We start from the raw sequence: 57,671 nt of genomic DNA on the forward strand, positions 1-57,671 counted from the left end.
CCAACATAGCAGAAACGTTGGAGCAGGTTCGCAATACCGGCAAAGTGCAAATCGAGTTTGGCGGAGAGATTGAGGAGAGCGAGGTCACCGCAGAAGCTATTTTTGCTTTCCTACCACTTTGTGTACTTATGATGATCATTTTATTCATCCACAAGTACAACTCGTTTCGTAAGGTGGCGATCATTGTACTAAGTATACCCTTCTGTGCCATTGGGTTACTTTTAGCACTGATCATTTTCAGGCTGCCTTTCGATTTTATGGCGAATTTAGCGATATTCGCCCTGATAGGCATTATTGTGTCGAATGCGATGCTAATTATCGAACAAATTGATATCGAGAAAGACGCAGGAAAATCTGAACTTGAATCACTCAAATCAGCTTTAATGCAACGGTTTCGCCCTATTATGTTGACACAAATAACCACTATTTTAGGGCTGCTTCCTTTGCTTATCGCCAATGATCCGCTATGGCGCTCGTTTAACGTTGTGTTAATGGGCGGCCTTATTTCAGGCACCATTGCATCCTTTATCGTTGTGCCAAGCTTATATGTTTTGTTCTTCACAAAAAAAGCAGCAAGGGCAATCTAAATGAATGACTTATTACTCTATATCAGTGTCTTTGTGGGGGCGGCAATTCCGGTGCTCGAAGTTTGGATTGCCGTCCCATTGGGTGTTATTGCTGGGTTACCATGGTTTCCGTCTGCACTTGCAGGCTTTTTCGGAAATTTGCTTTCGCTGTTACCCATAATTTATGCCAGTGAAAAAGTTAAGTTATTTATGAAGCGTTGGCGAAATAAACCCGAAACTGAGCAAGCTGCCCCCGACATAATGGATCGTAAACATGTAATTATGGAAAAATTTGGTGTTCCAGGCTTGGCTTTTTTGGGGCCATTTTTGATTGGTATCCATGCCGCTGGAGCATTCGCAATTGCCATGGGGGCTAGCAGAAAGGTTGTTATGTTTTGGTTTACCTTGTCACTGCTGGTTTGTTCGTTACTATTTGGATTTTTGGCATCATTGGGGATTACCCAAGTAGGAGAAGGAAAACAGCTCCCCTTTACGTAATGGTGTCGAAACATGAGCTTTCTGGTAGTCAGACCTGTCGCTGGCTATAGTTACTTAGTAAGTTACCCATACTAATAATGGGTAACTTCACTCCTCGCCAAATTCAGGCACAGCCAAATTCAGGCACATCCCCATACCTATCTCAACTATATAGGCTAAACTGTTAGCACAGGCTAGTAAAATCTGTTAAATCAAAATGAACACACTTATCACGAACGCCCCCCTCACTGAAGTATGGATATAAATGATGTTTCATAAAAATGAGAGTACTTTGACCGCCATAATACAGTTGAGCAAGCTTGAACTTAGTAGTGATTATTTAAACAAAAAATTTAACGACTATCGGTTATATACAGCTGCGATTTTACTGACACTCATTCCTTTGGGGCTTGCCGAAGGTATTTTTGACTACAAATCACATCCTGAAATAAGAAGTGAGTTGTTTCAGCTGAGACTTTACTTTCTTCTATTAGTGATACCTGCTTGGATTATCTTAAAATCAAGCAGTTTGAAATTATCTACGGCAACAATTTTAATAACCCTAGTTTTTTCTGCGTATCTCGGCATAAAAATAATAGAGCATTCTGGCGAAGAATTAGTGACAACAGTGAGTAATGTTGCACTCTATCCCTTTTTTATCTTTTTTGTTCTCATCGGCTTCTCAATCTACATTCAGATTTTATTTCTTACTGTTGCTTTTTCCTTTGTTGTTCTATCCGAAAACCATGGCGTGCTAGATGAGCTGATACAAAACGTTTATTTCCAGATCTCAGTGCAATCGAGCGTTTCAGCTTTATTAATTATGCTTGTTTTTTCATGGAGTTATTATCATCGTTACAACCTTCAACTCGCTTTAGAGAAGTCCTCCCAAACAGATCCGTTAACTGGTGTTGCAAACCGGCGTCACTTTGATAACCAACTTAAATCAGAGACAACTCGGAGTGCTCGCTCGAGCGTTGAATGCGCTCTAATCTTACTCGATATAGACCATTTTAAACGCATCAATGATACTTTTGGTCACCCTACAGGAGATCGCGTTATTTGCGCGCTTGCAGATTTATGTGTAAACCAGTCAAGAGCTACTGACCTTGTTGCTAGGCTTGGAGGAGAAGAGTTCGCAATTATCTTACCTGATACCAATATAACTGATGCGAAAAATCTTGCAGAGAGGATTCGAAAGCACGTCGAGGATGTATACGTGACTAGTGATGCAGGAGAAATTGTAAAATGGACGATAAGTTTAGGGATATCAGCCTTGCCGGTAAATAAAAGGAGTGCCAATACTATCGAAATAGTTATGGAAATGTTTATCCATCAAGCAGATAGCGCGCTTTATGAGGCAAAGAACAAAGGGCGGAATCAAACAGTATTGTCGCAACAAAATACGCTTTAATAGCATATTCAGCTAAGATGATTGAGCAGGTGAAAAAGAGTTAACTCATTTAACATTGGCAGGGAGTATTGACCGCTTTGGATTTTAAAGCGGCCATTAAGGTTTGCAAATGGAATTGACTGCAATTTTCACATAAGTAATATTCATAAATGCGAATACTACATTAACTCACTTTACTGCAAAAACCGTAACCAACGTCTTCATTGAGTCACTCGGAATCATAACAAAGTGCATTTTGCTACCAAGATGCTGCCAGAACTCGGCCTCTTGTGCATATTTTTTGGCTTTTTGGATTGCGACGCTTTCTGGTAACAGGGCTTTAGTTAGCCCCGAGCAAAGTAGCTTTGTGCACAAAGCCTTCCAAGGATGCTTGGGCTCTCCATTAGAAAGCCGTTCCACAAACCGTTCCAGTGCATGACGAGTCACCACGACAGGTCCAATGTTCGGAACGTTGATGACCTCATCGATTTCTCTCACTGTAGCATTATCGACGCTGTATTCTTCGAAGGAATGTGAGAGCCAATCGTCCTGCTTCTCTACCGAGATCTGTGCTTCCTGGTATCGAGTGAGTAAAAACCTAGTCAGGCTGTAAAGTGAATGCTGAGTTGAGCGTTGTTTCTGTAACTTTTTGATAGCTCCTTTACTGACTCGGATTTGAAGCCCATTGCCGCTTCGGTTACTCCCCATCACCTCTTTCACTGACAGTAGGTGATGAATCGCATAGAGCTCAGCTGCAATTGGCTTTTGCTGCTCAGCTAGCTTGTCGTATTGCTCACCTAAATCGACCTTTAGTTCACCTCCTCTTCGAAGGCCGGTCTTCCAGTAAACCGTAAACTCACCATCAATCTGCTTTGTTAACAGGGTTAATACCATCATGTTTGTTTCTCCTATTGGTTATCTATTTTTCATTCTCCATGTTTTTTCAAATATGCAAGGCGCAAAAAAAGGGACCGAAGCCCCTTGGATCAGATATGAACTTTCGGAAAGCCCATGGCACCGTAAACATTCAGCACATCATTCCAATCCCAACTTTTCACGCCGAGTGACGTTGGTATCGGGGGGATCAGGACTTGTGTCAGAATGCCTTTTTGCCAGGCTTTTTTCTTGAGTTCATTCGCTGCATTCAGGCCGGTCTCAGAGAGATCGTGATCTGCCCAGATGTACAGCATTTTCACATTACTTGGCGGTTCAAACCTAGCCAGTAGGGTTGCGTTCACAACCGACCAACATGTTTGCCCCGTAGCTCTGGTAACCGCTAAAGCTGTTTCGATACCTTCAGACACACCTAATACCTCACCAGGCTCACCTATAGGAATGGCACCACCAGTGATTGTTCTGTCACTGGGTATCGGCATCATCTTTTTAGGCTTTTCAACCGGCGCTTTGAATCCATCTTCACTTAGGTAGATCCGATGAAACGTAGCCGAACGCCCTTGTCGAGTAACGATTTTACCTAGCAGCGCTGGGTAGCTATCGATAAACAGGCCATCTTCATCATGGTAAGGCAAGTTAGGATGAAACCTCAGCACCGAATCCCATTCAGGACGAAGCCGCGCAACAATGCCACGACGATGCAAGTAGTTCCAAACCGGTTGCGCACGAGTATCTACAAGGGATAACGTTTCTCCCCAGGTTTGATTCAAGCGATGGATAATCGCTTTGTCCTCGTCCTGCTTTTTAGTCTTCCAGTCAACCGCGTTACTCGGTACTGCCCGAGTTGGTACTTGTCCGGGTTGAATACCTAGAACTTGGCCGATTGCTTCAATAGACTGAGCAAAGTTCCATCCATTAATCCAAGACAACAGTTCAAAGCCATCATGAAAGATACCGCAGGTATTACAAACGCCACCACCGGTATATTCAGCATCTTTGAACAGCCTAAAGCCATCACGACCGCCATGAACAGGGCAAGCCACATGACGGCCTTTTCGAGCAATAGCGGCATCAAGTTCTGGCACCAATGCCGCCAAGACTTGAAGCCATTGGCCATTGAGATATGGCCTTACTGTGTCAATTTGTAAAGGTAACGCCATATAACCTCCTTAAGTAAAATGCCGACTCCTACCACAGGAGGTAAAAGTCAGCTTAGGTCCTGCATTAGCCGTTCGGTTAATGCAGGAGCGTTAGTCAAGCCGGATACCATGTCGTCTTAATAGCCACATGATGGAATCACGAAGCACATCAGGATCGACAACCGCAGCCATTGCGCAAACACGAAAGCAAAATGGCGCTAATTCGTCATTTTGAATCCACGACAACACATCCTTGCGCAACCGAGTACTGACACGACCGTCCAGCAACACACGGATCGCATCCAATAGAATGCCTTCGCGTAACTGCCAGATTTCCGTGTCAGACCAAGTGACAGGGGCATCATCAAACTCAAATAGAAATTCAAGCTGTGCTGATGTGTGCTGATGGGACTGCTTTTGTGATGTAGGAGAATGGGCAATACGCCCATTCATTACAGATAACCGCGTTCGGCAAGCGAAACGCAGCCCTCGGATGCGACCACGACATGGTCAAGCGTTCGAATATCAACAAGTGACAAGGCGTCACGAAGTCGATGAGTGATGCGTTTATCAGCTTCACTGGGTTCAGGATCACCCGATGGATGGTTATGAACCAGTATCACTGCTGCCGCATTAAGTTCCAACGCCCGCTTTGTTACTTCCCTTGGATACACGCTCGCTGCATCTAAAGTGCCTTTGAACAGCTCTTCAAATCGAATGACGCGATGCTTTGTATCAAGAAACAGCACACCAAAAACCTCGTGCTCATACTCGTGCATCAGTGTTTGCAGGTATGAGAACGCCGACGATGGCTGTTCAATTTTGCGACCTTTACTCAATCGACCACGGGCAAGCTTAAGCGCCATATCTAAGATATCCGCTTCGGTCACTTGCTCAGGAACGATATAAGTACCGGCTTCTTCGCCAGCTAAGAACTTTCTGTTTTTCATAGGAGTCTCCAAAAAAAAGCGGAGACGAACCCATGCCCTGACGGGGACGGAATCGTCCCCGCAGGGTGGTAAAGTTGATGTGGTTACTGAACTAACAGTTGTTGTGTTACTTCGAATAACTCACGCTTCAGATCTTTGACGTCGTTAATCACGATGCTTTGAGGAAAGAATTTCTCAACACTGCGTGTTTGAATCCCGATCCCCAGCAGCTCAAAGCCACTTCGTCTGCAACGGTCAACAATGTCATGTGTAGCAGCCCAGTCATCTGGGTCACCATCGGTTAGCACTATCATTAGCTTTCGCTTCTGTTTTTGTGCCAACAAACTGTTTGCCGCAAACCACATAGCTTGTGCCATAGGCGTACAACCTCGTGGTTTTTGGTCAAAACAGGCGGCCCGATGTCGAACCGATTGCTTGGGCAATAACGCGATAGATACTTCCTGATGAATACCAGGAAAATAACTGACCGCAGGTACAACACCCGGTATACCTTCCAATGCCATGGCCAAAGCCAAAGCAGCTTCATTGGCAACATGAAAGTACTTGCGATTACCTTCGCCAATGGGCTTACCCATTGAGCCCGATATATCGACAAGCAAGTGCACAGCAGCATTAGGCGCAATGCGCGGCTGCCTTTGAATAAACAATCTCGATTCACCTGCTTGTGAGGCGGCAAGACGATGGGTTGCAACTCGAAGACCGTGCCGTTTGGCATGATTCCGATTGTCCTGACTGGACTGAACCATGCCCCTAAGCCTGGCTCGAATTTGAGCGGACTCAGACGCCGATAAGGTCAAAATGGCCTCATCACCCAACATAGCTTGCTCTGCTTGGGGCAAACTGAGCGGAGTGACGCCCTGATGTCCTTCTGCTTGTTCCGACAACACTTCTGCCACTTGGGCAAAGGTATCGGGTTCAAACTGAGCGGCACTGGCCTCTAAGGCTTGTCGCAAATTGTCAGCTTGATCAGAGTTATCAGAATCACTCGTTTCACCAGCATCCCCTGTTGCAGACGAACCTGTTTCCGGGGTTTGACTGTCACTACTGCTATTGCTGTCATTACTCGCATCTTGTCCAATGTCATCACCGCCATCAACATCAGAATCATCCTGTGGTGGACGAGATTCTTCTTCCAACATGGCAACGATGGCATCGACAAGTTTCAGCACTTCACCTGTAGATGCCAGGCTAGGCACTGCTGTCAGCATGGCGCTTAACCGGCTCATCGCTGCGGCAGGAAAGAGTTGTCTCACTCTTTCATCAACAGCTTGATACAAAGGCGTCAGCGATTTCTGACCCAGAAAATGGCATCTCAAGCGGAACAACAACCATGCTTGCAAGTTAGATGCAGGCTCAAGCTGTTCAGGTACACTCATTTGCTGTGTGTCCACCATGTACTCAATCACTTGCGAAATACTGCGCCGGGTTCCGGGGTAATCCTTTGCCAATTCGTTTTCAATGCGAACGTCCTCAATGATATTGAGAAGTGCCTTACGGATCGGCTTGGACGACGCCTTCTGCACCATGTCAAAATTGGTATGCCGAATATGCGCCGCTTCATGAGCCAGATAACCCCAAGCTATCTGTTGATAGTGTGGGTCGTCTGGGTTTGCTGTTGGGATCACAATCCGCTCACCATCGGTAAACGCATCTTGTCCTTGAATAAGCACCTTCACACCAAACTTTTCGCCATAAGCGGCGGCAACGATTGGCAGTGCGTTTTTTAATGGATGATTCATGGGAGTCTCCTAATCATTAGGGGGAATACTCCCTCAGCGGGAGCGTTTCCCCGCTGGGAATGTAAGTGTTTAAACCTGTGCTTTTAGCTTATCCAGGTCGTATTTTTGACCTAACCAAGCCACCAATTGAGCTGGACTCTCGTGCTGCTCAAATGACGTTTTAAGCTGGTCTAAACTCAGGATGTCATCCAATGTCAGACCGTACTGGTCTTGTAACTGAGTAGACACCTCGTGTTGATATTGCAGCCAGGCCCGCTCAAAAGCGGTTTGCTGCAATGCCATGTTTGGAACAAACACCATGGCCGTTACCCAAACACCTTGCCCGTCCGCATCTGCGATCAATACAGGGTTCTTGGGGATCACGACACTATGTGTTGAGTACGATCGTTGTACTAACGTTCGACAACACGCCACTTCTGGTATCGATTCACTTTCAACCGCATCAGTCACACCACGAAAATGCGGTTCAAACTGGTTCAGTTGGCTGGGGTTATGGATGGTTGATTGCATAATTTCCTCTTACATAGTTCAGAGGACATGCGCCCTTAAGGGCAACATGCCCTCAAGGACGTTAGAAATAAAACGAGTTTGGTACAGTCGAACCAAGGTTTGGTCTGACGGTTGGTTGTGGTATTGCACGTAAGTTATCTGCCTGAGCAGATACTGGCTGTGCGGGTTTAGGTTCAGGTTTGGGCATCAGTTGTCTGATATCCAATTGACCTTCACCGTGCATTCTCATCTTGTCTGGATCAGACAAAATTAAAATGGTCGCCATCAGTTCGTGATAGAGATTGTCTGTCACAGGGCCGGTCTTCGGCAGACGAACAAATAAATTGTCCATCGCTTCAACCATCGGCTGAACTCGATGATCCAGGAAGGACAAACCATCCAACTTGTCTCTTAATCGCTTGAGCGGATTAAGGGCTCGCTGACTGATTTGATTCTTGCCTGCAACGGAACGCTCAAACAGTTCATTGGCATCACGAGCCACCTCCCTAAAGAGGGTGTGTCCCATACCATTGACCTTGTCATCTAAGCCTCCAGCTTGTTCAGCCGGTTGCATTCGATAGATGGCATAATCGAACTGAAGCCGTTGTTCCACGTCTTCGATGGGTGACAGCGCACGCCGGATTGCATCTGCAAATTCCGGGTGTTTCGCAACCCAGTCAAACGTCACCTGATCATAGTTGTCCAAGAACAACTGCTTACACTGCGCAAACTCCTGACCGATCCGGTCAAGCTCTGGAACAATCTGATCAATTCGGTCTTCAGGGACGGCATAGCCACCTAAAAACCGCACACCGACTTGCTCACACAAGCGCTGCGCTTCTTTTTTAAGCCGTTCAAAGTTCGCCAATGCCTCTGGGTCGCAAATTTTTTTACTCCCTAAGCTGGCAACATCCTTCGGTGGAAGTTGGCTGCCATTGGCTAATCTGAAATCTTCAGGCCTTAGTTTTTTTCTACCGCTCCAGATGGAACAGTCGATGTGACAAATCAAAAGTTTGTCGAGGGTTTGAATACTCATAGTGCATCCTCATGCGAGATGGGGACGCACCACTCCCAACAGGAGCAATGGCCCCCGTTTGGGTGGTAGTAGTTGACGCGCTAATGGCAATACCACTATCAGAAATAGTAATTTTGCGAATCAGGCGACGATTGGTTGAGATCGATTTTCGCAGGCATTAAGTCCAGTGCTTCAGCAATCGGGCGAACCCGCTCTAAATCACTGCCTAGCAACCGCAATACATCTTTTTCCAACTTCAGTTGGTCGGATACTTCTATCCCTTCAGGACTCGCTACTGTGAGCGAACACAATGGTGGTAATTGACGCTTAAAGGCCAGTAACAGCAACAATGGCCACGGGCCATCATCAGTGTTAACAATGCCAGCGCCTTCACCTGACACCATGCTGATTTGATTGGTACTAGGTAATCCGCTTTTGCAAAACCCTAATGACCATTTTCCAATCCTGACCTGGTTATCATCAATAACAGCCAAGCCATAGGCTTCAAGCAGCTTTGCCATATCGAACAACGCTTTTTGCGCCAGCGAGATTTGGCCATTGACGTCCTTGCGAGTACGAAACTCCCAACTGACGTTATTGGCGCACGCGACGCTATCTAGCGCATTTGAGAGTTCAAATGGCCGCCCTTGATGATCAATGCCGACTTGTCCAACAAATCGATAACCCTTGTTGATTTTCTCATTGATTCGTCGGTCTGCTTCAGCGTTAGGATCAGTCGAGTCAATCAATCGCTGCTGCGACATTTGACCAGCTTTTCCAAACCGAACTTCAATCTCCTGGGTGTCTGATCCAACGTAAATGGCCCATTCTTTGGCTGTCCCATCAGAATGACTGTAACGGTAAAGAGCAAAGCACTTTTCCATCATCAATCCTCCCAGTGGTCACCGAAGACATCAGCGGCAATACGGTGAATAGCTTCACGTTGCTCCAACTCAGCACGAGCCGTCAAAGACCGAACCAGTGCATACTCCACTGCGTTAGGAGCACCTTTGAAAGCAAGTGTTAACTTTGCCCAGCGCACCAAGGTCCTAGTGGACATGGTGATACTAAGCTCAGCACCGCCATCCGCGCCCCCAATAAAGAGACGACGAATGTCACCAGCCACTTTCACCATTTTCTGGCGAAAGACTTCTGGCAAGCCCGGCGCAACGTTCTCCAGAATGGCTTCCTCTACAGAAGGCTCTGCATAGGTCGCTTCGATGATTCTAAAGCGATCAAGAAAAGCCAAATTCTGTTGGAGCACACCTTGATACAAGCCCGTTTGGTCACCGCTGCCCGCACTGTTGCCGGTAGCGATAAAACGAAACTTGGCATGTGGCATGATGATCTCACCGCCATTTTGTGCGATGACCAACGGGGCACCTTCCAAAATGTCATTGAGCCCAGCCAGTTCAGCAGGCTCAGCAAGATCCATTTCATTAATGATCAGCAAATGGCCATGCTTGACAGCCAGTGCCAGCGGCCCATACACAAAGGTCATGTTGCCATTAACCAGTGTGTGGTGACCGATAAGATCGGACAACTCCAATCGACCGTGCGCAGTAATTTGCTGAACAGGCCAATTCAATCGAGAAGCAACTTGGCAAATTAGCGAGGTCTTACCGCATCCCGTGGGGCCTGTAATATACAAACCGTCACCGTCTGGGTGAGACAAGAACGCCAATACGTCACGTAAGTCTTCTTTTCTAAAAACATACTCGTCCTTGCGAACGGGAATGTTTGGATGGGTAGTGTCGGCACCATATCCTTCCAGAACGAAAGCATCAGGAGCCGGGACATTAAACGCTTGATTCACTTGAACCAAAAATGGGGATTGTTCTGTCATGGTAAACCTCATTAGTTTTAACGAGGCCCCATGCCCCAACAGGGAATGAAGTCCCCGTCGGGTGGTGTGTTGATTGTGGTATGGCTGTGTATGTAAGAGTTCAGCTCGCTCTATCATTCGTACCCAGCATTGGCTACGAGTGAAACTGCTTTCTGATGCACTCGATGTAAGCGCATGAGAAAGGAGCCGAAATCGGCTCCAAGTGAACGTTAAAAGTAAAATGAGCTCGGCGAGTCACCTGGCAGAACCAAGTTATCTTGCTCAAGACTGATTTTGATTGGTGTTTCAACGGGCTGCTCTGGCTTATTGGTGCTAATGCGCAACCGCTCTTGTGGCGCTTTTCGGTAAGCGGCTAAAACCTGTTCATCCAGCTCGCCTAACTTATCGGTGGCCAATTGCTTATAGTCCACCGTGCCCGCCATCATGTAGCGGCTGAGTTTGACCCCAGCATAGTCGGCATGAGCGTAGTTACCCATCATGGCGACCAATTTTGACTGGGCGTCTCGCATTTCCTCTTTCAAAGATTTAATGTGATTTTCCAGTCGGACCACTTCGGCATGTGCTGAGCAATACTGTCGAGACAGCGATGTCCAACGGTATTGGGCTTCACCCTTGGGAACAAAACAATCTTGCTCAGGGCATTTTGACGGCTCTTTTTTGGTCTGTACTAACTCCCAAAACTGAAGCGCTGTTTCTTGCAACTCAGTTAAGAACGCCGCGTCTCGCTGTATTTCAAACTCAATCAGTTGATCCTCAAAATAGAAAACCAACCAACCTCGCGTGCTATTGGCGACCAGTATTTGATGCTGTACTTGCACCCAATACAACTGGTACGCCTCGCTTTGTTCTCGGTGAGCTTGCACATCCTCAAAAACTGACTGGCAAGGACATTTCAGTTCAACGGGTTCGCCCGCATCGTTGATGCCATCAAAGCTGGCTCGAAAGATTGCGTTATGATCGGCTTCTGCACATAACGGCAGAAGAAAGTCATTATGCGCATTCTCAAATGCTCGCCTTGCTTGAGGCTCCAACCTTATACCACGAAGCACATTTGGATTATTCGACAGGTCTTCCGGTAATACGAATCCGGTTTTTTCTGCCCATAATCGCCAAGGTGTTTTGTAGGGTGAACGCCCCATAATAATTGGGGCTTCAGATGCCGTAACCCCTGCAATGCGCCACTGGTGCCATGCAGGAGTACGTTGTGATAGGTCGATAACCTTCATATTGCCTCCTTTGAGGGGAGACTCCCCCGAAGGAGAGAACTCCCCTTCAGGGTTAAGTGGTTACTTTGCAGCTTGTGCTATCGCTGTTTGGTGCTGAACAACACTTGCTTGAACCGAATCAATTGCCGATTTACCGGCTTGAATCGAACCTACGACAAGGGCAACAACCAATACCAAGCGAAAAAGTGAGGCTGATTTAGTCATGGAAGATCTCCAAAAAAAGACGAGACCTTCCCCCTGACGGGAGAATAATCCCGACAGGGTTAGTAGAATGAATGCGTGGCGCTAAGAAGCTAAAGGCTGTGTGAGCGCTTTGGCTGCTTGTTGCTGTGCATTAAATATTTCTTGTTTCGCAAACGTCAGTTCAACACCTTGAAAATGTTCATTGGCATATTCCAATGCACTATTCCAAGCATTTGAAGCTTCCGCCCGCTCGATAAGCTTGTAAACAAGCCCTCGGGTTCGATCATCAACTTGCTCGGGTGGAATCACAGATGGCTCAACAACATGTGTTGCTTGGCCTTCGATAATTCGCTCCGCTTCGTCTTGATCGAAAATTCCCACAAAGCCAAACGCAATGCGGGAACACTGGATCATGGATTTATGTCTTAGCATTCGCTTAGTGTGCGTCTGCCATGGACCATCTACACGGTAAGGGCCATTTTTGCCGTTACCTTCAAAAGGCGGTCGATAGACTTCATCCAGGTATTCAGTGATTTTGACTGGGTGCGAACGGTCGCGCCGGTAGATGATGCATTCCATCCATTCCGGGCATTCTTTCGCGCCATCCAGTGAGACTTTGTTTTCTGAAGTCTTAAACTCCATGCCATCAAACTGGTCGTGTTGATTGATGATGCGAGACCATCCATCGACACCTACCACTGGAATAATCCCAGCTTGTTTATCAGGGAACGCAAAAATCTCTTTGGTGAAAGGGTTCAAGCCGTACTGATCTGCAACCACCAAGAGCGCCATCATCTGCTCATTGGTAGGTGCACTACCGTCACGTTGCTTGAATGCTGTTGCTTTTAGGGTATCGAACAGTTTGTTTGGATCGACACTAAAGCGCTCAGCAAAGCGTTGGATTAGCTTTGGTTTTTCCATTGTGGACTCCGACAATCAAAGTGGGAGTCTGCCCCTGACGGGAAAGTACTCCCGGCTGGGTTAAAGCATTTTTGCTCGGTTAAAAATCTGGTTCAGGATAAGTTTGTGCCCAATTAGTTTGGGAGCTCGCATCATCCGCCGGTGATGGCTCAGATGCTTTATTCACACTATCAAGAAGCAGAAACTCGTCCGCGTCCACTTCGGTCAATCGATGCTTAATGCCATCTTTCTCCCATGAGCGCGTGCGCTGGGGCCCTTGAACAAAAAGCTTCGCTCCTTTTTGGATCAAATCTTTTGCCCTTAGCCCTAACTTAAATCCACCACGATCTCGAAAAACAACCCGATGCCATTCCGTATGCTCTTTGAGCTCATTGGATTGACGGTCGCGCCATTTCTCAGAAGTGGCCAGCGAAATGCTGGTCACCAAATCACCTGATGGATAGGCTCGCGTCTCTGGCTCAGAGCCAACGTAGCCTATGAGTGTTACTTGGTTTTTCATGATGTTCTCCTCGTCTTAATTGAACTCTGTGCAAACAATCGTTTCTGCCCGGCTGGGCAAAGAAGACTGACGACGCAGATAGGTTGGTATTTCGAGTAAAGCCATGTCGTACTGATGTGGCTCTTTGTAAAACGCAGATGTCAAACGGGGCATACCAGGAGCTTTAGGCACTGCCATTGGACGACGTTTTGGTGTTGGTGTGAGCAATCGCTTGATTTGAGTAAGTACAAATCGAAACGGGCGCACGCTTTGACGAGCAAACAATCGCAAAAGCGACCAGCTCAGTTTTGCAAGCAACATAATGCCTGCGATTTGGATAATAAATCCGAAGATATATTCCATTGGTGACTCCTTATGTTGGTTTTGAAGGAGTCACCCCCAACTGGGGAAAACTCCCCCAGTTGGGTGGTGAAAGGGCGAACCGCAAGGAACGCATGGTTGAGCATGTAAAAACATGCAGGCTATTTGTTTAAGGAGGCTAGCTACCTCTTAGTACCACTGAGAAAACTCAGCGGCGGGCTTCCTTTGAGCTCATGCTCTCAGGCGCAGATATCACTGAAACAGATCAGCAATATTTGATAGTCAGTGTAACCGTCTTATCCAGACAGGATAGTTAGAAAGATGCTCAATTCTTCCACCTAGCTGAAAGGCCATTACCGCACAGAGGATTAGGCTAGGGACTGATTATTGTCATATCAGGAGCAAAATCTTATGGCCCAAGCAAAACCCAATTACTCAAAACCCATCTTTGAACAATCATTCACAATTAACAGCTTACAGGCGCAACGTGTCGTTGACCGTGTTTTTAGACGGACGGTCAGTGCGCTTTACGGAATCGATGTCATCCTGCGCATCATTGGCGATGAGAACGAAATTGATGAAGTGGAACAGATCATTAGCCAGTTGATCGAGGATTGCGCTAAGGCGGTAGACAGCGAACAAGCTCGTTTGGACAAACTAATGGAGTCCAACGGCATCGATGAAGTACCTGACTACACCGACCCAATTACCTTCAACGCCAAAATAAGCTCGCCCCAAGTTGGCCAGTTTGTTGGCTTAGTTCGCAAACTCGATGCGTTGATGATCTCAATGGACACACTCTGGTTATCTAGCGTGCTTAGCAACAAGCAACGTGTTGATGGTAACTACGCATGGCAACAGCGCATCATCAAACTGGCTCGACGCATTATTGATATCGAAATTCGAGCACGAAAATCAGCTCAAGCCAAGGGTAAAGAAGCAGAGGTTGAACAAGCGGTGCCTTTAACCGATGACGATATCACTGAAGAGGAAACAGATACCCCCGCCAACTAGCGAACGGCTCCCATCACACAGCCCCTCTTGAAGGGGCTTTTTCAAGATACGACGCAAGGCTTGCGCTGCATATAACTATTCAAGCATTGGTTATATATGATTTTTGTAAGCGTGGTAGTTATCCAGTACCTGATGATAAAGCATTGCCGACTTTTTTCTTGCGGCAGGATGGAAGGCATTGATGAAGACAACCCCGTCATTAACATGCACTCGTTCGCTAACTTTTTTAAGCTCAGGGAATACGTAACGTTTAACTTGATTATATGTGCCGCAAAGTACAACAATGTCAGGGTTAATCAACTCAATTTGCCTTCTAACAAAAGGGGCAAATTCTCTTGCATGGGCGTCAAACGATTTTTGGTCGGTTCGCGCACTTCCCGAGGTTTTCCTTATGTTTATGTATGCAATACTCTTAACGGCAATTTTTTCATTTAATTTGGCATCTCTCAGGGACGGCACAACCCCATCATATTTTTGAAGTCCGTAAGCCCAACGCCCCACCCGACGAAGAACCTTTCCTCGCCACCATCCACTTGCCTTCACCTCAATAGCTCTATTAATAGCGTTGACAATATTTTGCTTTGCTTCATTTGTTTCCTTTAAAACAAACAAAACTTTTTTACCACAACTATCCCAGTCCTCAGTTGAAATCACTCCATCGTAGTTGAAATACCAATCCTTCGGGAATGCCTCTGACCATGCAACCATTAACTTATCAAGACAGTCTATTTCTGAAACATATTTATCATCCATAGGAAAACTCAGGCTGGTTCTTATAAAACATCATTTGGATAGATGGGTAGTTCCATTAGGTAGCCATTCAATATTTAAAGTGCCACCACCAAAACGCACAATCCCTTCCTTTTTCGGCAGCTCGTTACATTGACCTCGGTATTCTATGAAATTATCCAGAAGTTCAAGCAAGTGTAATTTGAAGCCTGATTCGGTGACCTGATCAAAAATGCCATCTTCAAGAGTCCAAGATGTTCCGCTTAGGCGGTCTTCGTCATCTTCCGCACGAAACACCACCTCACCCGACACCTTCACAATGTCAGGGTGTTGTTTTGAAAGCATAGACAAACGAGTAGCTTCAAAGTTTTGATCGAAATTAGGCATTATTAATTTTCCTTTTATCATAAATTTTATATGTGCCAGACTATCAGCTTTTCCTTTTTGCAGCAGCCTCCTAAGGCTGAAAATGGTAAAAAATAAGAGCAAATTGCGCACACGCTGAACAGAAAGCATAAGAGGCCCAAAGTGCCAAATTGGTTACCTTAAGGCGCATTTTGCTCATTAAAGTAACCAATATGGAACATTATTGGCGCAGCTTTTTTATAAGGACGAGCTCAATTATTCCCCGAAATTTCTTCCGTTGCCTCCTGGCGTAATTTCTGGGCATCCATTCCGTTTAGCCGGTCAATGGCTCTGTCTGCGGCACTCTGACGATTTCCATCAACGTTTAGCGTACTTCCTGAGCCAGTGAGTCTTTCCAAATCCAGTGACGGTATTTCTGGTAGGTTGCCTGTTATTGACAAGATACCTATCCATTCATCCAGATTGACTTGAGTCCAATCTACCCGGTTTAACTGACTCGCGGTCAAACCTTCACAGTTTGGTGACTTGGCACTGCCCCAGCCAAGTCCCAATTGCGGACGAACTTGTTCTTGAATGATCCGTGAAAGCGGCGAAGTAAAGCAACAATATGATTGTCGTTTCTCAACACAGGCACCTAAGAACTTAGACTTGCAGTAAGAACCTACATAGTGGCAACTCTTCAATACCCGCTTGGCATTCATTTCAAACTCACTCTGCTCACATTTCCAGATAAGCTGAATGAGGATCATGGTGACTGAATAAATCATGTAGGCCGTCATAACCGTACTCAGAACCGCGCCCGCAGCGCCACCCAGCGCAAAGTTGCCGCCCGAAACGACACCATCGGCTCCAACCGCGCCACCAACGTTGCTAAACAGTGCCGATTGCGCCCCCGAACCAAAGGTCGTACCTACCCATTCAGCCGTTTTGTTGGTCAACACCTGCATGAAGCCAGTCGCAGCTTGCTCCGCTCCCGCGCCAGCAGCCGTTGATGGCCCAGCTCCCATGAGAGAGTCCCATGCTGACACAAAAGGCTCTTTGACCGCACTCCAGGTACTGGTGATTGGTTCCCTGAGCGTATTCCACGAACCATAGATTGCCGAAGACGGATTCATGGCCATGACTGCCGTATCAAGCTTGTTGACCGCTACTATCATCGTGATGTAATCCGATAACGACACGCCACTTGGCTTTTCACAGCAATCGACTATGCCGCCAACGGCTTTTTTGCACTGGCCAGCATTACCTTTAAAGACCGTACACTCGACGTTCTCTTGGCCATCAGCGCCCCTGCATGACATATCATTAGTCATAAACTGCGCCGCATTAAGCATCGCAGCGGCCTCTGCAAAGTTAGCCCGCTTGATTGACTCTGGCTCTAAACAATCTGTGCCCATACAGCGAACTGACCCCTCACAGTTGTATTGAGTTTCCATTCGTGCATTTTGCACTTCGACGCTTTGTCCGCAGTCATACACCAAACTTTGGATATAGCAGAAGCCTTCATGACCAGCCCCGCCTTCAGTGCATTCGGTTCTGACGTACTGGCAGGCCGGGTTTTGCTCTAGCGCGGCACACGTATTGGTGGTTGTGTTTTGTCCGTTATTGACGATGGTTTGTGTATTACCATTGGCATCTACCCAGCTATCTGAGCTGCCCATGTTGAACTCTGGATGAGCAGTCGAAGCATTGTAGGTCGCTCTTGCCCTCCAGCATGAGAGCCCCAGTCCATCAGAACTGCCGCGACTGGTTAAATGAGCAGGAGACGAAACAACCGCCGGATAAAGGCTTCCAAGCTTAGCCAACTCGCCACTACCAACCGTTAACCCGTCGATTCGTTTTGTGCCCGTATCCAAACACTGCCACTGCACCGCAGTAAACTGATCAGTTTGCATCAAGCATTGGTCTACGCCCAGATCACTTGATTGATGAACAACGTCTTGCTCTAAGTATTTGCCAGAGAAGGCCAATGAAGCGCTCAGTTTCGCAGGAGCCAAACACTTCTGAACTTCTCGGCTGCAAGTATCTAAATCGACTTTGTTCCAGCCAGACTCACATCTGGAACGAGTGACTTCCTGAGGTTCATGCCACGAAATAATCGACCCATTAACGACCTTACACAATGAACCAACTAAGGTTCCTTTTGGACAGGTCATTTCAGGGTATTTAATGGACGGTTTCGTCTCAGTCACCGTTTCCTTATTGCCCGTCAGTGAGAGTGTCGTTTTCCAGCCATTTGCCTTAGTTGGCGACTCGGTGATTTCTATCTCAGTATTTTGATTATCAAAAACTCTCAGCGTCGCGTTTCCAGTTTGCATGGTACTGCTGCGCTGTGGAACAAAACTGAGCGTTTCGGAGCTAAAGCAACCACGCTCAATGGACCAACTTTGTTGATGGGTTTGGGCGGATATACGTCGTTCTAACTGACACTGAGTAAGCGTGCTGATCTTCTCGCACACCTGGTAATCCGGTACATGCTTGGTTTCAGTAAATGGCGTAATCGTCTGAGTAGGCTCACAGGCCTCAAAACTACTCGGCATAAGATTGGATACCACGCACTTTGGATCGCTGGTTTGCAATCCACAGTCATAGGTATCGGTAAAACGAATGCATTCACCTTTATCATTGGTCTCGGCACATTCTGACGACATGAATCCACAGGAAGGATTCGCTTCAAGCGCTTGGCAGGCCTGATTTTCAATCCCCTTATAGCTTTCATCATCCACACTAACTTGTACACGCCGACACAAAGGCGATATGCCAGCCACTGGGCTTGGGGCAAAATAGGATTCACAGACTGAAACACCATTGACCACCGTACATCCGTTGGTTGAAGAAGGCTGATCCGTGCATTGAATGCTGTAGTCTGAAAACTTAGCTGGGATATCCGCTGCTTGTTCGATACAGGATTGTGGCGACCAACTATCATTCATCACCACCTTGGTTGGATCAAAGCGCACCTTGATGCGTGCATACCCCTCACCACTACCCGTAACCGATACGCGAATTTTTATCGGCACTTCTAAACCGGGCTCTACCGCTTTTAGCTTGGCAGTGAGATCGGTATTTGGATTGCGCTCCCAACTGGTACTGAGCTCGCAGCGACCTGCCGTTTCTGGTGGAAAGTTATTGTTCGGCCCAGACCAGACTTTCTGATCGCCAAGCCACACTTGCATGTAGTCATCCCATTTGGCGTACTCAAGAACGGCTGAGGTAATCGCATCAGGGTTCACGACTTTGAGTGTGATGACCTGTTCAAACACTTTACAACTGCCACTCCAGTAGTTGTCACCAATACGTCCTATCCAAACTTCAAGACACCCCTCACCACAAGAGCGAAGGTTCATCGGTCCTGAAACATGCTCAATAATGCCTGCCGTGTAATCGTGAGTAATAGTGCAGCTTTTAACCGCTGTATTGAGCCTGTCACATTGCTGGTAGTTTGGGCTGCCTTCACCTTGAGACTCACAGCCTGGGAAGCTTTGCGTTAATAGATTTGGGTCAGTTTGAACCGCATCAGTTAATGCCCAAAGCGGATCATTGACCATATCTGGCCGAGACCTGTCTTTGATTTGCTGTAGCGAACGAAACGCCTCACCCGTAGCGCCACTTTCGGATGCCATGCTCTCTTGGCGCTGTGTCCCCATTTGATTCATGCTGGCATCAGAGCCATAAACGCCCGTTAAGACATCCAATGAGCCCTGATCCATACCAGGGAAAAGCTCTTGCAAGTTAATGGACTCATTACCACTGCCATTCGGCACCGACAATGTATTGCCATTGAGTGCGGGCATCGTCCAGCTTTGCAGCAATTGCTTACCTTCTTGTTGTCCGCTTAGGCCGGATTGGCGCTGCACATCAGCGGCCACACCATGTAAGGGCAGGCACGCCATAGTGATTGATAAAATACCCGCTAAAACTCGGGTAAAAAGTGTTGGTTTCATGGTTAACCTCCCGAGTTACAGCAGTCTTGCCAGCGCCACAAAATGTAGAGCGCATCTTCACCGGCACCGGGGATCGTTCGCCACTCTCCCCATTTCATGGTGCTTTCACCGATGACATGCGCACTTTCAGTTTCCGGTACAGGGAAGAACATACTCATCTTGTATTGGGATTTCGGCAGCATGGGTTCGATAACAGGTCGGCATAGCGCACTGTTCCCCATTGTTCGCCTTGCAAGACCACGCCTGTGTTGAGCCGCGATTGCTCGCGCTGCTAAATGGCTGGTGTTTTCTGCTAATGAGCCAAAGGCTAAGGTGTGGCCAGATAAGGGATAGAGATGGCCCCAACTGCCAGCACACCAAAACAACTGATCGATGGGTTTACCAAGCGTTGATGAGGCAGCGTCAGCGGTACAAGCAGATATAGCCAATGGATTGGCAACGGCAGCAGCTTCAGGCTGAGTAAAAAAGGCCAGTTCATCGTTCATCCATGTGGGGTCCAATTCGGACAAATACATCAAGTCAAAGTCCATGTAACCATCGGCATTGCAATTGCCATCCATGAACAAATCGAGCATGACCAAAAGCGGAAAGGCGTAATAATGGTAATGGTAGAAAGCGAGATCACCGGTATCGTATTCACCCTCGCCATGACCACCTTGCAGCCGCCTATCACCTAACGGTAAACGAATCCCTCCCAGGGAAGGCGAGCAACCCGGCGTTCTGACCAGTTCAATTAAACGCGCTGGCTCCCACATGCTGGTAACAATACCTGGCCTTGGCACGCCTAAGTTATCTTCACATAAGCAAAATGACTTGTTTGATGCGCCGCTTGGGACACTGCCAGAGCCAAGAGGAAGACCCGCAACTCGGATAGGAAAAATGCATGACCAGCAAACATCCGTCAGCAACTTACCCGACAATAAACCCGCGTCTGGGCAGGTCAGTTCGGCTTTTGCAGGAATAGATGCGCCAAGGACAAACATGACAATGAGAGTCCGCAACAGACGATACGTATTATTGAGCTTTTTCATGAACAAGCTCCTTTGCTGGAATTTCTTCTATTTCAAACGCGAGCCCCTTTGCTTGAACAAACGATGGGGTGACTTGCAGATCAAAGCGCTGCTTTAGCGAGGCATTGAGAAGGTAAACCGGACTATCCAATGTCTTTTCGAGCGCATTGAGGCGATTCCAGCCTTGGGCACGGTCGAGCTGCGTGGTGATAAGCGTAATGCGGCGCAGTGTCCTATCTTGCGTCTCAAGCCAATGCGCTACTGCGTCCACTTCTTCAGCGTTCGACGCATTAAACACCACAAGCTGCTGAGTAAACGGCAAGGCTTTTAGCGGGTTAATACGCGTTCCTGCTGGGATCAATGTTCGGCCACTGGCATCCAATAGTGACCGCTGCATGACGATGGTTGGATCAACCATTCTTATCCGATACTGCGTGGCTTTGGGTAACTCAGTGAAAGTTTGGCGAGACCAGAATCGCTCAATGGCTTTTTTCTTTAACGCGCCCAAGTCAATCGACTGTAAACGCTGCATCGCCACTTGCATCAAATCCGGTTCTAAAATGGAATGAATCGGACCACGTTGACCCAATGAACCGGTATTGCCTGTTTCAATTTGACGTTGCAACCAGTCCTTGCTGTATACCCCTAGTGCACTTGCAGTCACCTTGTCATCTTCTATGCGGAAAATGGCAGGCACGCTAGTCACCCGCCAGTGCACAAAAGCTTTCGGATCGATTCGAACCTGAGGAACAGGCTCAAGCCCCGTCATCAGCGTATGCCAATCACGGATAGCCGCCCCCAAGGTCTTTCCTTCAGGAATTCCCCGAAACAACACAATAGCGCCGGTAGCACTGGCCTCTTTAAATAGCTGCTTCAGCGACGAATCCCCCAGTGAGGACGACGCAAATATCAACCATTCATCGCTGTGTTTGAGCGACGCAGGTTGTTCAATCGGTGAAAAAGGCTCGATAAATTCAGATGAACCATCCACAGCACTTTGTAAAATGCTGCGGCTCATTTCGACGATCTTGTTGTCTTCGTCAGACAACGGATAAGGCTCTTGTGCCCAGGACACTTGAACCCAAGACAATGGAGCAACCAACAAAAATAAGAGACATAGTCTTTGCATCATCTACCTCCTACCAAAGCGGCCAAGCGCGACCGACAATCTGCTCGCGCTTAACGGCATTCCAATAGCGGGAGTCGAAACTCGTTGCAGCCTCGCCGGAAAACCAATATTCGTTTTCTTGCAGCGTCAATGAGCGGCTAAATTGTGATTCGGCCACACCAAGACGCTGGGCTAATGCCATGCCGGTAGAGACTTCAGCACCGTTCACCAGCACATGCTCAGGCGTCACATTGACTTCATCCCCAGGCATCCCTGTTAGGCGTTTCAGCATCCGAGTACCGTCGTTATATAACGGAGCGAGTCCTTTTGAGTGGAAGGCATACAAACCATCCTTAACGGGCTCTTTATTCCATAGGTCAATCAGATACACCGTGGTATCAGGCAGGCAGCGCTCTTGCTGGGTATCAATACCTATTCGGTAGCGCATCATGGCGTAGGTGCCTACCAAGGCCATGATTAACGCAAGAACAGTCAACCGGATGAGGTATGGCCGCCAAGGCATTCTTTTACGGAGTATCTGCATGAGACACCTCCTTTGAGCCTACTGGCACAAATACGGAATCATCAGCACCCACCACCGCTTGGGCATCCAGCACGATAAAACCGGCTTTTTTTAACTTTTCAATTTGCTGATTGGTCTGAAGCAACCTGGACTCGATGTCTTGTTCGCTGGCATTGGGGCCCAGTGACAACACCGCCTCCCCAAAATCCACGACTGCAATGGGCGTACTTAACGCCAACTGGCTGTGGATGGGTTCGAGTGTTTTCATTAAAAGCCAGCTGGTCATTAAACCGCTACCAGCAATAGACAAAGTAATAGAGGCCATAAATGGCCAAAGCGTGGTCTTATTCATCAAAGCCTCGCTCCTTCAACAACTGAGAGATGGCATCAGCAACAGAAAGGCCTTTGCGCGTTAACTGTTTAATCGCGTTTACATCTTCTGCACGGGACGAGTACAACAGCTTGTGAAACGGATCGACGATGAGGCGGCCAATCCCGGTGCCCATCTCGGTAATAAAGAAAATTTCGGAATAGACACCAGTGACGGTATGAACCGTTTTCAGGTATTCATAGCCGCCTTCACCTAGTGGCAAGCGGCCTTCTTTTTTGAGCGCGTTGATGGTTTCAGCTTTTTGGCCAAGCAGGTACATATTGGCCGAGTTTTCAGCGATGGCTTTACCTGTTGGGCTGTCATACAAATCGTTGACCGACTGCGTTACCGTTACAGCACTGCCGCCATATTTTCGAAATCGACGGTAACCGGTTTCGATGAACTTACCGACATCACCTTGAGTCAGCAGATCCCAAGCTTCGTCAATGAACACAATCTTGCGACGATCCCGCTCACCTAAGTACATCTCTTGTTGGATTTGGTAGATAAGCTGAAGCAACACTACTTGTTGTAGGTGCTTGCGTCCCTTGAGCTCTTCTAACTCCAAAACGGTGAAACGGTTTTTGAAGCGAATATTGTTGTGGCCATTAAAGAAGCGGCCATATTCGCCTTGTGTCGTAAACGGATAGAGCTGCTCACCCACGTCTTGCACACGACGGTCATCGTGATTTTTTAAAGCCTCTGCCACATCATCAACCAACATAGCACGACCTTTTTTCTCCCACAGTTCACGAGTCTGACGTTTTAGGTTGGCCATCTGAAAATCAGTTAATGACTGCGTAGGTGCGGCCATTGCGGCCAATAGCCCAACCAGCACATCCGCTTCTTCGTCATAGTCCTCAACGATTTCAAACGGATTCAAGCAAATGCCACTGTCTCGCCCGAACTGTAAGAACTCACCGTCATAGACTTCACACAGCTTTTCATAAGAGCGGCCAACATCAATCACCCAGCATTGCCCGCCTTCTGATAAGTAGGAAGAGATGATTTCGTTCACCAGGAATGACTTACCCGATCCCGATTGCGCCGCGATGCAACAATTGTAATTACTGCCAGAGTCATAAAGGGACACACTCATGATCTGGCCATTACGGGAAACAAAGTTAATCACTGGCGTGCCCGTGCCTTTCCAATCCGCAAACAAAGGCAACAGAGGGATCACATGCCGTGTCGCCATGGTCTTGAATCGAAACAAGTCGTTCATCGCCTGGCGGTCAGCACCAAATGGCAGGGCATTCAGAAAAATGGGCAAACAGAAGTACTTGTCTTCCATCAGCTCAAATCCGAGTTCTTTGAAATAAGTTCGAGCATTTGAAACAGAGCTGATGGACGCCTCTTCCGTTGGGGAAAACAGCGTTAAGGTCATATTTGCCCGAATAGGACGATCACCTTCTTGCAAGGCTTCAAAAAGAACATCAAACCCCTTTTTCTTGGCTGCAAGCACCGGCACAAACTTGAGCATCGGGCCATAGGCCTGATTGACCGCCCATTGACGCTTCGTCTCTAGACGAGATCTCATCGCCTCGGCTGAGGGAAAGTGAATGGTGACATTCAGCAAAAAGCTTCCGCGTAAACCGCGACTACCCGTCATCATATCGCCCGCAAAACTTGCGGCATGACCAAACCAGATCCGCTCAGGCAAGCGCTTAAATGATAAGGTTTTAACTCGGTAATCGCCCAGCATCAGACCTTGGCTATCCACCTTGATAGCTCGGTCATAATCCAACACTTGCTCTCGAAGTGGTTTATCAGCCTCACTGCGGATTGGTGATGGATTACGCCAGGAAGCACCTTTTCCCCAGTTAAGCTGCGCACTTAATGCTGCGAGCCAGTTTCGGTCAGTCATTTCAGTGACGCGAAAACCAACCGTTGCCAGCGCTTGCGAGAAAGAAGCCCTAAGCGCGGATGCTCGACTCAACTCACGCTCCGTCGGTATAGGACTTTCCAAAGGCAATTTGCAAGTGACGATCAGTTGAAAGTTGCGTACCTGAGTCTGGGTTGATTCTTCTATCGGTTGAACCGTGCCCCCATCGAGGAAGTCCGCACGTTTGCGTATCGACGCCCTGAGCAATGGATCGGATTGACGATGCCGTAAGCCCATCATGCGCTGAAGGTCGGTTTGAATATCAGGCGAGGCGTACAGGCCAAATTGCAGCAAAGTGTCTTTTGGCCAGTCGTTGTTGAGTAGAACATTAACCCTGTCTGCAACAGACTCATCACCACCGGGCAAGGGGTCACATAGAAAACCAAAGCCAACACTTTGGTCTTCCATGAAAAACAGTTGCTCATCGTCGGAATAGGCCAATACAGGCAATAGCTCTGAAGCGCGTTGCCCTGAATACAGAGAGGCTTTCATTAACGCCCCTCCAACCAAGCAGAAAGATCATAAGGACGGCCTCGGCTGATGCGACCATCATTGGCGACAATGAAAGGCACACCTTGAATGCCCAGGATTTGAGCCGTCACCAAAGTACGCTGCATTGGTTCTAAGTTGCAGGCATCATCCTGTTCTAGGTTACCAATCCGGCCATTGAGCAATGCATCGGTGGCCGATTTTTTGTCACGCGCACAGCCAAGCTGGCGAACCTGACGCTCTGAATCAGGACCAAGCACTGGCACAGGGAGAATTTGGAAGGTGTATTCTTTGGTTAACGGTAAGGCTTGTTTCAAAAGCTCATGGCAGTGCGGGCATCGTGGATCAACAAAGACCACCACTTTCTTTTTGCCTTCGCCCAGCGTCAGTGGGTTCAAATCATCCATTTTTAAGCCAAGACGACTTAAGTCCAGCGTGTTTCCCGCTTCTCGAATTTCTTCAAGGCTGGTAAGCGGCTTTTTGGACCAGGCATCATAGAGCGTGCCATCAATGACGAACCGGCCACTGTCTGACATGAAAACAATACGGCCATTGCTTTCGACCGCTTTCATACCCGTGACAGGTAAAGAAACCATGCCGTCAATTTTGCCAACGGGCGACACTTCAGACACAGGTTCAGCTTGAACCAAAGGAGAAAGCGCAAGCGCCAGAATAATTGGAGATAGTTTTCGCATGAGGAGTCCTCGTTAATGTAAATCGAGGCTCCAGTCTATGCAGTTGTCCTATGTGGACTCGGTTAGATAGATTGAAGAATTTGTCGTCTTGCTAAGCAGCACCAACACCAAATCTTAATGAAAGCAATCACGCACTAAAATAAATCAATTGTCTCTCATATACTTTTGCAGAGTTTTTTGATCCACTTTCAATGCTTCTGCGGCTTTAACCCATGTCCCGAATTGCTTTTTGGCAGCTGTTGCAAATTCCTTATGAAACGCTTTCGTTAACTCATCCTTAGTTGTCTTGGATAAATCACCAAATGCAAACCTTGTGTCAGGACTATCCCCTTGGATAGCAGGCTCGCCCAACGAAGCTAATGAGCTAGAGATTGCCGACTCTGTAGTTTGGGAGCTCAAAAACGCACAAGACATGTATGCTAGCTTTTTGAGGTCACGTAAGTTACCTGGTAAATATGCCGAGTTAAAAAACTGGATTAATTCATTTGATACTGGAGCTTCCGCAGGCAGATTGGGGTTAACATTAACTTCCTGCCAGATTCTTTGCCAATCGGACAATATATCTTCTCTGCATGCCCGAAGTGGAGGTATTGTTATTGTCAGCATGGATACACGATCAAAGAAATCAGCATCGAGTATCGCTGCCAATTGCTCAAGTGATTTATTACTCGCGCAAACTAGCTCAAAGTCAGATGCTTCCTCAGTGTCACTTCCAACAGGGCGAAAACTGTGATGGTTATCTTGAAGCACTCGAACCAGCTTTCGCTGAACCGAAGTTGGTAAATCTTGAATCTCATCCAAAAACAAAACTTTTCCATTTGCTTCTTTCAAAAGTCCATTGCGATCCTTTTCCGCCCCAGTGAAGGCACCTTTTACGTGGCCAAACAACATACTATCAACCACTTGAGAATCTAGTCCTCCACATGCAAGCGTAACAACCTGCTTTTGCTTTACCTTACCGACAACGGTTTCAATTAGCCTCGTTTTCCCTGTACCACGTTCACCCAGTACAAGTAACGGAGCTTTGGGAACACAAGAGAACTGCTTTAACGTTTGTAATGCATCCTGCCTTGCTTTTGATTTAGGGTCTAAATCGTAAAGGGCGTAACCGCCCTCTGAACTTGAAATAGCAGAGATCTCTGCCAAATACGTATTTACACTGAAATCAACTTTGGCAATGCTGGTTCTTTTGGTATCGGGGTTATATTGTGATGACCAGAGGATTGTTTCGCGTGGAAAATGCCCCCGAGCATGAAGAATCAACCAAACCGCATGCATCGCCGGAGTTCCCGGCGATACATTGATATGAAGATTCTGTTCAAGCTTTAGCTCTGGAATAATCTCAGACTCTATTGCGTGATAAATTTCGTTGTGATCAGCTGGGTTCTCGATAGCTACAGTTCGAAAGGTAATCTGTATATCGCCAAATTCATGCTCTTTGTACAGACTGTTATCACCAGCTGACTGAGTAAGAACAATGACTTTGCCAACATAAACTTTACGATTCTTAAGCCGCTTTAACGCTTCGTCTAATACCTCAACCCCAGCTCTTTTTGAGTGCCAACAAAGCAGTGTATTTTTGTTATCCAAAGTTACGCCTCCAATACAATTCGGGCGTTTGGCAATTCACTTTGCTTCAGCCTTTTTGCCATGGCAAGTTCGTATTCTTGACGAACTGTAATAGCTAACTGTTTTTTTGTCAGTCGAACAACCTTTGGCTCATAACTTTTTCTAGGCGCTCCTGAATCCTGCTTCTTAGAAGTTTCACCCTTAGCCGTTAAAGGTTTGAAATACTCTGGACTGGCGTTAGTGATAACTGGCGGCTCTATACGCCATTTATACTCAATCTTGTGCGATGTTTTTTCCCGCCAGTTTGCATTGGGTATTTTTGGTTGCTTATCCATATCAGACAAACAATCTGCTTTTATAGGAGATAACTCAACAATGTCTACTTCGCTGACTGAGTACCTCTTGAATGTATTATTTTCCCAAGCTTCAAAACCACCAGAAATCATCCCTAGACTCATATCGATGTTCAATTCATTGTGGCTATTAGTTAAAAACATATCTAAGCAGTTCATCAGCTCTTTTACCTGAGTACTGGTGAGTTTTACGCCTAACTCAAAGCCTTGATCCATACCATGCGCTTGAAAATTGGCCGACATCACCATGCCATGCATTCCATCTACTACAATCGCTTTGGCATGTAGCCATTTAAAACACGTCACCGATGCACCAGCCTGTTTCATAGCCAACAACGCTGGCATGGCTGCTGGTCTTTGGCGAGATAGAATGGTGACTTTTAGCCCCGACTTCGCACGTTCACATATTGCTTTTACAAGCTGATGGTCCTCTTGCCATCCAAAACTCGATATGATGAGTTCATTTTCCGCTTGATTGATCAACGCTAATGCGTGTTCCCTAATTCGAGCGTCTTCACTCGATGTGACCAGTATTTCAGTTAATTCCCTTGGATATCTGACATTGCCCGGCGACTTATATGCTGAGAATTCACCACGGCTTGTCATATGGTGCTGCGCACTCTCGAAGATTGCCCAACGGAACACATTCACGATCTCAGCTATTTGATGGCGTGAAAGCGCGACCCCCAGCTCTTCATTTCGTAAAAGTGCTTCTTCTGTAAGGTTTGCCGTTAAAAGCAACCCTTTAGCATTACCAGTTTCATGTAATGCGTCTATAACAACGGCTTTTGCGTGGAAATGCGGCGCAGATGCAAAGTGAACATGTCCAGACAATTTGTTTAACATTTCCTTATGCTGCACAAGACACTTCTTACCAAAGTCATCGTCAGGCACATCGCCATCAAGACGAGTCTCACATGCCAATAGTATGTACACACGAACTTTGCGCTTTGCAGCTTTTAGGACAGCAGATTCGACATTCTCATCAGCAAGCAAAAACGTACTAAGAATAACCGAGTGCTCAGCATTATCGATTAATTCGACAACTCTTGATTGCAGCTCATTGCAGAACAAAGAGCTACCAATATGTTGCGGATCAGATACCTTTTTAGGTAAAACAGGCAAAAGCACAGGGGGCAACTTGGTATTTGATTGATCAACAATCTTAGTTTCAGTCTTAGTAAACTTTTCAATTAGATTCATCACTATTATTCCTTATAGGTTCCAATCATGGGCTGCAATGACATGCCAGGTATGCTGATTTTGCTGGTCTTCTTCAGTCCAAAACTGATTTGCCAACTCAGCCCTATCAGGTAGTGTGAAATTCCAACTTTTAAAAGGTTCGAGTGCTTTTTCTCTCCAAAATTGGTACTTGCTATTAGTGGCATACATATTGATATTTTTCTCTAATCTCCATTCAGCCCACTTTTTAGCATCCAATTCAGTCAATGCTGATATAGAAATATTGTGTAACTTCATCGCATCAAACGAACCCAACTTGTGAACAGATGGTCTTTTTACGCTTACCGAGCGCTTCATATTGATTCGCTCAGATTCAGTAGTATTTTCGAAAACCACTGACAAGATTTCCGTTCGCTCATCCCATTGTTCAAGCAAGCCCTCACTATGCAGAAGTACTTTCAAAACTTGCTGACGACTGATTGGTTCAACCCGACGTGAAAATATAAGATCCTTTCCGCGCTTCACATCGACATTGCCATCAGTCACATTCCACTCGATGTAATACGGTTTTCCTTGAGGTGAGATGCGCTCACCTTTGAGTTCAATTTTGTCAACGCGTACTTCCGAACCTCCACCTATTGGTTCAACCTTCAGGCCACGAACGTCTTTGACTAGTTGAGGAACCTCAACGAGTCGCTTTGCTCTTTCATTTAGCTCATTTCTGTTTTTTCCAAGTCCGATCGACGCTGCACTAGGCTCTGTGTGCGCATCAATAGTAAGAAGTGGATGAGGCAATAAAGGCTCATGACAAACGCAAAGGCTCCAACACCCATCTTCTGGCACTAGGATTTGATCTTTCTCAAGAGCAATCAGTCCTGATTCAGTGAGCCTGTATTGGTCTCGATTAGACTCAGCAAGCCCATATAATCGACATATGTTTAGTAACCTATCAGCAACGACACGACGTCCGATTTTGTCCCCAAATAAATGCTCGGAGCACTCAGCAGAACTCGCATTCGGATTATCTTGAAGGAATTGCAGCACGCAGTTAATTTCTGGACGGCTATCTGCCAGCGCGATTTCACCCTGTATGATCCAACTTTCAGTCTTAATTTCTCGTTTTAGTATGATGTCCTGGCTCATAGTGCCTCCTGTGCTTCAGTCTCGATTGTTGTAGACCAGTAAGAATTGCTGGCAAAAGTACCTAACACACCCGATGCCTTTTGCATTGCAGTGCGGTTTCCGTACACAATGAGCTGATGCTTGGCCCTCGTAATTGCCACATTCAAGCGATTTGGGCTTTCAAGAAAACTCGTGGGATGGTTATTTGCGAAACTAAGCATGACAAAATCAGCCTCATGCCCCTGAAAACGGTCTACGGTACATATCTGAATATCAATATACGGTGAGGATTTTTCACCTCGATAGAAATGCCTTACTCCGTGATGACTTCCCGTCCACTTTCGTAAAGCTCGACGTATAGCTCGCTCTTGAGCCCGATAGAATGCCAAAACAGCTACTTCCCAAGGCTTTTGTTGGTTTTTCTCAACATTTGGGTTTGATTTTGCCCAAGAATCAAAGCGACTTAATTCTTTTAATATTTCTTCTACTTCAGCGGTGATTTCACCTTCTTTGCCTTTTCGACCTTTAACATCGTGCCATATACAACGATGTGAGCCGCTTCGGTATCCCCAGTCCCGCTTTTCAGCTTGGCCATCAGGACTTTGCAGTGCTTTTTCATGGTATATATGTACTCGGGAAAACTCGGCAATGTCTGGATGCATTCTGTGCTGGTAACTAAGCCGTATTTGTCGTTGTTCCAAAACACTGGCTGGAAGTCCATCAGACAGAGCGGTGCCTTGTTTCTGATACTCTGTTCGTTCAAATCCAACTTGCAGTGATTCAAGGATAGAAGGCAGTGCGATCCTACGTACCCTGTCTATTGCAGTGAACGTATCTTTTTCTGAGTCAAATGGTAGTAGCGCTTTGATATCTTCCTCTAACTTATTAACAGTTTTAGAACTTCCGTTAGATTCTGTATTTAGGCGCTGTTCGTACATACGAGCCAGTCGCCACGCTAACTGGGATTCCCAGCTATCGGACTCGGTCTTGATTTTTGTACGAGTTAATCTCGAATGCGCTGCAAGTCGCATTTCTAACTTTTCCGGTAACGCAGGCAGCCCCCTTATGGTCGTCAAATCCAGGGGAAGGTGATTAGCATTCTGAGCGATGAACGCTGACGAACCAAGGACTACTGATGCGTAAGGGAGATCTGTCTTCGGACCTTTAGATGATGCAACCAATACATTTTTGGACTTTGCTTGCTGATGATAAAATTCAATTGTCTTTTCATCGTCAGTGCAAACCAAGGATACTTCTCGTTTCTGAATATTGATTTGTCGAGCAGAGAAAATATCTGCGCATGCTTCTCGCTGATAACTATCCTGTAAACATGGCTGCAAATTTACTTCGGTAGCTTCATCATCAACATAAGGTGAAAGCTGTTTTGGATCTCCCACCATGATCCAACGCTTGGCAAGTACCGCTGGCACCAAAAACTCTTGAAAAGTTGTTTTTGATGCTTCATCAATAATCATCACATCGAAGATTGGCGATGTTGATTGTTTATTTTTGATATCAGGATGATGAAGCAACCCAATAGTTGTCCCGCAAACTAAATTCGCCGCTTCAAGAACAAGACGCTCAACAATATGTTTACCTTCACCGACCTTACTTTTAAGTAACTTCTGACTAACTGAAATGTGCGGTTGTTGCTGAAGATGTTTTAGCAATCTTGTGCGTTCAGTTTTAACAAACTCTTCCAATTGCCATGGCTTTGCCTTTTGAGAAACGCTTGATTTATCTCCAATCCGTACAGGTAACACCATGTCGCGATAAATATTTTCTTCAGACATCATTCGTTCAAGAACATTGTCAACAGCAACGTGTGTTGATGCACAAAGTAAGATCCGCTTACCTCGCTTTATTAATTGAAGAATCAGTTCGCAAATGGCTGTAGTTTTACCAGATCCTGGGGGGCCTTCAAGGAAGGCAAAGTCTGGTGTATTGAGTGCAATATTTACAAACTCACGCTGCTGAGATGTTCCCTCTCTTGCTCCATCGGTAAGAACGTAGTAGTCATGGTTAAATAAGTGCTCATCATAAGGAACATTCGGCCACTTAGCATGATCCTTACCTTCAAACAGCCTCAATAGCGGAAGATGGTGAATAGAAGGGGTGTCTTGTAAGCTTTGTAATGCATTAATCTGACACTTTAACTGGTATGTGTTTGGACGAATAACCAAATAGTCGTGGTCAGGTAAACGATCCAATAACAAGCTGTCATTCTCTACATTTCTGTCCAGGACTGAAATTGCGTTGGATTTATTGAATCCAACATTGCTTTGTGATTTCCCAGTCAAATGCCAACCATAACCGTCTGGACACTCATACGACGACAGCCCATTGCCTAATTCACTCGCAATTTCGTCCGCGTGTTCCTCAGTTGCATAAGCCATTTTAGGTTTACCGTGACTTCTACAATTTGGGCATTCTCTAGCGGCACTACCCACGGCTTTCCATCTAGCGGGGCTTGCTTCGTATACCGTGTCGGTACTTTCATCTAAAAAGAGCTTTAAGTTCTTTTCGAAATCACCGCAGTTATCGGCAGGCTCAACTAATTGTATCCATACTCCACTTTGAGCATCGTCCAGCTTTTCCCAAGCTATCGCTTTAACAGCCTTCGTACTTTCTAGGTACTTTCGAGTGGTGTCTAAATACTTATAAAAGTCACCAAGACCACTCACTGCTTTACTAAGCAGGATGTCTGGCCTGTGAATTCCTAAGTTTGCGTATCTTAATAACGCCATGTTTCGTCCTTTGATCGAATGAGTTGTTCATCCTAAATATCAAGCATCGTGCCAACAACCTTCGATTTAAAGGCCTCATTAATTGCGCACCATCGAACAGATAAAGGTTTTTATAGGAAGGTATTTTTCACACCCTCTGGGTAAATTTATAACCCATAAGTGCCATTTTGTACATCACATAACTCTCATGAAGCCAAGACAATGAAAAGAACCCAAACAACTTTACTTTGGCTACTTCTAATTGAAACGCCGTCATGATAAGCGGGTACGGGGTAGGATGACGCCCAAGCCTTCAGATATCTGGCCGCTTGGGCGTTTTTGTTGTTATAAGGAGCCCAGTAAAACAGCGCTGATTGCTGGAACGGTTGTGCCAATGACTTCTTGAGTGCTGGCAACGATAGGTAAGGTTGCAGACATAACACTTTTATCGCCTACAAGCGATGACAGAAGCGCCGTTGCTAGCCAACCGGTTTAGCTGAGCCCGTTTTTTTACACCTATGTGGACTCGGTTAGATAGATTGAAGAAATCGCAATCTAACTAGGGGGCTTATAGCTCGTTGAGGTTTGTTATAAACGAATTACTCGGCGTTTGCGTTAACAAGCCAATCATCAAGCACTTGCTTCAATTTATCTAATTGCTCTTGATGTTTTGCTTGATTCTTTGCCAATTTGTTAATGTTCTGCAACTTCCAACGAATCGCTGGCAAGTCTGCTGCATTAGGATAGTCAAACAATGCCCAATCAGGTTGCCCTCTTTTGAATGACATAAGGAAAGCATGATCCCTTTCTGTGAAATGTTTTTGTAGCGCCATTAACATCATAGGCCTAACAGAGGCTAAGTCTGCGCATTCAACTTTTTCAAAAGTCATTCCGTCAAATTCTGCCTGAAATTTCTCATTCAGAGGCTGCCAGTTTGGCGACATGACTTCATTAATAGGCCGAGGATGACTTAGTGTATAGGTTAAAAAGCCCACTAAAATCTCTCTCGAAATCCCTTCACTGCCAAGTAACATACGCACATCAAATAAGTCGCGAGGATGTTGGCGATCCATTGCAGCACACAATTTCCCACCATACAGATCGGGAAGACTGACTACCTGAATCTCAGCATAACCAAACTCGTCTTCAACAGACTCTTGAACTGGCATTATCTCTGCACTATGCAATGTACCTCTGGCGACGGGCGACACTTCAATTTTGATTGTCGCAACCGGACTTGATACAACGATTCTCAGTTCATCAGCTTTATTATCCTGAAATGCCGCTCGGATATCTGGTTGAGTATTTATTCTGTCTGTAATGCGCTGCAATGCAGCCCTGACATTAACCAAAGCCTCATCTCTTGGTTCAAGTGGAAGATAAGCAAGATCAATATCTACAGATAACCGAGGAAAATCTCTCACAAATAAATTAATAGCGGTGCCACCTTTAAGTGCAAAAACTGTCTCTGTTGCTACCACAGGAAGCATTCTTATGAGCAAGGAAACCTGTTTGTAATATGGGCTATCTTTATCCATTATGTTGTTCACCTTTTTTGACGCTTAATATCTCTGGCACTGTGATTTGATATCGCTCATCAAAACGTCCTTTTTCGACAACCTGCCGCTTTCCTGCACCCAATTTAATTCTTGTTTCATCTATGCGATTGACCCACTGGTGATCGTAGTACCGACCCAGAAATAGAAATATTCGGTTTGCCTGAACAGAGCTGCTTCGCTCAAGAATATCTTGTACTTTTCTAGGGCTTAGATTGACTAAACCCTGAAATAATTCTGCGACATGCTCAAATGAAATCAGCTTCCCAATCCCGTCTACCACTTCATAGGCAGCAAGTTCTGCACAGCTGACAGTGAGTTCTTTCTCTTTAACCGTGATCCTTTTCAAATCTTTCTCGGGATTCACTTCAAGCTTATGGTTTCCACAGTAAAACCAATTCTGATAAGGGAATTCACGAAACCATTTGGGTAAGGACGACTTGTTTTTAACGCAAATCCAAACTCGCTCTTTGTTCAGCTGTAAATAGTGACTCAGTCCCTGGTGAGTTAAGCTGCTCAATCCAGCCAAATGAACTGAAACGCCCAATTGCACATTTAATGCTTGAATGGCATCAACCCAAGTTGGCTTTATATCGCCCTGTGCATCTGGACGATAATACACGCCAGAACATAGCTTCTTTAGCCAACCGTTCTGTGCGTACTTTTGAGCCAAGGAATAGCTCACACCGTTTTCAGTCAGCCATTGCTGAAGTACTAGCGCACCAGGAGAAGTATGAGCAACAAGCCAGTTTATTTTAGATGACATTTTAACACCCAAGGTATGAATATCACGAACAGTATAAACCATCTAGTTTATTTTGACAGGGATTTTAATACTTTAGGCATTAATATACCAAATAATGTAAACCAAACCCGCTAATGCGGCGTTGTTGAAATGAAAAGGTCTACACAACATCACCAATAACCCGATGTTGTGTAGACCTAGTTTGATTACCTTAAGTGAACTGCCTACTGTGGCTCACATTCAGGTGCCCAGTAAAACGGCGCTGATTGCTGGAACTGTTGTGCCAATGACTTCTTGAGTGCTAGCAACAACAGGTAAGGTTGCAGACATAACACTTTCAACGACGGTTGGCGTATTGTAGAGACCCATACCGCCACCAATGCCCAAGGCAAAAGCCATCAAGCTTTGGCGAGCGATACCGCCCACAATACCCACCAGAACCATGGCTCCCGCTACGATCCGTCCCAATGTACCTTGGGTCCAGTCTTTTAGGGTATCCCACACATCAGTGAAAGCATCACCACCGGTGCCCGCAAATGAGGGCTCCGAAATCATTAACGCCATCAAACCAAGCGCACTAATGGTCATTAGGCGCTGAGTTTGAATGGTGCGAACTGCATTTGTCATTCGTTAGTTTCTCCGTAGATACTCAAGTTATCGCGCTTACCATCAGCTCCCGCTGAGGTTGAATCGCTCTGAGTCTGAAGTGGACGTAGCACAGGCGAAACCATTCGAGGTGCTGACACCCCAATATCCCACCGGCGCGGTTCAATTTCGGTAAACACGTAGCTGGATAAATTCAGATCTCCACGGTCATCCTCCCAAGGCGCAATCCAAATTCGCATCACCCTTGAAGGAATGCGAATAGGTGCAGATTGCTGCGTCTCAGGTAATGCTGGATGGCTCAGCAGTCCTGTCTCTAAATCAGATTGTGAATACCCAGAGGGAGAACCAATTCGAGTCGCCACAGCATCAATCGTCTTGGGTGCAGCGCCATTACTGGTAAGCTCATAGACTTCACGAGCGGATAAACAGCGCACACCGTCAGGCATACCTGGGCATCCATATTCACTACTCCCAAGACCCAATGAACTACAGCCAGACAATAAGGTTGAGCCGACTGCCAATAAAAGTAATCCAGCTTTAGACCACTGTTTTGACTGGTGCTTTGGGTTGTTCTGCATTGATGTCGTCATGGTTAACTCTCCTCTGGATACACATCTTATTGTCTGAAACGGACTTCGATCGGTTAGCAACATGCAGGATTTTTTCATCTTCTTGCACCTCCCCCTTGCGAAGTGGCCAACGACAACGAGGCCCCACGAGTGACTATGACTTCTATTTTCCTTGCAGCGTCTACCTCTATGACTGGGAACATATTTTCTGCCATGTCCAAATAGAACTTGGCCACTCGATCCAATGCTTTACCAGTGCCTTTAATCGCAGCGCCTTGTAATGCTTCTTGGCTCATGACTTGCTGGTACAACTGAGTATCACCGGCATTACCCGTCTGAATCGTTGGTACAGGATTCACATCAAATGCGCCTGCCAAGCCCTGAAGGAATCCGGCCATCATCGATTTGGCCACCAGCTGGCCTTGTTTCGACACTAATCGGCCACGAATACCGGCTTTACCGTCTTCACCCACGGCATAAGAATCCAGTCGCGTTTCAATGACGCCACCATCTTCTCTCACACATGAAATGGTCTCGCCTCGCAAATAGGCACGCTCAGAGCTCAAATCACCGTAACCTGCGGCGATCAAGAAACACTCTTTGATATCCGCTCTGAATCGGTTGGGTAAAATGGCTTCCTTTTGAATCCTCAGTAATGCAGGAAAAGGTTCGCGTCTTGCGGACTCGTGAGTAGGGGCATCCAAACCTGTGATCAAAGTACCTGAGATGATGCTGCCCGCCGGTAAATACAAAGGCGGCGCTTCTTGCACAACAACCTCTGGTTCAGCAACCACTTCAGGCTCAATCATACGAATCGTGATTGGCGGCAATGGAACATCCCGTGCTCGTGTGCCTTGGCCATTGACTGGCTGCTGATAGAGCGGATCAGGCAGCGGCGCATTGGCAAAATAGTCGTCTGGGTTAGACGGCAGTGGCTTTTCTTCTTTAGGCAATTCCATGGCAGATAAAGGCACTTCGAAACGGCTATTTGTGCCTTCAACTGCTGCATCACCTCCAGCGCGAACATCATCAAGTTCCGCTCGAAGACGAGCCAACTCCGCATTGACCTCACTTGGTATAGAAGGCGAACCGGGGCTTAACCGTCCTGAGTCAACGTCACGACGCAAGCGTTCAACTTCTCGGCGTAACTGCTCGTTGCGCTCACTGAGTAGTTTCACGTTCGCAGCCAAACTATCGACCCCAACATCACGAGTATTGGTATCCGTAAGAATGTGCCGGATCGTTTCCTGCCGGTTCCGACTGTTCGCGCCATCATCAGGATTAGGTGAAAACACCATCACCATAAGGATCAGACCACCAGCAATACCAGCAACCGATAGACCCCGCTTCATGTTCGGGCTCATTTGTTCCCATTGTGCTTTCATCGTTACTTACCTCCCACAAGAAGCGAAGGTCGCTGACTTTCCACTGGTTCTTCACGATGATTGCGAACAACCACATACAACTCAGTCTTTTCACCCGGCAACAAGATATTGCGAGGCCAGTAAGCGCTTGCCACTATATCTGGTGCATGACAGGCTATTTCACTGGCTTCTATCGGCTCATCGGCAAAGCTTTCAACCAGTCCTACATAGACTGTGAAGTAATGTCCCGTCACAATTTGCCCCTGCTTAAAACCAAACTTTAAGCCCGGCTGAAAACATTTCGGGCTTGTGTCAGTTTGGCCAGCTAAACGGATGTCATAGCCTTGTGGTAACTCATTTAGTGCAAGGCGTCTGAGTAAATCACGTAAGCTATCGACGTATGGCTGAGCCGTTTCCCAAGTGGCGGCTTTGCGGTTCACGACGCCCTTAATAGGCCACTGCTGACCATCAATAGCTAAGGTAATTTCACGCGGTGGAATACGACGAGGTACTAAGGTGACAGATAATGCTGGCGCTTCCTGACCAGGCGGAGTGATGTAAAGTGAAACCGGTGATTCTTTGTCCGTGGCCACATATACAACATTCGCCTTGATTTGCGTCTGAGCATCACTGGTTGTTCTCACCTGAGGCGATTCAAACGGTGTCACAATCCGGTTCAGATGGCCAAGTGCCACAGGGATCAGTTCATTGACTCCCGGTGTCATTAGTAGCGTTGTTGGCACATCCGTTGCAACCGAATTGGTTTGAACCGGTGGATTTCCAGTAGCGGACTGCTTCATCACACTGGCTGGCACAATTGGCAATTCCACGTCTGCATACGACGCTTGAGATAACAGGACGCCACTCAAGCTCATTGCGATTAAGCTTGGTGTTATCCATCGACTAATTTTGGTTCGCATCATTCACCCTCCGGTTTTGCTCTTGGGTCAACTTTTCACGAACGCGCTTCGTTCTAGCTTGCCCCTCATACGTATCCATCCAACTGAGCTTTGGACGGTATTGCTCAATATCGATGTCAAACTCATAGGTGCGAGTTTGGCGCTGTTCATCTCCAGATGGTCCAGAGACCAAGGAATAACCGGTCACAAAGACATGGCCGGTTTCATACTCATACTCCACTTGTCTGGGTTGGAATTTGAGCGTGACTCGGTCTTCACGGATCTGTCTTGCCTGAATCTCCAGTGCATCGACCACTTGCTGGTACACCGCTGGAGAAAGTAGCGGCTCAATAGCAACCCGGATAAAAGACACATTACCCGGCGTCACGTTGCCCATAAGCTCAGCCAGGTAGAGCCCCCAGGATTCCAAGTAAGGCTGAGTGGCCTGGTTTCGTGACACTTCAGCCGTTTCAGACAAAGTTGGTGGTTGAATGGCTACCACGGTATTGCGAGAAAATGCCGCTACCGCAAGAAGCAAGTTAGATAGCACCAGCACCGCAATCAGGAACCGTTGCCATCGGTTCTCTAATTGCGTGCCTTGCCATGATTTTAAAAACACGTCGAACTTCACGGCAGATAGCTCCTGATAAATGGGTTAGGGATCGTCTTGGCTTTGGTTGGCAACAGTCCAGCCCAGTAGATGGCGTGAAGAATAAAACCATCTGGGCGGCCATCACGAAAACGCCGATAGAGCTTGGTTGTCACCAACCCCAACAGGCATAAAACCAAGGCATTACCGGTAAAAATGCCGATCACTAGCCCCAACAGAATGGGAGCCATCTCATCGGCACTCCAAAGCAGGAAGTGCGGCGGGTCATCGATATAGGATGGAATATTTACAGGTTCCATAGTCACTCCTCGTTGTTTGAATTGAGAAGTGAAGGATGCCTCGGGATTGGCAGCTTCAGTGGTCAGCTAGATGCCGAATTCTTGAAGGTTTTGAGGGTTCTAATCAGACAATACTAACAATTGATCTTTTTGATGCGGTTGATATGATGGGGATATTGGTCGTGTCGAGACCAGCTGCCCACTTTAGCAAACCCGGACGGGACGACATGCATATCAAATTTATTTTTTGCTTAGGTTTTTTCTGCGACCTCGGCAGTGGGCACCGTATTCGCTAATAGGAGAAACTCAATGCAAATTACTAAAATCATTTCCTCTGCCACGGTTGAACGTTTAAAGCAAAAAGCACGAAAGCTTAAACGTGAAAAATCTATTCCACACACTCAAGCACTCGATGAAATTGCAGTAACTGCTGGTTTTAATCATTGGAATCAGGTTGTACAAGCTAATGACGTACTGAAACCATCAGAAGTGGCATTATCTTCTGGATGTGTCATGGCTTTTGATGTCAAAGATGGTATGGATGTCGATACCAGTGATGGGGTCTTAATTGAAGACCACTTCTTGGAGATGCTCACTGAAAAGCAGCTATTTGAAATTTATGCCAATTCCCCTGATGAGGACGACGAACAAAACAGACCGCTAAAAGAAACGCTATCGGATTCAGAGCTTCATGAGTATTTTCGAGATGATTGCTCATTCATGTACTTTCGTCTTGCCGAGCCTCATGCAAACAAACCGTTAAAAGAAGTATTGGCTCTTATACGACAGTACTCTTTTTGGATGCCTCAATATATTTGGCTTCAAGGCCACCTTATTGATACTTACCATTTGCCTGCTGAAGACGAGAACGGCAATACCGTAGGCGTAAGGTTTTAGCTCTACAAGATGAGGCCTGATGGGCCTCATATCTTCTTCTGCAAGTGACTTAACGCCAACCCCGCCATCAATGCCAAACCGATGATCAGCGACGGTAACACCACCGGTGGAATAGCCAGCGGGGCGAACAATCCCATAAATAACAAGATGATGCCTGAGCCCAGAATTATCATGCTATAGCGGTGAATGATAGGGCTCGAAAAATCAAAGGTTGTTTTCTTAATCTTCCAGGTCATCAAGCCGTCCCACAGCGCCGGTAACATGAGAATAAGCGCAAAGGGCAACCAGACCATCAGCAAAGCAAATCGAGTGAACACTTGGTACAACACATCAAAAAATGCCTGAATACGGTCTTCCACCCAGACAAACCAAAAGCCTCCCATGTTCTCCATCCCTTTAGAGCGCAGTCGCTGCTCTTCATTGGGGATTAGAAAATCACGCACAGATTGCTCCATCTGCGTATCCACAACCCATGATTGATACCAGCCATGGCTAGTTTGACCAATCCAATAGCTTGTTTGTGCGCCCAATTGGTTTTGGATCATCTGCTTCTCTTTACTGATGACCCGGCCAGTCCAATCACCGGGCACTAACACGCCAATGGCAATAATCTCCAGCATCAGTGCCAGACACAGCAGCCAAACCGACTTATGCTTGCTCATGCCAAACATCCTCTTCTACTCGCGCCAGCATGGCTGCAACGGTTGGCGTCATAATCCGGGCTTTAATCACTTGTTGAAGCCGCTTTGTCGTCGTATGACCACTGACATAACGCACCTCGATGCGTCCTTCAGCCAAATACGCCATCCGATTTGGACGATTACGAATCCAGGTGTGGAAATACACACCATCCACGGCGGCCCACTCGAAATGGTCAGGATCACGCAGGCGAATCCCAGTTAAAGCACTGGCAGCAGTCCAGGTAAGCGCCTCAATGAAATGCCACAGGCGTACACTGTCATCATCACAACTGACTTCTTCATAACTGCCCAAGCCATTACACAGACACAAATCAAAGATGGAATGGCCATCTAACGTGAACGCATCCGTTAAGTAGTCCGCCAAGCAATACACCGAGGCCAAAGCATGAGGCCAGTCGGTTTCAAGCAGTCTTAAGGTTTCCTTGAACTGGGGGTTATGTTGCTGCCACTGAGCGAGCATTTCTTTACTGGTAAGTGTTGTCATTTTCAGACAGACAGAATGATGCATACAGACTCCTTATGCTGCCTGTGTAGAGCTGGTTAAAATAGGAATGCGGCCTTTGATCACGCGGCCACCTGAAAGCTTGGCGATGTACTCCAGGTTGGGAAGCTGGCCTAATAACTGCGGTGGAAACATATCGCCTTCTTCCTCCATCAAGCGTTCGCCATGATTGCCGGTAAACAACGCGGGGCTGTCCGAGTTGGACGACATACCTTGAGTTTGCATGATGTACTGCAACCGAGTCTTAGGCAGATTGTCGGTAATGTACTGCTGCGTTTCGGCATCCATCACCCGAAGAGCTATCAGGTTGTTGATGTTACCTAACACCTGACGGGCCTTAGCTTCGCTGCCTGTACGAGCTGAAAAATCAGCAAAGGTCTGAGTAGCAATCACACAACGCATTTTTGCGCCACGGCCTTTGTTGAGCAGTTGAATGAAGGGATCGTTGACGACTTCAGCCGCCTCATCGATGAAGATATTTACGGGACGATTTTCAACACCATAGTTATAGCGGTCACCGGCCACAGCCGTGAGATCGGATAAAAGCAACGAACCAATGGCGCTGCCAACCATGGCGTCGGTCAATGAATCCAACCCGATATAGGCCACTTGGGCATTGTTGATAATACGGCCAGAATCCGTAATTAACCGGCTGTCATCCACATCGTTTGCAATCGGTGATAGCAGTGGGCCAAGTTCACTTGAAGTGAGCATATTGAGCACCGGCATCAATGAGGCCACCATCTTGGAATAGTGGGTTCTGTCATGCTCAAACATACTCAATAGCCCCTCTAAATCGGTATTGGCGGCAACGGGCTGAATGCGTTCGTAGTAGAAAAGCAGCATCGCCATGGCTTGTTTAGCCAAGGTATTGGCCTTTTCGGTAAAGCGCTTGATCTCCACACTAAAGTTCGGATACACCTGCTCACCCCATGCCGTGACGGCTTTTACTACCAAGCCTTCTGGGCCACCTTCCAAGAATCGTCTCAGTGTTTTCAGATCAGGACGCTGAGAAGTAAGCAACAGACCTTGCACGATGTTATTCAGTGCCATTTGGCCAAAGGCTTTAAATGGATCAGCACCGGTTTCAGATGGAATTAATGCCGCAATTCGGCTGGCGATTTCAGTACCCCGGTTAAAGTTCCTCAGGGGATTAAGCCGTACCGAATGCTCTGGAAACCCCGGATGAAAATACACAAAGCGCTCAGGACTACCGGCGGCAATACAGGCTCGCTGTGCATTATCCTTAAGTTCTTTGTCTCCCTTGGGGTCAATAATAATCACGGCTTCATTGCGCAAAATGGCCTGAGTGATCATCGCATCAAAGCATCGGGTTTTCCCTGCCCCGGTCGTGCCGACAATTAAGGTATGCCCCTCAGTGTGACCAACTGGCTGGTACACATCTTCTTCTTTGGGCTCAACACCATGAATCCAGGTCGAACCCATTTGCTTACCGTGCCCCTGGTTAAGCAAGGTTTGCTTATCCCGCTTTAAGATTTCATAAGCGCGTTGGGCATGACGTTGATCCCACTCAAAGCCATACCCTAACCACAATTCATCAGGATGTTTTGCCATCACCTTTTGTAAATGCGACAGCTCCATAAAAGCCAATGGTTTGCCTTTTAGCCCCTTCTGTAGTTTATAAAGACGGTAAGCCTCGGGCAGGCGATACAACGCCATGCCCGAGGAAATCCCTGTCATCCACCAAAATGGCTCAGGTGGTAGCTCAGTCAGCATTTCTGCGGCAATTGCCCCAGTTGCTCCAACCAGCCAACCTGCTACTGCCATGGCTTCATAGTTCGTGCGCCAGGGCATCTCATATGCGTTTTCTTTCATTCATGCTCCGCAAAATAACCGTTTACAATCCGCTTAACTTCAAATGGATTAACGTTTAGCGTGAGCGGTAAACAGAACCGTTTTCCCCTCATCAAACTGGCATTGGTCACTGGCCGAGATCCCCCGAAGTAGCTGTCCGGCTGGAATGCCATGCTCATTGGCGACTTGGCGTAAGGTTTGAATCGTGACGCGAATACCATCGGCACTATGATCCACGTCTGGGTAATTGCCATCGGTCAGTAAGATGGGCAAATCTTTCACAAAATTAACCACCTGTTGCCGCTGCGCGTGTTTGAGGTCTGTACTTGAGTTCGCATTGGGCGCAATCGGCTTTTGCTTACGCTCCGCTCTTGTGGCGGGCTCTTTTGCTTGGGCATTGGCTGTCTCAGTTCGACTCGGACGCTGTGAAGCCTCTTCGTTCTGAATTGGTTCCACTGACTCTGCGTCTTGTTTGGAAAGGTCAATCAGTGCAATTAGCCCTTTAGAAATCGATACTTTCAGCAGTAACCCTTGCTCCTGAACGCCATCATTCGTAGTCACAGTTCTGGCCTTACGTGTCGGGTTTGCGGGATCTAGTTCAAGCCAATCTAATCGACTTAGTTCAGCAAGCAGTTTTCGGGGTGCACACCAAGGTCTTACGGCATCGGGATAGCGGATCAGTATCTGTTCACCAGCCATAATCAACGCACTGCTGGCCTCTGGGAGCCACGCCAAAGATTCAGGGAGATTAAATGCGTCTGCATCGTGCTGGTTTACGTTATTTGAGATAGTGGCATCGTTTGAATCGTTAGGCTTTTCGCATCCATCACCCGGAACATTTTCAGTTGCCTGAAGGTGATTAACATCACTGGCATGACGAAGTTCATCATCTTGTTCGGATGATTTTGTCGATGGCGACTCAGCCGAATTGCTGAGTTCAATTGATGATGACGCTTCAGGCAAGTCTAAATGCTCACTGGAGCGACTCTGAGGCTCTGCTTGTGTTTGCTGTGTTGCTTCCCAATCAGGTTTACTAAACAGTGTCACACCACTTGGTACATTCGAGCTGAACAATAAATCGGCCTCAACTATATGCAGCATGGCTAACCAGATTGGCTTGTCGTCTTTGATCAGCACTTCAGGGGCAAGGCTTTCATATCGCTCATTTGAGGTGGATTTAGTGGCCAATCCTCGCTCAATGAGGATGTCCGCAAGGGTATCGGGATCTCGTGGAATGCCAGGTATCTTGTCTTTGGCCAACAGCTCAATGATGTCCTTAGCCGCGCTTTTCCAAACCAGGTAAAGATGGGTTGATTGATTGGATTTTCGTACCCAGACTCTGGCATCTCGCTGATTAACCAGCCATTGCGAACTGGCAAGTAATCGCCTCATGGCATCAAGTAGATAGCGTTCGACTGGGACACCAAGGGCATTGTCGTCAACGGAAATGCGTTGAGCTTTCAGGTCTCGCTGGACACTGGTTTGGTCAGCTTCAATAACCAATTTGGACAGGACATGCTCTGGATCGGTATTGCCAATTGCTTCCAGCATGGCTTGCAAAATTTCAGGGCCCGGTTGGGTTAACCAGGCGAGCAACTCGGGTGTCATCACCCGGTTTAAAACCAAAATTGAAAATTGCTCGTGCCGCTTGCACCGTCCGTCGCGCCAGCGAATAAAATAGCGTTCAATGCTGTTATTTGTGGTCCACTGGGATAAGGTTTCTAAAAAAGGGTTCCACTGATAGCGTCCATCTTCGTCTGTAATAGACAAGTCTGAAACAGGCTTACCAATATCATGGAACAAACCGCCTAATGCCGCCGCAACACGCCACCTTGGTTCCAGCTCTTTTTTTTCAACCGGTGTGCCACTGGCAACAAAGATGATCCCTTCAGCAGCTTGTGCAGCCCAGAAAGCAACTTCCAACGAATGACGTAATAAACCACCAGCGCCACTGTGATGATGATGCTCAGAAGCTGGCAACAAATGAACATAAGCAGCCAGATGATCAATGCAGGGCTGAATTAGCCTTTGAAAATCACGCAGGTTAAAGCCAAGTACCTGGCGCAGTTTGGCAATTAGCTCGTCTTGTGTAGACTGCAAATCCTCGGGGGACGCAGCTGGCAACCCTTTCAGGAATGGCGGGTAGCGTGGAATTTCTGTATCCAGTTGCGATGACAGTTCTGGTAGTGCTTTGGTTTGAAAAAATAGGTTTTTGAACATAGTGAACCTCCGACACGATAGTGTGAAGGTTCTGTAGCAACTGAAGATGTTAGATAGCCGAAAGAAATATGCATTTATCTGTAGTTGTCTTCGTTCTAGTGAGAAAACCGACAGTTACATTACAGTGTGGGGTAAGACAGCTTTTCATTGTAAGACTGGGCATCATCCTCCCAAACTAGCCGAACAACATGCTTTCGTTTCGTTTGCATATGAACAGCGGCTATTAGCTCAACGGCTTGATACTTTTCGAGGCTTTCCATTGGAAATTTGTCAGTCACTTCTGATTCAATAACTAAATCGTTACCTTCGGGGAACTCAATTCTGACGTTTCTTGCAGTAGCAGCACCTTTATTCCAAACCTTAAGCCGATACTTACTGCTGCCAAGTTTTATAATTGATGCACCAAGGTCAGCTTGTTTTCCTTTCAGAGCATCTTCATTTTCTTTTTCCAAGAGAATGGTGTTTAGCTTTTCCTGGCTTTCGACAAGTGACTTCTGCCTCTTATTAAAGCTGACCGTTTGCCATGTTGCGTAGCCAGATAAAAGGAAAGCTAATCCAGCTATCACATCACCTGCATCAATAGTTACTGGCATTACTTAATCCTTATATTCTTGCTACCAGAAAAAGCCTTTTTTAAAGATTTACGTAGTTCGTCTTGAACGTCTTTTAAAACTTCTTCCTTGATTTCAGAAAGGTGCTCGTCAATATTTTCGCTATTCTCTTGAATAAGCTCATCTTTATTAAACTCTCGGTCACAAGATGCACAAGTCATTACTTGTATTGTTTCATCGCAACCGTCTTCGTATGAAAAGTCTGAACAGCCACAAGTCGGGCAAAGCAAGCTTATACTTCTATTGTATTTTTCAGGATTCATTCTAACTTTCCGTTATGTGAGTGGCCGTATTTAACCGCATATATTCAAGAACTAGACAATGCACGTTGGAGTTCCTTTGGTGCTTATTAACAGTTAAAGACCTAAAAACCAGCCAGGATCAACTGTTACTTTTTCAACTAACTCTGTTTTAACGCCTAAACTAAGTTCCTTAAGCTTATCGGCTAACTGATCACCATCGACCAAGTCAATCGGAGCAACGCCATCACGGTTGGCTTCTTCAATCGCAGCTTTTGTAAAGTTACCTGTAGTGATAAACATCCCACGATCAGCTCTACCAACGGTTGCGCCCCTAAAATCACGGATCTCGGGAGCCCCAACGGAACCTTTGTACTTTTTACACTGAAAAGCGATATGAAAGCTCATCAAACCGTTGATTCGGGCAATTCCTTTGCCATCGATACCACCATCACCCGTGCGACCAGTCACTTCAACATGGATAAAGCCTGATTCTCTCAATAACCTCTGTGTTAGTCGCTCAAACGCATCCGGGCTCATTTCTTCAATTAGCACATGATGCAGTTTTTCACGCCAAAGCATAGCCTCTTCAGGGGAGTCATCGGACGACAGTTCTGGAGTAGATGTCGTAGCATTAGTCTGTTCAGGCTTGCGGTCCAGTGCTCTAACAAAGTTGACAATTTCTCTGCTATCGATTTCCGGTTCCTGTCTAGCTTTATCTGTAAGTGCCCAAACGCCACGAGATGAGTTTTCAAGGTATCCAGCTTTCTTCAGGTAGGTTCTAGCCCATGCTAATCGATATCCAACTTCAGTTTGGCTACTTTTTTCAGGGTTGTGCAGAACAGCCAAAGTACCCTCATCAAACTTCTCAAGCTCGACAACTTCTTCGTATATCTCGTCGATACTGCCTGAGCCCCCAAGGTTCACTAATGCCTTTATTAGCGGTAGCATAAGTTGATCGAATGTGACCATTATTTTTTCTCCTGGAAACTCTTTTGTAAAAGAGCAAGTAGGCGCTCTCTGATTGAAATAGCTGACTCACCTAAATTAACAGTGCAAAACCATATTGGGTGGCCTTGAATTGTTACCATCTCAGCGACTTCTTTATCTACTGTCGGGTGAAGTAACATGCCAATACTTTCAAGTGATTTGGGGTCTGAAGTGTCTTCCTGGCTTCTAAGGTAAGTATACATTTGGTAGATATAACCACTGCGAAGAGTCTGTTCCCTATGCCAACCTTTAGTGGTCACTGAATTGAATTTTGTGTCGATTACCAAACGCTTGTCTGGTGAACGATTATCGATAATGATGTCTGTTTTCATGCTGGGAAGAATTTCGTCTATCCCTGAGCTTTTATCTGATATCTGCCAATCAAACTGTTTGCCAGCCAATACTCGCCACTCTCTTTTATCTAGTGCTACGGCATAGAAACCCGCTACAGCTTTTTCAAACAATTTTCTAAGCCACTCTTTTCGAGTGTCAGGAGCTGTTAGATGAAATTGACCGTCAAACTCTGTGGGTATAGCGAGTGAAAAAGCCAAATCGGCTGCAGCAACCATCTTCTGATCGCTAATATCATGGCGTCCAAATCTTTCCGACTTTCCGCTGTAATTTATTGGCTTTGCCTTGCTCACGCCTAGACGTTCTAAACTCAGCATTAAGGCTCGGCATTTATGGGCAAGAGTTGGTTTAATATTCAGCTTTGATAATCGTTCTAATGCAGATCTAACATAACGATTACGGGGAGTATCTACCGTTAACTCATCAAAGCGACAGCATACCTTACCTTTTTCAAGTAGCCTTTGCCGCTCGGTGGTTAGGGTATCTATGCGTCCACGAACTCGATTGATTACAGCAACTTTCGATTCATACCCATAGCTTAAATTTCGCATCATGCGTTCTTCAACTTGATGGCAGAGAATCTCGGCAACCAAATCTGCTATGTCTTCTGGGTTGTCTTCTACGTCGACTTTATTGGTGCCAAGGTGGCGATAAAGGTCCGAAGCATAGAGCATCAACAACCACAGGTTACGAACAGGAATCTTTCCTAATCGTCTCGACGAAGTAGTTTGGCTTTTCGCTTCAATAACGGCAGACATTAGATGCCTTCAACCAAAGCGTCTTTGGATTTGATAGCGCGTTCTATATCGTCAAACCAGTATTCTTCAAGAAGCGGTCCAATTTCAGTTTCTACGACACCTTGAAACCATGCTGCAGCATCTTCAATCTTTGTATTTAACGGTGGTGTTACATAACTGTGGCCGATTTTAAACTGAGGGCCCAAGTTGCGTTCTTTTGAAATCTCGTTATTTAGTGAGACTATGCGCTGTTCAATTAACTGCAAAAAATCGTTATCAATACCAGCCTTACTATGAACCCAATTGCGCCATGCCTCACCGAGCGTTGGCTTAAGATCAAAAAATGCGAATCGGCGACGTAGAGCAAGGTCAACAAGTGCTAATGAGCGGTCGGCAATATTCATAGTGCCAATAACATAAAGGTTAGCGGGAATATGAATTCTTTCGCCTTCAGCTCGACGATAACTAAGCTCCAAAGCTTCACTTGGCGTGCGCTTGTCAGCCTCTAACAATGTGAGCATTTCGCCAAAAATCTGAGCAGGGTTTCCTCGGTTAATTTCTTCGATAACGACTACGTGTTTGCTGCTCGCATCTTTTTTGGCTTCATTAATCATTTCCAGAAATGGACCATCAACGAGAGTTAATTTTCCTTCGCCTGATGGCCTCCAACCACGCACAAAATCTTCATATGATAGATTGGGGTGGAACTGAACAGCGCGTAGAGAGTTTTCGTCCTTTTGGCCCATTAACGCATATGCAAGTTTCTTTGCGAGCCATGTCTTACCAGTTCCCGGAGGGCCTTGGAGAATAAGGTTTTTCTTATGTCTAAGCTGAGTAATTATTTTTGCGATGCTTTCTCTTTCAAGAAAACAACCATCGGCAATGATGTCGTCAATTGTATAAGGTTCAATAGGCGCAGTCTGAACAGCAACTTCGTCTTCTTCTGCCGATAGCTCCTCGTCATCAAGGTCAGTAGCATTCGGATGAGCGGATGTGTCGGTATCCTTAAATAGCCAGGCCGAAAGCGACAGTTCTGGAAAAGAGTGTACGGGGTAGGCGTCCTCTTGAAATCGTGTTTCTAGATCATCAATCAGACCGAAGTAATCTCTTGAGCTACAGCGACCTTTTTCGCCATTCTTGCCTATTTCTAAACCCAGCTTTTTAGTGATGTATGCCTGTGATTGGCCATCAAGTGTCAGATACTTCCATGGTCTAATCCAATACAGCCCCATTGAGAGGTTCCAGCCGGTTCCCCAGCATTTAGTCGCAGTTTCATAAGCATCGTAAAGTGCCTCTGCGGTATCAGTTTCTGAGTTATTAGCGTGTTCTATGGCGGCCTCAAAAAGGTTCCATAGTGTATCAATGTCATGTTCACCCCGTCGGTATTTGTATCCAAAAAACCAAGAGCGCTGATTATTAACAACAGGGATACCTTCAAAGGAATTAGGAACAGGCGTTTCAACTTTCAAAAAAGCAGCAAGCTCGCTTGCGATGGCTATTCGGTTAGCATCGGTAATGCCCCGGTTAAACAGGCCGAAGACGGTAAACGGGCAAATATCACTTAGCAAATCTTTTGTGCCTTCCTTAGGCTGATCTTGAAGGACAGAAATGCTTTCAATTTTGTTCGGTAAATCGTGGATGGCTGCCATTAAAGAAGCACGATCATCCTTGTAAGTTAATAGCTTGTCGGCAAACTCTTCGTAAAATTGGGTCCATTTAAAACGCTGTTTATCGACAGGGGTATCACCAAAGCGCTCCTTCCAATAGGGAGCATTGCGAAAACGATCTATATCCTGGGGTTTATTATTGAAAGTGAAGTCAATAAGCCCCTCTGTCATCCAATCATCGGGAGAAACGCGCCAAATAGTGCTGCGATTGGTATAGAAATACCATTCATTAACAGGCTCAAAGCGTGGTTGCCATTCAACATCGACAAACCGGCCATCGCCATGATTACGGGTAATCACACCAATAGCTTTGATCCCCATTACTGAAACAGTCTGGCCTTTAGTATCAAAAGGGAGCTCTCGCTTTCTTGTATATGACGATTTAATGGCAATCTTGTCGCCCGGCTGCATACTGCGGACTACATCGAGATATTTATCTTCATAGCCATTTTGCCAAACGCCATCGTTGAGAAAACGCTCCGTTTGGTCTTCACTACCTTTGCCGTAGGATGCACCCACAAACCAGAATGAATTAGATTTATTTGTTGTCATCTATAAAAGCACCCTTTATTTCGTCCATGAATTCGACAATGTCTCAGCCTGCTTCAAAATAAGCTCTACAGCTTCAGCGGCTTTGTCAGGTGGATATTTGTAACGCTGTAAAGTGCGGCGCACGAGTATTTTTAATTTAGCTCGAACACTGTCACGAACTTGCCAATCAACCGTGGTCGATTTTCTGAGTTTGTCTGTGATTTCGACGGCAATCTTTTTAAGGATCTCATCACCAAGTTCACGTACTGCACTTTCGTTGTTGGCTAGAGCATCATAAAACGCGATTTCATCTGGATTTAACCCCAGTTCAGCCTCGCGCATCATTTCTTCCTGAAACTCTTTGGCCATTTGAATAAGTTCTTCAATGACCTGAGCTGTTTCAATGGCGCGGTTATTGTACTTTCTAAGCGTTTCTTGCAAGCGGTCTGCGTATTTCTTCTCTTGCACAACGTTATTACGTGTTTTCGCTTTAATGTCATCCTTGAGTAGTTTTTCAAGTAATTCAACGGCCAAGTTGCGCTCCGGCATCTGTCGCACGTCTTCTAAAAACTCATCCGATAGCAAACCAATATTGGGCTTGTCCAAGCCACAAAGTGCGAACACGTCAGCAACGCCTTCGGCGATCACTGCGTTATCTAGGATCTGTTTCAGTGCCGAGTTCTTTTCTTCCTGAGTGCGCTTTCTATCTACGCTGGTAAATTTGCTGATGGCGGCCTTAATGGCTGAGTAAAAGGCGATTTCTTTCCTTAACTCTTTAGCCTCATCCAAGGTACTGCATAGTGAGTATGATTTTGTTGCCGCCAACACTAAGTCTAAGAAACGCTTTTTGCCATCCTCTAAGCCAAGTACATAGTTAGCGGCAGGCACCAATAGTTTGTGCGCTTGAGTTTCATACCCCGATATGTCCAAACCATCGGATTTTGGTGTTTTACCAAACATGCCACGGATAGCATCAATTTTTTCTAAAAGAATGGAAAACGCTTCTTCTGCATTGAGTGTTGGCTCGCCTTTACCTTTAGAGTCTGTATAGGTTTTCAATGCTTGCTTAAGCTCGTTAGCAATACCAATGTAGTCAACAACTAAACCGCCTGGCTTGTTTTTAAATACGCGGTTAACCCGCGCAATGGCCTGCATCAGGTTATGGCCTTTCATCGGTTTATCCACGTACATAGTGTTACAACAAGGCGCATCAAACCCCGTTAACCACATGTCCCTGACAATGACCAACTTCAGAGGATCATTCATATCTTTAAAGCGCTTTTCTAAGCGTTTTTTGGTTTTTTTGTTATAAATATGGGGTTGCAAAAGTGGCTTGTCCGAAGCTGACCCTGTCATCACAATCTTAATCGCCCCTTTTTCAGGATCATCCGAATGCCATTCTGGGCGCAGTGCAATAATCTCATTGTAGAGATGCGCACAGATATCACGGCTCATAGCCACTATCATGGCTTTACCATCCATAGTGGCATTGCGTGTCTCAAAGTGCTCGATCAAGTCAGCTGCAACTTGGCTTAATCTAGGAGTCGCACCAACAAGCTTTTCAAGACGGCTCCATTCCCCCTTAGTTTTTTCACGGTTGCTGACGTCCTCTTCGTCCTCTACCACTTCATCAACTTGATCGGACAACTCAGCGATTTCAGCATGGTTCAAATCAAGCTTTGCCAAGCGTGACTCATAATAAATAGGAACGGTTGCGCCATCATCTACTGCATCTTGAATGTCGTAGATGGACACATAGCCACCAAATACAGCGCGAGTGTCTTTGTCTTCTTGTGAAATGGGTGTACCAGTAAAACCAATAAAGGAAGCAGACGGTAGCGCATCGCGCATATGCTTGGCGTAACCAAACTTATATTGACCATCTGCACTTAAGGTGGCTTTCAGGCCATATTGGCTGCGGTGTGCTTCGTCTGAGATAACAACTATATTGTGACGCTCATTGAGTATTGGATGATGCTTCTCGTCGTCAAGCAGGGCAAACTTTTGCACTGTGGTAAAAATGATGCCGCCAGACTCTCTTTCAGCTAACAACTGTCTTAGCGCATCTCGGTCAGATGCTTGAACAGGCGTTTGCTTCAAGAGCTCAACTGCGTTGCAGAACGTGGCATAGAGCTGACCATCTAGATCATTGCGGTCGGTAACAACAATCAGCGTTGGGTTATTCATAGCCTTTTGTTGAAGCAACATACCGGCATAACAACACATTGAAATACTTTTGCCGCTGCCTTGAGTGTGCCAAACCACACCTGCTTTTTTACTACCAGGTACTACCTCATCGGCATAGGTTGCCCGCTTCTCTGTTACGCCATCAATTTGCTGAGCCGCAATGACTGTCGTCTTTACCGCTTCTCGCACAGCATGAAACTGGTGATAACCAGCAATCTTTTTAATGATCGTCTCACCGTCTGTTTCAAACAATACAAAAAATCGTATGTAATCCAGCAGCAACTCACGATCAAAAAAACCGCGAACCATGGTTTCTAGCTGCCACTCCAGTAAAGGTTTATCGTTTTCATTATTAATAGTGCGCCAAGGCATAAAACGCTCTTGGTTAGCAGTTAGAGAGCCGACCCGAGCGGTGTAACCATCACTGACTACTAGCGCCTCATTGAAGATAAAAAGGTCTGAGACTTCATCTTTATAGGTTTGCAGTTGATTAAAGGCATCCCAAATATCGGCATTTTCATCGCTTGGGCTTTTCAACTCAAGAACAGCAATCGGTAAGCCGTTGATAAAACAAATGACATCAGGCCGACGTGGCTGTTTGGTGCCAGTAATCGTGAACTGATTGACGACAGTAAATAGATTATTGTTCAAGTTATCGAAGTCGATAATAAAAACATGATCCTGTATCGATTCACCATCGGCTCCCTTATATACAACAGGAACTCCTTGCAACAAGAAACGATGAAAAGAACGGTTACTTGTAACTAAATCAAAAAAATCAGGTTTTAATATAATGGCTTTAAACTGTTCATAGCAGATATCTATTTGAACAACAGGAATATGGTTATTGATTTTTTCAAATGCTAATTTTAAGTAAGTTTCTAAGATAACGTCAGAGTAATTTTTTCTCAGAGGATTGTTGCCATCTGGACCAATATCAGGCCCATGAAGAATATCCCAATGATTTTCCCTAAACCAACCTAAACAAAGGCTCTCTAGATTTTCTTCATTCATAACTTTAATCCCTCTCTATATACAGCTCTTCAGAGATTCTGATCCAAACAGCTCCATTCGGGGATCTAATCATCTTGTCGTCATCACTAATCCACCCAAAAGTTTCAATGCTATCACCAATTAACTTAGCTACTTTTATATCCATTTCCTTTACTTCAGCAAGCGAATAACATCTTCGCTGCCCAAGCTTGGTATTACAAGTTGCATGCCCCCAAGAAACGTAGAAGTGATTATGATGCAACCGTTCATATTCAAGTGGAATCATATGAAATAGATTTACTGTAGTAGAACGATTGGTTCCATCTACTATTAGGCCAGAGTTTAAAAGAGATTCTTCATTCTCAAGGTTTATATGACTATGAAGCTCATCATATGAAATTCTTTTGAGGCATAGTGGGCAAGTTGTAATATTTCCTTTCATCATCCCAAGATAGTTATAGTGAACCCCATCACTAAGTGAGCACTCATCTAGAATTAATTTCAGATGTAATGCTTGTGATGCTGTATATGGGCTAGACGATGTATGTATAATTTGCCATGCTAAAGATGCTTGTGATAGAAAATTAGTTTCCTTGTTAGCATATTCAGGAGCAAAAATCCCCTGCGGTGGCCCTTCGATAACTTCATTTTTTATAATTTTCTTGCCTCCACCAACTTTTGGAAGGCGAAGAATATAATGCCCTTTGTCTAATACTTCTGAACTTCTTTTTTCAACGATATTTCCATTCTTATCCTCCAAGTGACGAACGGACCATTCGTCAAGCGGTGGAAACTCATCAAAAGATTGATGAGAGCGATACAATACAAAAGCATTTTCACCGATTACGAGTGGCTCACCATCTGGCAAATTTATTTCACTCAAAATACCTGAAGAAATAAAAGCTTGATCAGGGTACAGCCTTACGATGTACCCATCTTCATAGTTTGAAGTATCAATAACATTAATCTTTTCAAAAGGAATGATAACTTTATTGTTTCTATAAACATGATTTTGATAAGCCCCCTTCTTTCCTCCTCGCGGTGTTGCGTAGCCTGCTTTTGAAAGTTTTTTCTTATCTTTTTCTTCCAGAAATGACCAGCAGTTAGTCGGCCAAGGATCGCACTTCCCAGTATGACCAATCAACTTTCGGCAACTACCTTTTTGACACAAACCAATCATAATGAGAGCCTTTTACTAAGATCATCTATTGAAAGCTCCCCTGAAAATAGTAGGAACATCACCTGATTTATTGTCTTTTCTAACTCGTTACTTTCTGCTTTTATATTGCTAAGTTGCTGCATATCTAATGCGGATTGTTCTAGTGCATGCCCTGATAGTTTACAAAACTGAAGTGCGCTAATTACTTTCAATATTTTGTCTTGTACATCTACTGAAGGCACTGATATGTGAAACTCAAAGAGATCACTTTTATAGAGTTCAGGATATGTTGAACCATTAGCAACTGCGTCAAGATAAGGCTTATTCAAGCGAAACCAATATGCTAAATAAAGCGGCCTCAAAAGTGGCCCACATGTAAAATTCAAAAAACCTTGATTTGTAGCCATAGGAACAGTGTTGACAGCAACTGCACCAACAGGGGCTCTTTTACTGAGCATTACTGTTCCTGCAGGCAATAGTTTTGCTGCCGAACTTTTAAGACCTAAAGTAGTGATATTTCTCTCTGTTTTACTGACGTAAACACCATCCATGTCAGTAATTTCTTTGGGAGTTAGCCATGGAATATCTCCTTCCCAATAATCATCTTCATTTGTTTTGGGTGTGCCACCTGATTCAACCTGAAGAATTAATCCAGTTTTTTTACAAGCCTCTAAAGTTCCATGAAACCAATCTTTATGACTTAATAGAAATGGTTCAGCCATTTGAAACTTTCTCCATTATTTGTTTTGTTTTTTCAGCCGCCAGAACTACTTCATTAAGCCTATTACTTACTTTTTGAATATTCTTAAACATTTCAATCTGTGCTTCCTTCGATACAAGATTTTTCCTGTCAAAACCCACATATCGACCTGGTACAAGGGCATATTTATGCCTTTCTATCTCACTTATATCAACACTTCTACAAAACCCAGGCTGATCTTTGTATCCTTCAGATCTAACCCAGTCTTTATAACAATCCGCTATTTGTTCTATTTCAGACTTTGATAGAGATCTGATTACTTTAGTCTCAAGAGTTCCTAAATTTTTAGCATTGATAAATAGCACATTTTTCGCTCTGTTTTGTCTTTTGTCTTTTGCTTTACTAAAGCACCAAATACATGCACCAATTTGCGTGTTAGTGAATAAATGTGTCGGGAGAGCAATCACACAATCTAATAAATTACTATCAACGATGGACTTCCTTATTTCATATTCGTCTTTAGCATTTACGGTCAAAGACCCATTTGAAAGTAAGATTGCTGCCTTACCATTAGAATTTAGGTGATGGATAATATGTTGAAGCCATCCATAATTAGCATTCCCTTTTGGAGGTGTTCCATACATCCATCTTATATCTCCTTGTAACTTTTCACTCCACCATTCTTTCATGTTAAACGGAGGATTTGCCATTACGAAATCAGCTTTAAGATCTGGATGCTGATCATCTAGAAAAGTATCAGCGTTTTTATTCCCAAAATTAAAATCAATGCCTCTTATAGCCATATTCATAGCCGCAAGCTTCCATGTGGTAGGATTGCTTTCTTGACCATAAACAGATATGTGTTTTTTTTGTTCTGATGCGTTGTATTTTTTTTCTTTTGCGTGTTCTTCAATAAATTTTTCACTTGAAACGAAAAATCCACCCGACCCCATTGCAGGATCATAAACCCGCCCCTGATATGGCTCTAGCAATTCAACAATTAGAGTAACAATACTTTTAGGTGTGTAATACTGCCCACCTTGTTTTCCCTCAGCCAACGCGAATTGCCCCAAAAAATATTCATATACATGACCAAGAATATCTTTGCTTTTTAAGCTTAACTTCTTTCCATTAAACTCAGGATTACTAAAACTCGTATCAGAGAATCTATTTATTAACTCTGTTAGATTCGTATTTTCAACTTCGTAACGACTTATTCGAGGTAAAACTCCCTTTAACTTTGGATTTGCTGGCTTATCATTTATCCGATGCGACTCTATTTCATCCAGTGCATTGTCAATCAACCATGAAATTGATCTCAATTTAATTTCATTTCCATGACTATCTTTGTCAATTACACTACCGATCGGAAGAGAAGCAGTACTTTTTATAAATTTCCATCTTGCCCTTTTTGGTATCCAGAAAACGTTTTTCTCTTGATAGTATTCGTGCAGTTCTAACTCTGCATTGACCGCATCGTTGTATTCTTCGTCAGAGTCATAATCTTCACGAGGCATGTAATAAATATTGTCATCGCTATCGTCCTGAGTAAACAACTGACGTAACTCTTGTTGGCGCTCTTCAAAAGCGTCTGACACATACTTTAGAAAGATGATCCCTAGCACGACATGCTTATAGTTAGCGGCATCGAGGTTGTTACGTAACCGATCGGCTGCCGACCACAACTTTACATCGAGTTCTTTTAAAAACTGCTGTTCTGAATTATTCATGTTCTTCCCTATGCTGTGACGCTATCGAAACCAGGCGCAATCGCAAGGTTACCGACACCGTATAAAGTTTGATAATTTTTTAACCATAAATGAAATTCGGGTGTTTTTAGCTGAGCTGCTTTGGAGCAATCGACATTCCATTGTCTGAGTAAATAACCTGCCGTTGCCGCTCTAATCTCAATCTTTAAAACACCACCTTTCATGCCATAGTCAAGCTCAATCGCTTCGCTGTGCTCTATGCGTGGGTGCGGTACTAACTCAAGCTCTACAAAGCGATTCCATTGCCGGTCTT

54 protein-coding genes (1 of these 54 running past the window's edge) are annotated in these 57,671 nt (G+C 45.7%); 5 read left to right on the plus strand and 49 right to left on the minus strand.

The genetic code is table 11. The features are described 5' to 3' along the window. From NH454_RS18390 to NH454_RS18400, 3 genes are all read left to right on the plus strand, one after another. On the plus strand, positions 1–587 hold a 587-nt coding region (locus NH454_RS18390), incomplete at its 5' end, for an efflux RND transporter permease subunit (RefSeq protein WP_253039915.1). Beyond that, positions 588–1,064: a small multi-drug export protein gene (locus NH454_RS18395; protein WP_028867966.1), complete on the plus strand. Its 477-nt coding sequence runs from the start codon at positions 588–590 to the stop codon at positions 1,062–1,064. It begins immediately after the preceding gene. Between the two features lie 244 nt (positions 1,065–1,308). Continuing rightward, positions 1,309–2,457 carry a GGDEF domain-containing protein gene (locus NH454_RS18400; protein WP_028867965.1) on the plus strand — a complete coding sequence of 383 codons (1,149 nt, stop codon included), beginning with the start codon at positions 1,309–1,311 and terminating at the stop codon, positions 2,455–2,457. 168 nt (positions 2,458–2,625) lie between these two features. Here NH454_RS18400 and NH454_RS18405 read toward each other — a convergent pair whose 3' ends face one another. From NH454_RS18405 to NH454_RS18470, 14 genes are all read right to left on the minus strand, one after another. Further along, a complete protein-coding gene (locus NH454_RS18405) occupies positions 2,626–3,333 on the minus strand; it encodes a hypothetical protein (protein WP_028867964.1) in 708 nt (235 codons plus the stop codon). An 89-nt stretch (positions 3,334–3,422) separates the two neighbouring features. After that, on the minus strand, positions 3,423–4,490 hold the full coding sequence (locus NH454_RS18410; protein ID WP_028867963.1) for a primase-helicase zinc-binding domain-containing protein: 1,068 nt from the start codon (positions 4,488–4,490) through the stop codon (positions 3,423–3,425). Between the two features lie 90 nt (positions 4,491–4,580). After that, positions 4,581–4,922, minus strand: a complete 342-nt coding sequence (locus NH454_RS18415) for a hypothetical protein (RefSeq protein ID WP_028867962.1) — start codon at positions 4,920–4,922, stop codon at positions 4,581–4,583. After that, a complete protein-coding gene (gene radC / locus NH454_RS18420) occupies positions 4,922–5,419 on the minus strand; it encodes a DNA repair protein RadC (protein ID WP_000797298.1) in 498 nt (165 codons plus the stop codon). The genes NH454_RS18415 and radC overlap by 1 nt, the downstream gene beginning before the upstream one ends. Positions 5,420–5,502: 83 nt before the next feature. Next, positions 5,503–7,158 (minus strand): VWA domain-containing protein, encoded by a 1,656-nt coding sequence (locus NH454_RS18425; RefSeq protein WP_253039917.1) that lies wholly within the window; start codon positions 7,156–7,158, stop codon positions 5,503–5,505. A 69-nt stretch (positions 7,159–7,227) separates the two neighbouring features. Continuing rightward, the gene (locus NH454_RS18430; RefSeq protein WP_022609751.1) at positions 7,228–7,668 is read right to left on the minus strand and encodes a hypothetical protein; all 441 of its coding nucleotides are present in this window, start codon (positions 7,666–7,668) and stop codon (positions 7,228–7,230) included. A gap of 61 nt (positions 7,669–7,729) precedes the next feature. Next, positions 7,730–8,683 (minus strand): DUF3150 domain-containing protein, encoded by a 954-nt coding sequence (locus NH454_RS18435; RefSeq protein WP_000027441.1) that lies wholly within the window; start codon positions 8,681–8,683, stop codon positions 7,730–7,732. Positions 8,684–8,781: 98 nt separating this feature from the next. Continuing rightward, positions 8,782–9,549, minus strand: a complete 768-nt coding sequence (locus tag NH454_RS18440; protein ID WP_067206273.1) for a hypothetical protein — start codon at positions 9,547–9,549, stop codon at positions 8,782–8,784. Then, the gene (locus NH454_RS18445; protein WP_067206276.1) at positions 9,549–10,508 is read right to left on the minus strand and encodes an AAA family ATPase; all 960 of its coding nucleotides are present in this window, start codon (positions 10,506–10,508) and stop codon (positions 9,549–9,551) included. The genes NH454_RS18440 and NH454_RS18445 overlap by 1 nt, the downstream gene beginning before the upstream one ends. A gap of 209 nt (positions 10,509–10,717) precedes the next feature. Then, positions 10,718–11,734, minus strand: coding sequence for a lambda-exonuclease family protein (locus NH454_RS18450; RefSeq protein ID WP_067206279.1), 1,017 nt, complete (start codon positions 11,732–11,734; stop codon positions 10,718–10,720). Positions 11,735–11,794: 60 nt separating this feature from the next. Beyond that, the gene (locus tag NH454_RS18455; protein WP_175080739.1) at positions 11,795–11,938 is read right to left on the minus strand and encodes a hypothetical protein; all 144 of its coding nucleotides are present in this window, start codon (positions 11,936–11,938) and stop codon (positions 11,795–11,797) included. A gap of 81 nt (positions 11,939–12,019) precedes the next feature. Then, complete coding sequence (gene bet, locus NH454_RS18460) at positions 12,020–12,838, minus strand: phage recombination protein Bet (RefSeq protein ID WP_000414662.1); 819 nt, start codon at positions 12,836–12,838, stop codon at positions 12,020–12,022. Between the two features lie 79 nt (positions 12,839–12,917). Then, entirely contained in the window at positions 12,918–13,337 is a 420-nt protein-coding gene (ssb, locus tag NH454_RS18465; protein WP_008305489.1) for a single-stranded DNA-binding protein, read from the minus strand. A 15-nt stretch (positions 13,338–13,352) separates the two neighbouring features. Next, positions 13,353–13,679 carry a hypothetical protein gene (locus tag NH454_RS18470; protein ID WP_022609746.1) on the minus strand — a complete coding sequence of 109 codons (327 nt, stop codon included), beginning with the start codon at positions 13,677–13,679 and terminating at the stop codon, positions 13,353–13,355. A 369-nt stretch (positions 13,680–14,048) separates the two neighbouring features. Here NH454_RS18470 and NH454_RS18475 point away from each other — a divergent pair, with 369 nt between their 5' ends. Further along, complete coding sequence (locus NH454_RS18475) at positions 14,049–14,651, plus strand: hypothetical protein (RefSeq protein ID WP_012368370.1); 603 nt, start codon at positions 14,049–14,051, stop codon at positions 14,649–14,651. Between the two features lie 90 nt (positions 14,652–14,741). On the opposite strand, the gene NH454_RS18480 is transcribed toward NH454_RS18475, so the two are convergent. From NH454_RS18480 to traL, 21 genes are all read right to left on the minus strand, one after another. Beyond that, a complete protein-coding gene (locus NH454_RS18480; protein ID WP_153644092.1) occupies positions 14,742–15,404 on the minus strand; it encodes a hypothetical protein in 663 nt (220 codons plus the stop codon). 30 nt (positions 15,405–15,434) lie between these two features. After that, positions 15,435–15,896, minus strand: a complete 462-nt coding sequence (locus NH454_RS18485; protein ID WP_249335091.1) for a hypothetical protein — start codon at positions 15,894–15,896, stop codon at positions 15,435–15,437. Between the two features lie 101 nt (positions 15,897–15,997). Further along, complete coding sequence (gene traN / locus NH454_RS18490; protein WP_253039919.1) at positions 15,998–19,690, minus strand: conjugal transfer protein TraN; 3,693 nt, start codon at positions 19,688–19,690, stop codon at positions 15,998–16,000. Positions 19,691–19,692: 2 nt separating this feature from the next. Next, positions 19,693–20,721 (minus strand): TraU family protein, encoded by a 1,029-nt coding sequence (locus NH454_RS18495; RefSeq protein WP_011788503.1) that lies wholly within the window; start codon positions 20,719–20,721, stop codon positions 19,693–19,695. Continuing rightward, a complete protein-coding gene (locus NH454_RS18500; protein ID WP_253039928.1) occupies positions 20,705–21,829 on the minus strand; it encodes a TrbC family F-type conjugative pilus assembly protein in 1,125 nt (374 codons plus the stop codon). Before NH454_RS18500 ends, NH454_RS18495 begins: the two co-directional genes overlap by 17 nt. Positions 21,830–21,839: 10 nt before the next feature. Further along, positions 21,840–22,352 carry a S26 family signal peptidase gene (locus NH454_RS18505; RefSeq protein ID WP_188708039.1) on the minus strand — a complete coding sequence of 171 codons (513 nt, stop codon included), beginning with the start codon at positions 22,350–22,352 and terminating at the stop codon, positions 21,840–21,842. Further along, positions 22,336–22,683, minus strand: coding sequence for a plasmid-related protein (locus tag NH454_RS18510; RefSeq protein ID WP_071701358.1), 348 nt, complete (start codon positions 22,681–22,683; stop codon positions 22,336–22,338). The genes NH454_RS18505 and NH454_RS18510 overlap by 17 nt, the downstream gene beginning before the upstream one ends. Continuing rightward, positions 22,676–25,078, minus strand: a complete 2,403-nt coding sequence (traC, locus tag NH454_RS18515; RefSeq protein ID WP_253039921.1) for a type IV secretion system protein TraC — start codon at positions 25,076–25,078, stop codon at positions 22,676–22,678. The genes NH454_RS18510 and traC overlap by 8 nt, the downstream gene beginning before the upstream one ends. Continuing rightward, positions 25,078–25,770 carry a DsbC family protein gene (locus tag NH454_RS18520; RefSeq protein ID WP_022614418.1) on the minus strand — a complete coding sequence of 231 codons (693 nt, stop codon included), beginning with the start codon at positions 25,768–25,770 and terminating at the stop codon, positions 25,078–25,080. Before NH454_RS18520 ends, traC begins: the two co-directional genes overlap by 1 nt. 144 nt (positions 25,771–25,914) lie before the next feature. Beyond that, on the minus strand, positions 25,915–27,360 hold the full coding sequence (locus NH454_RS18525; RefSeq protein WP_122067052.1) for a sigma 54-interacting transcriptional regulator: 1,446 nt from the start codon (positions 27,358–27,360) through the stop codon (positions 25,915–25,917). 2 nt (positions 27,361–27,362) lie between these two features. Continuing rightward, positions 27,363–28,895 carry a phospholipase D-like domain-containing protein gene (locus NH454_RS18530; RefSeq protein ID WP_122067051.1) on the minus strand — a complete coding sequence of 511 codons (1,533 nt, stop codon included), beginning with the start codon at positions 28,893–28,895 and terminating at the stop codon, positions 27,363–27,365. Positions 28,896–28,907: 12 nt separating this feature from the next. Further along, complete coding sequence (locus NH454_RS18535) at positions 28,908–30,017, minus strand: hypothetical protein (protein WP_122067050.1); 1,110 nt, start codon at positions 30,015–30,017, stop codon at positions 28,908–28,910. Further along, positions 30,014–32,743 carry a DEAD/DEAH box helicase gene (locus NH454_RS18540; protein ID WP_253039923.1) on the minus strand — a complete coding sequence of 910 codons (2,730 nt, stop codon included), beginning with the start codon at positions 32,741–32,743 and terminating at the stop codon, positions 30,014–30,016. The genes NH454_RS18535 and NH454_RS18540 overlap by 4 nt, the downstream gene beginning before the upstream one ends. A 578-nt stretch (positions 32,744–33,321) precedes the next feature. Next, positions 33,322–34,260, minus strand: coding sequence for a nucleotidyl transferase AbiEii/AbiGii toxin family protein (locus tag NH454_RS18545; RefSeq protein ID WP_169631892.1), 939 nt, complete (start codon positions 34,258–34,260; stop codon positions 33,322–33,324). Next, the gene (locus tag NH454_RS18550) at positions 34,253–35,044 is read right to left on the minus strand and encodes a type IV toxin-antitoxin system AbiEi family antitoxin (RefSeq protein ID WP_169631891.1); all 792 of its coding nucleotides are present in this window, start codon (positions 35,042–35,044) and stop codon (positions 34,253–34,255) included. Before NH454_RS18550 ends, NH454_RS18545 begins: the two co-directional genes overlap by 8 nt. Positions 35,045–35,263: 219 nt before the next feature. Then, complete coding sequence (gene traA, locus NH454_RS18555) at positions 35,264–35,650, minus strand: TraA family conjugative transfer protein (RefSeq protein WP_048608546.1); 387 nt, start codon at positions 35,648–35,650, stop codon at positions 35,264–35,266. Next, positions 35,647–36,219, minus strand: a complete 573-nt coding sequence (traV, locus tag NH454_RS18560) for a type IV conjugative transfer system lipoprotein TraV (RefSeq protein WP_139175592.1) — start codon at positions 36,217–36,219, stop codon at positions 35,647–35,649. The genes traA and traV overlap by 4 nt, the downstream gene beginning before the upstream one ends. Before the next feature lie 74 nt (positions 36,220–36,293). Next, entirely contained in the window at positions 36,294–37,583 is a 1,290-nt protein-coding gene (locus NH454_RS18565) for a TraB/VirB10 family protein (RefSeq protein WP_085285719.1), read from the minus strand. Positions 37,584–37,585: 2 nt separating this feature from the next. Further along, entirely contained in the window at positions 37,586–38,482 is an 897-nt protein-coding gene (locus NH454_RS18570) for a type-F conjugative transfer system secretin TraK (protein WP_048608549.1), read from the minus strand. Next, the gene (locus tag NH454_RS18575; protein WP_000667170.1) at positions 38,466–39,092 is read right to left on the minus strand and encodes a TraE/TraK family type IV conjugative transfer system protein; all 627 of its coding nucleotides are present in this window, start codon (positions 39,090–39,092) and stop codon (positions 38,466–38,468) included. The genes NH454_RS18570 and NH454_RS18575 overlap by 17 nt, the downstream gene beginning before the upstream one ends. Next, complete coding sequence (gene traL / locus NH454_RS18580) at positions 39,089–39,370, minus strand: type IV conjugative transfer system protein TraL (protein ID WP_000433889.1); 282 nt, start codon at positions 39,368–39,370, stop codon at positions 39,089–39,091. The genes NH454_RS18575 and traL overlap by 4 nt, the downstream gene beginning before the upstream one ends. Before the next feature lie 288 nt (positions 39,371–39,658). Between traL and NH454_RS18585 the strand changes: the two genes are divergently transcribed. Continuing rightward, positions 39,659–40,246, plus strand: coding sequence for a plasmid-related protein (locus tag NH454_RS18585; RefSeq protein ID WP_085285720.1), 588 nt, complete (start codon positions 39,659–39,661; stop codon positions 40,244–40,246). 26 nt (positions 40,247–40,272) lie between these two features. Here the strand turns inward: NH454_RS18585 and NH454_RS18590 are convergent, their stop codons facing one another. The 14 genes from NH454_RS18590 to NH454_RS18655 form a co-directional block, all read right to left on the minus strand. Beyond that, positions 40,273–40,908, minus strand: a complete 636-nt coding sequence (locus tag NH454_RS18590; RefSeq protein WP_045611026.1) for a DUF4400 domain-containing protein — start codon at positions 40,906–40,908, stop codon at positions 40,273–40,275. Then, positions 40,895–41,455, minus strand: coding sequence for a hypothetical protein (locus NH454_RS18595; RefSeq protein ID WP_000546513.1), 561 nt, complete (start codon positions 41,453–41,455; stop codon positions 40,895–40,897). Before NH454_RS18595 ends, NH454_RS18590 begins: the two co-directional genes overlap by 14 nt. 9 nt (positions 41,456–41,464) lie before the next feature. Next, the gene (gene traD / locus NH454_RS18600; RefSeq protein ID WP_048609054.1) at positions 41,465–43,285 is read right to left on the minus strand and encodes a conjugative transfer system coupling protein TraD; all 1,821 of its coding nucleotides are present in this window, start codon (positions 43,283–43,285) and stop codon (positions 41,465–41,467) included. A 48-nt stretch (positions 43,286–43,333) separates the two neighbouring features. Further along, the gene (gene mobH / locus NH454_RS18605; RefSeq protein ID WP_253039925.1) at positions 43,334–45,484 is read right to left on the minus strand and encodes a MobH family relaxase; all 2,151 of its coding nucleotides are present in this window, start codon (positions 45,482–45,484) and stop codon (positions 43,334–43,336) included. A gap of 119 nt (positions 45,485–45,603) precedes the next feature. After that, positions 45,604–46,077: a hypothetical protein gene (locus NH454_RS18610; protein WP_001145412.1), complete on the minus strand. Its 474-nt coding sequence runs from the start codon at positions 46,075–46,077 to the stop codon at positions 45,604–45,606. Further along, positions 46,077–46,358, minus strand: coding sequence for a hypothetical protein (locus NH454_RS18615; protein WP_001067695.1), 282 nt, complete (start codon positions 46,356–46,358; stop codon positions 46,077–46,079). Before NH454_RS18615 ends, NH454_RS18610 begins: the two co-directional genes overlap by 1 nt. Positions 46,359–46,451: 93 nt before the next feature. After that, entirely contained in the window at positions 46,452–47,306 is an 855-nt protein-coding gene (locus NH454_RS18620; RefSeq protein WP_000255863.1) for a restriction endonuclease, read from the minus strand. Further along, entirely contained in the window at positions 47,306–48,433 is a 1,128-nt protein-coding gene (gene mcrC, locus NH454_RS18625) for a 5-methylcytosine-specific restriction endonuclease system specificity protein McrC (protein WP_001277095.1), read from the minus strand. Before mcrC ends, NH454_RS18620 begins: the two co-directional genes overlap by 1 nt. Further along, positions 48,433–50,631: an AAA family ATPase gene (locus NH454_RS18630; RefSeq protein WP_048609058.1), complete on the minus strand. Its 2,199-nt coding sequence runs from the start codon at positions 50,629–50,631 to the stop codon at positions 48,433–48,435. Before NH454_RS18630 ends, mcrC begins: the two co-directional genes overlap by 1 nt. A 15-nt stretch (positions 50,632–50,646) precedes the next feature. Beyond that, entirely contained in the window at positions 50,647–53,811 is a 3,165-nt protein-coding gene (locus NH454_RS18635; protein WP_048609060.1) for a type I restriction endonuclease subunit R, read from the minus strand. Positions 53,812–53,815: 4 nt separating this feature from the next. Then, a complete protein-coding gene (locus tag NH454_RS18640) occupies positions 53,816–54,970 on the minus strand; it encodes a BstXI family restriction endonuclease (protein ID WP_002040530.1) in 1,155 nt (384 codons plus the stop codon). Next, positions 54,967–55,671 carry a restriction endonuclease subunit S gene (locus NH454_RS18645; RefSeq protein ID WP_000829999.1) on the minus strand — a complete coding sequence of 235 codons (705 nt, stop codon included), beginning with the start codon at positions 55,669–55,671 and terminating at the stop codon, positions 54,967–54,969. Before NH454_RS18645 ends, NH454_RS18640 begins: the two co-directional genes overlap by 4 nt. After that, complete coding sequence (locus NH454_RS18650) at positions 55,664–57,379, minus strand: type I restriction-modification system subunit M (RefSeq protein ID WP_001065598.1); 1,716 nt, start codon at positions 57,377–57,379, stop codon at positions 55,664–55,666. Before NH454_RS18650 ends, NH454_RS18645 begins: the two co-directional genes overlap by 8 nt. Positions 57,380–57,387: 8 nt before the next feature. After that, positions 57,388–57,671: the 3' end of a WYL domain-containing protein gene (locus NH454_RS18655; protein ID WP_048609063.1), read on the minus strand. It continues 697 nt past the right edge of the window; 284 of the gene's 981 nt are visible here — the last part of the coding sequence; its start codon lies beyond the right edge, outside the window — the gene reads right to left on this strand; its stop codon occupies positions 57,388–57,390.

Source organism: Pseudoalteromonas sp. Ps84H-4 (assembly GCF_024124645.1).
Classification (GTDB): Bacteria; Pseudomonadota; Gammaproteobacteria; order Enterobacterales; family Alteromonadaceae; genus Pseudoalteromonas; species Pseudoalteromonas lipolytica_C.

What these genes read in the sequence shown, in the direction of transcription:
- NH454_RS18620 (WP_000255863.1), bottom strand. Translation starts at nt 47,306, where the DNA reads ATGGTCACATTCGATCAACTTATGCTACCGCTAATAAAGGCATTAGTG.
- bet (WP_000414662.1), bottom strand. Translation starts at nt 12,838, where the DNA reads ATGGAAAAACCAAAGCTAATCCAACGCTTTGCTGAGCGCTTTAGTGTC.
- NH454_RS18640 (WP_002040530.1), bottom strand. Translation starts at nt 54,970, where the DNA reads ATGATTGGTTTGTGTCAAAAAGGTAGTTGCCGAAAGTTGATTGGTCAT.
- NH454_RS18410 (WP_028867963.1), bottom strand. Translation starts at nt 4,490, where the DNA reads ATGGCGTTACCTTTACAAATTGACACAGTAAGGCCATATCTCAATGGC.
- NH454_RS18405 (WP_028867964.1), bottom strand. Translation starts at nt 3,333, where the DNA reads ATGATGGTATTAACCCTGTTAACAAAGCAGATTGATGGTGAGTTTACG.
- NH454_RS18610 (WP_001145412.1), bottom strand. Translation starts at nt 46,077, where the DNA reads ATGCCAGTAACTATTGATGCAGGTGATGTGATAGCTGGATTAGCTTTC.
- NH454_RS18435 (WP_000027441.1), bottom strand. Translation starts at nt 8,683, where the DNA reads ATGAGTATTCAAACCCTCGACAAACTTTTGATTTGTCACATCGACTGT.
- NH454_RS18395 (WP_028867966.1), top strand. Translation starts at nt 588, where the DNA reads ATGAATGACTTATTACTCTATATCAGTGTCTTTGTGGGGGCGGCAATT.
- NH454_RS18615 (WP_001067695.1), bottom strand. Translation starts at nt 46,358, where the DNA reads ATGAATCCTGAAAAATACAATAGAAGTATAAGCTTGCTTTGCCCGACT.
- NH454_RS18650 (WP_001065598.1), bottom strand. Translation starts at nt 57,379, where the DNA reads ATGAATAATTCAGAACAGCAGTTTTTAAAAGAACTCGATGTAAAGTTG.
- NH454_RS18470 (WP_022609746.1), bottom strand. Translation starts at nt 13,679, where the DNA reads ATGGAATATATCTTCGGATTTATTATCCAAATCGCAGGCATTATGTTG.
- NH454_RS18535 (WP_122067050.1), bottom strand. Translation starts at nt 30,017, where the DNA reads ATGAGCCAGGACATCATACTAAAACGAGAAATTAAGACTGAAAGTTGG.
- NH454_RS18540 (WP_253039923.1), bottom strand. Translation starts at nt 32,743, where the DNA reads ATGGCGTTATTAAGATACGCAAACTTAGGAATTCACAGGCCAGACATC.
- traN (WP_253039919.1), bottom strand. Translation starts at nt 19,690, where the DNA reads ATGAAACCAACACTTTTTACCCGAGTTTTAGCGGGTATTTTATCAATC.
- NH454_RS18520 (WP_022614418.1), bottom strand. Translation starts at nt 25,770, where the DNA reads ATGCGAAAACTATCTCCAATTATTCTGGCGCTTGCGCTTTCTCCTTTG.
- NH454_RS18455 (WP_175080739.1), bottom strand. Translation starts at nt 11,938, where the DNA reads ATGACTAAATCAGCCTCACTTTTTCGCTTGGTATTGGTTGTTGCCCTT.
- NH454_RS18630 (WP_048609058.1), bottom strand. Translation starts at nt 50,631, where the DNA reads ATGACAACAAATAAATCTAATTCATTCTGGTTTGTGGGTGCATCCTAC.
- radC (WP_000797298.1), bottom strand. Translation starts at nt 5,419, where the DNA reads ATGAAAAACAGAAAGTTCTTAGCTGGCGAAGAAGCCGGTACTTATATC.
- mobH (WP_253039925.1), bottom strand. Translation starts at nt 45,484, where the DNA reads ATGTTCAAAAACCTATTTTTTCAAACCAAAGCACTACCAGAACTGTCA.
- NH454_RS18530 (WP_122067051.1), bottom strand. Translation starts at nt 28,895, where the DNA reads ATGAATCTAATTGAAAAGTTTACTAAGACTGAAACTAAGATTGTTGAT.
- traL (WP_000433889.1), bottom strand. Translation starts at nt 39,370, where the DNA reads ATGGAACCTGTAAATATTCCATCCTATATCGATGACCCGCCGCACTTC.
- NH454_RS18565 (WP_085285719.1), bottom strand. Translation starts at nt 37,583, where the DNA reads ATGAAAGCACAATGGGAACAAATGAGCCCGAACATGAAGCGGGGTCTA.
- NH454_RS18585 (WP_085285720.1), top strand. Translation starts at nt 39,659, where the DNA reads ATGCAAATTACTAAAATCATTTCCTCTGCCACGGTTGAACGTTTAAAG.
- NH454_RS18510 (WP_071701358.1), bottom strand. Translation starts at nt 22,683, where the DNA reads ATGAATAAGACCACGCTTTGGCCATTTATGGCCTCTATTACTTTGTCT.
- NH454_RS18570 (WP_048608549.1), bottom strand. Translation starts at nt 38,482, where the DNA reads ATGCGAACCAAAATTAGTCGATGGATAACACCAAGCTTAATCGCAATG.
- NH454_RS18400 (WP_028867965.1), top strand. Translation starts at nt 1,309, where the DNA reads ATGATGTTTCATAAAAATGAGAGTACTTTGACCGCCATAATACAGTTG.
- traD (WP_048609054.1), bottom strand. Translation starts at nt 43,285, where the DNA reads ATGAAAGAAAACGCATATGAGATGCCCTGGCGCACGAACTATGAAGCC.
- NH454_RS18550 (WP_169631891.1), bottom strand. Translation starts at nt 35,044, where the DNA reads ATGTCATCTAAAATAAACTGGCTTGTTGCTCATACTTCTCCTGGTGCG.
- NH454_RS18645 (WP_000829999.1), bottom strand. Translation starts at nt 55,671, where the DNA reads ATGGCTGAACCATTTCTATTAAGTCATAAAGATTGGTTTCATGGAACT.
- traV (WP_139175592.1), bottom strand. Translation starts at nt 36,219, where the DNA reads ATGACGACATCAATGCAGAACAACCCAAAGCACCAGTCAAAACAGTGG.
- NH454_RS18595 (WP_000546513.1), bottom strand. Translation starts at nt 41,455, where the DNA reads ATGCATCATTCTGTCTGTCTGAAAATGACAACACTTACCAGTAAAGAA.
- NH454_RS18430 (WP_022609751.1), bottom strand. Translation starts at nt 7,668, where the DNA reads ATGCAATCAACCATCCATAACCCCAGCCAACTGAACCAGTTTGAACCG.
- NH454_RS18440 (WP_067206273.1), bottom strand. Translation starts at nt 9,549, where the DNA reads ATGATGGAAAAGTGCTTTGCTCTTTACCGTTACAGTCATTCTGATGGG.
- NH454_RS18475 (WP_012368370.1), top strand. Translation starts at nt 14,049, where the DNA reads ATGGCCCAAGCAAAACCCAATTACTCAAAACCCATCTTTGAACAATCA.
- mcrC (WP_001277095.1), bottom strand. Translation starts at nt 48,433, where the DNA reads ATGTCTGCCGTTATTGAAGCGAAAAGCCAAACTACTTCGTCGAGACGA.
- NH454_RS18505 (WP_188708039.1), bottom strand. Translation starts at nt 22,352, where the DNA reads ATGCAGATACTCCGTAAAAGAATGCCTTGGCGGCCATACCTCATCCGG.
- NH454_RS18495 (WP_011788503.1), bottom strand. Translation starts at nt 20,721, where the DNA reads ATGAAAAAGCTCAATAATACGTATCGTCTGTTGCGGACTCTCATTGTC.
- NH454_RS18445 (WP_067206276.1), bottom strand. Translation starts at nt 10,508, where the DNA reads ATGACAGAACAATCCCCATTTTTGGTTCAAGTGAATCAAGCGTTTAAT.
- ssb (WP_008305489.1), bottom strand. Translation starts at nt 13,337, where the DNA reads ATGAAAAACCAAGTAACACTCATAGGCTACGTTGGCTCTGAGCCAGAG.
- NH454_RS18545 (WP_169631892.1), bottom strand. Translation starts at nt 34,260, where the DNA reads ATGGATAAAGATAGCCCATATTACAAACAGGTTTCCTTGCTCATAAGA.
- traA (WP_048608546.1), bottom strand. Translation starts at nt 35,650, where the DNA reads ATGACAAATGCAGTTCGCACCATTCAAACTCAGCGCCTAATGACCATT.
- NH454_RS18480 (WP_153644092.1), bottom strand. Translation starts at nt 15,404, where the DNA reads ATGGATGATAAATATGTTTCAGAAATAGACTGTCTTGATAAGTTAATG.
- NH454_RS18500 (WP_253039928.1), bottom strand. Translation starts at nt 21,829, where the DNA reads ATGCAAAGACTATGTCTCTTATTTTTGTTGGTTGCTCCATTGTCTTGG.
- NH454_RS18590 (WP_045611026.1), bottom strand. Translation starts at nt 40,908, where the DNA reads ATGAGCAAGCATAAGTCGGTTTGGCTGCTGTGTCTGGCACTGATGCTG.
- traC (WP_253039921.1), bottom strand. Translation starts at nt 25,078, where the DNA reads ATGAAAGCCTCTCTGTATTCAGGGCAACGCGCTTCAGAGCTATTGCCT.
- NH454_RS18635 (WP_048609060.1), bottom strand. Translation starts at nt 53,811, where the DNA reads ATGAATGAAGAAAATCTAGAGAGCCTTTGTTTAGGTTGGTTTAGGGAA.
- NH454_RS18425 (WP_253039917.1), bottom strand. Translation starts at nt 7,158, where the DNA reads ATGAATCATCCATTAAAAAACGCACTGCCAATCGTTGCCGCCGCTTAT.
- NH454_RS18415 (WP_028867962.1), bottom strand. Translation starts at nt 4,922, where the DNA reads ATGAATGGGCGTATTGCCCATTCTCCTACATCACAAAAGCAGTCCCAT.
- NH454_RS18450 (WP_067206279.1), bottom strand. Translation starts at nt 11,734, where the DNA reads ATGAAGGTTATCGACCTATCACAACGTACTCCTGCATGGCACCAGTGG.
- NH454_RS18485 (WP_249335091.1), bottom strand. Translation starts at nt 15,896, where the DNA reads ATGCTTTCTGTTCAGCGTGTGCGCAATTTGCTCTTATTTTTTACCATT.